Consider the following 57671-nt stretch of genomic DNA (forward strand, 5'->3'; position numbering starts at 1 on the left):
GGTCCACGACCGCGTCGATGCCCAGCCCCACGGTGTACGGCAGGCCCGCGATGCCGCCGAAGTGGAGCAGCCCCCAGCCCAGGCTTTTGGCCTGGCCGCCGAGCTGGCCCCGACCCAGCCACCAGAGGAACCGGGGGCCGGAGCGAGCGTCGGGTACCCCTGGATCCGGATACGGAAGATCGCTGATCTGCATGACGCCCCATGACTGGTCGAGTGTTCCAAACCGTGCAAGGTTCGCGTTCTGGACCGGTCCGGGGCAATCGATTTTCCGTTGGCCGCAGCTCTTCGCAGCAGGGTCTGCTCACCCGCGAGCGAGCCGGAACCCGACGTCCTCCTCCCCCCGGGCCCGGCCCGGAGGCGCCGGATCGGCGGCCGGGCGCGTCGAAGCGGGTTCGGTATCCGCTGTCAAGGCACGAATTCCCGAGACATGACGTCCGGTCCTTCGATCATGCCTAGTGGAAAGCGACCTTCACTCCGCATGACGGCTTGGGAGAGACGAATGGCGACGAACCCCGAGATCGAGCGCTGGGCGGCCGCTGACCGAATGCCGCAGGAACACGACGGCATCTCCCTTGCCCGGTCCGTGACGGAACACGTGCGGCGGACAGGGAAGCATTTCATTTCGAATGAGACGCTCCTCCGGTTGAGTGACATCAGGCGGCGGCACGGGGCGAACCGCCCGTTCCTCGGCGCCTTTCTCGACTGCGCCCTCGACAAGCACGAGGGACGTTTCCAGAACCGCACCTACCTCGCGCTGCCGCTCCTGGAGCTCTTCATGGACGACCGGCACGCCGCGCTGAGCGCGGACCGGATGTCGACCCTGCTGATGGCCGACGTGGTGCGTTTCGAGAGCGAGGCGGCGGCCGGGTCGCCCGAGGAGCCCGGGCGGGACCGGCCGGACGCGGCGACGCTGAACACCCGGTTGAGGCACGCCTTGCGGCTCGTGACGACGGGGCTCGGTCGATCGGAGGCCGACGACCTTCCGTCGCGGCTGGCCGACACTCCCCGGTCCCGCCTCGAAGGCCTGGTCGATCGCCTGCCCCGGCCGCCGGAGACGGATTGCGCCCGGTGGTTCGACGTCACCGTCCAGCCTGTCTACGTCGTCCATGACGAATACTTCTTCATCCGCGCCCTCCAGACCCACGAAATGCATTTCACCGCAATAGCGGCAGCGATGAAGAAGGCGATCGGGGAGCTGCGCGCAGGGAATCCGGAAGGGGCCGCGGAACCGATGGACCACGCGGTCGTGATGTTCGAGCGGGCCGCGACGCTCTTCCGCGTGGTGGCCACGATGAGGGCGGAGCAGTTCTCCGCCTTCCGGCAGTACACCCAGGGTGCCAGCGCCATTCAGTCCGAACAGTACAAACGGTTCGAGAGCCTGTGCGGTGTTCCGCCCGCACCGCGCCTGCAGTCGTCCGCATTCACGAGCGTGCCCGCCGTACGGGCCGAGGTCGAAGATCCCGGACACGACACCATCACCCGGGCCTATCTCGACCTCCGCGACGAGGGGCATGTCGACCGGACGCGGTGGAACCGCCTCGACATGGCGATCAGCCGGCTGGAGGGCGTGCACCAGCGGTGGAAGTCGGCGCATCGCGGGCTCGCCGCGCGCATGCTCGGCGACGCCCATGGATCGGGCTACACCGACGGCGTCCCCTACCTGACGCAATGCCTGGGGAACCGGCTGTTCTGGGAACTGGACACCAGCCCCTGACGGGTGAACCGTCCGTCATTGCGGGCGTGTTGCAGGTTCGTGGCCATCGGGACGAGGAGGTTCCCGCAGGTGGGGCCGGGCTTCTACGGTCCGTCGGGAATCACGACCAAGGAGTGTCCCGCCATGCCCCTCGACCTGTCGGACGAGAGCCAGTACGACCGCACGCGCCTGCGGCAGTGGGCGCGCGGCCGCGCCCGCTCCCGCGGGGTGGACCGCCGCGACCTGCTCAAACTGTTCGCGGCGGGGACCGCGGCCGGCTCTCTGGGCCTGGGCGCCGCCGGAACCGCCGGAGCCTCCGCAACGGGCGCGGCCGGGACCGGAGCCGCCGGAGCCGTCGCCGCTGCGGCGCCCGGGACCGTGAAGCCGCTGCCGCCCGAGCTGTTCACCATCCGGGGAACCAACGCGGAGACGAACTTCGCCGCCCTGCGGGGCACGGGCCCCCTGACCCCCCTCGACCGGTTCTTCGTACGCAACCACACCGTCACCCCGCGCCTCGACGCGCACGACTGGCGGCTGAAGGTGTGGGGCGACGCCCTGACCGGCGGACCGGTCGAGTTCTCCTACGACCGGCTGCGCGCGCTGCCGGCGGTCGAGCGGACCCTGTTCATCGAGTGCGCGGGCAACGGCCGGAGCTTCTACACCACCCAGCAGGGCCAGCAAGTGACCGGCACCGCGTGGACCCTCGGCGCGATCGGTGTGGCACGCTGGCGCGGCGCCCGGCTGTCCGACGTCCTGAGGCTGGCGGGCCTGACCCGCGGGGCCGTGGACGTACTGCCCCGCGGGCTGGACGACGAGGTCGTCACGAACGGGGTGAACCTGGGCCGGGTGCGGCGCCCGCTGCCCGTCTCCAAGGCCCTCGACGACGTGATCCTCGCGTACGAGATGAACGGCGAGCCGCTGCCGCCCGACCACGGCGGGCCGGTCCGCGTGGTCGTACCGAACTGGATCGGGATCTCCTCGATCAAGTGGGTCGGGGACATCGAGGTGAGCGGGCAGCCCCTCTACACACCGTGGAACACCGACCTGTACCGGCTGTTCGGGCCCGACCAGCCACCGCAGGGCAGCGCCCCGCTGACCCGCCAGACCCTCAAGAGCGCTTTCGAGCTGGAGCACGGTGCCACCGTGTCCGCCCACCGGCCGCGGCTGCTGACCGGGCGCTCGTGGTCGGGAGCGGCACCCGTGCACCGGGTGGAGGTCAGCACCGACGGCGGGGTCCGCTGGCAGCGGGCCCGGCTGCACGACGCCCCGCGCCGGGGCAGCTGGGTGCGCTGGTCCCTGCCGTGGACCCCGCGGGCCACCGGTCCGACCGCGCTGCTGGCCCGGGCCACCGACGCCACCGGACGGACCCAGCCGACGACCACGCCCCACAACACGCAGGGCTACCTGTTCGACGCGGTGGTACACCACCAGGTGACCGTGGTCTGACCGGAGCGGCCTGGCGGGATTCGACGGACACGCCCTAGGGGCGGGTGGCGCGCTCCAGTTCCAGCAGGGCCGAGTAGTAGCTGCGGCCCGTGGCACGGTCCATGCCCACCTCGCACATCCGGTTCGCCGACAGGTGTGCGTCGAACTCCCGCGATGTCACCTCGGCCGCCTCGCGCGCCGTCGCCGACTCCGTCAGCTCCGGGTGCAGCATGCCGCGGTCGCCCGCGAAGGCGCAGCACCCCGCGTCGTACGGGACCACCACCTCGTCGGCGCAGGCCTCGGCCACCGCCCGCAGCTGCGCCTCGTCGTCCAGGTGCCGCATCGAACAGGTGGGGTGGAGCACCGCCGAGCCCACCGTCCGGCGGACCTCCAGGTGTGGCAGCAGCTCCTCGGCCGCCCAGACGACGGAGTCGACGATCCGCAGCTCGGCGTGGAGTGCGCGATTGTCGTCGGTCAGGTACGGGACCACCTCGTGCGCGATGCCCAGGGTGCAGGAGGACGCGTCCACCACCAGCGGCAGCCGCCCGCCGGCCGTCCAGCCCCAGGCGGCCTCCACGATCCGGTTGGCCATCACGCGGTTGCCGGCGTCGTACCCCTTGGAGTGCCAGATCGTCGCGCAGCAGGTTCCCCTGACGTCCCCGGGGATCCACACCGGTCTTCCGGCGCGCTCCGACACCGCCACCACGGCCTCCGGAAGGGAGGGACCGGGCCGGCCTTCGGGGCCGCCGAAGATCCGGTTGACGCAGGCCGGGTAGTACACCGCGGCGGCGCCCACACGCCGGGTGGCGGGCAGCTTGCCGGCCGCGGCGCCGGGGACCTGCGGCAGCCACTCCGGAACCAGGTCGGGCCGTACGGCCTTGCGCGCGGCCCCCGTCACGGCCTGCAGGATCCGGTCCCCGACGACGTCGGTGATCTTGTCGGCGGCGGCCACGGCCAGCCGCGCGGCCACCTCGACGGCGCCGAACCGAAGGGCGGCCAGCTCGGCCGCGCGCTCCTCGCGCGGGCTGTGCCGGCGGTGGCGGAAGTCCTTCATCAGGGCGCCGGTGTCGATGCCGACGGGGCAGGCGAGCTTGCAGGTGGAGTCGCCGGCGCAGGTGTCCACGGCGTCGTACCCGTAGGCGTCGAGCAGACCGTCGAGCACGGGGGAGCCGGGCTGCTGGCGCATCATCTCCCGGCGCAGCACGATCCGCTGGCGCGGGGTGGTCGTCAGGTCCTCGCTGGGGCAGGTCGGTTCGCAGAACCCGCACTCGATGCAGGGGTCGGCGACGGCCTCCACCTGCGGGATCGTCTTGAGGCCGCGCAGGTGCGCCTTCGGGTCGCGGTCCAGCAGGATCCGCGGGGCGAGGACCAGGTCGGGGTCGATGACCCGTTTGGTGCGCCACATCATCTCGGTGGCCCGGGGCCCCCACTCCAGCTCCAGGAAGGGGGCCATGTTGCGGCCGGTGGAGTGCTCGGCCTTCAGCGAGCCGTCGAAGCGCTCCACGGTGAGCCGGCAGAAGGCCTCCATGAACGCGGCGTACCGCTCCACGTCCGCGGGCCGGGCGGCGTCGAAGGCGAGCAGGAAGTGCAGGTTGCCGTGGGCGGCGTGGCCCGCGACGGCGGCGTCGAAGCCGTGCTCCGCCTGGAGTTCGAGCAGGGCCTCGCAGGCCTCGGCCAGCCGGGACGGGGGGACCGCGAAGTCCTCGGTGATCAGGGTGGTGCCGGAGGCGCGGGCGCCGCCGACGGCGGTGACGAAGGCCTTGCGGGCCTTCCAGTAGCCCGAGATGATCTTGGCGTCGCGGGTGAAGGCATTGGTCACCGAGGCCACCGGGGCCACCAGGTCCAGCCCGGCCAGCACCCCGGCGGCCCGCCGCTCGTACTCCGCGCGGCCGGCCTCGTCGGGGGCCCGGAACTCCACCAGCAGCGCGGTGGTGTCCTTGGGCAGTCCGGCCCAGTCGGCGGGGACGCCCGCGACGCTCACCGAGGCACGCAGGGTGTTGCCGTCCATCAGCTCGACGGCCAGCGCCCCCGCCTCGTTGAAGAGCGGTACGGCGGCGGCCGCGGCGGGCAGCGAGGGGAAGAAGAGCAGGGCGCTGGTGAGCTCGCGGTCCAGCGGCAGGGTGTCGAAGACGACCTCGGCGATGAAGCCGAGGGTGCCCTCGGAGCCGACCATCAGCCCGCGCAGGATCTCCACGGGGGTGGCGCCGTCGAGGTAGGCGTCGAGGCGGTAACCGGTGGTGTTCTTGATCTCGTACTTGGCCCGGATGCGGGCGACGAGCTCCGGATCGGCCTCGATCTCCTTCTTGATCTCCATCAGGCCGTGGCACAGGGCGGGCTCGGCGTGCGCCAGCTCCTCGTCGGCGAGCGGGTCGGCGGTGTCCACGACGGTGCCGCTCGGCAGGACGAAGGTGAGGGAGGACAGGGTGCGGTACGAGTTCCTCGTGGTGCCCGCGGTCATGCCGGAGGCGTTGTTCGCGACGACTCCGCCGAGGGTGCAGGCGATGGCGCTGGCCGGGTCCGGGCCCAGGACGCGGCCGTGGCGGGCGAGCGCGGCGTTGGCGCGCACGACGGTGGTGCCGGGCTGGATCCGCGCCCGCAGGCCCTCCTCCAGCACCTCGACCCCGGCCCAGTGGCGGCGGACGTCGACGAGGATGTCCTCGCCCTGGGCCTGGCCGTTGAGCGAGGTCCCGGCGGCCCGGAAGACCACCTCGCGCTGCTTGCCGTGGGCGTAGGACAGGACGGCGGAGACGTCGTCGATGTCCTCCGCGATCACGACGACCTGCGGCAGGAATCGGTACGGGGAGGCGTCGGAGGCGTAGCGGACGAGGTCGGAGACACCCGAGAGCACCTTGTCGGCGCCCAGCAGCTCGGCCAGCTCGCTGCGCAGCGGCTCGGGGGTGCCCGTCGAGGCGCGGTCGGGCACCCGGTCGGGGGCGGGGCCACTGATGGTGCGCGGGCGCAGGGCCCCCGGCTTCGGTTCCAGCAGTGGCATCTGCAGCCCCTCAACTCGCGCCGTGTCGGTCGTTCTCACTCGTTCGGCGCAGCTCCGGCCCTGTCCCGGCCGGACCGTCGCCCATCAGCAGCCGTGCTCCGCCGGAGCGTCCGCCAGAGCGTTCAGCAGGCCGCCGAGCACCTCGCGCTGATCGGCGGTCAATGGAGCCAGGATCTCCTCTGCGGCGCCGGTTCGCGCGTTGCGCAGGCGGCGCAGCGTGGCGCGGCCGGTGTCGGTGAGCTCGATCCTTATGACACGGCGGTTCTCCGGGTCGGGCACGCGGCGGACGCAGTCGGCGCTCTCCAGGCCGTCGACCAGCGTGGTCACGGCGCGGGGCACCACTTCCAGGCGGGCGGCGAGGTCCGCCATCCGGGGCGGGCGCACCGTGGAGAGGTGGGCGACGGTGCGCAGCAGCCGGGACTGGGCCGGGGTGATGCCGAGCGGCTCCAGATGGCGCTTCTGGATGCGGTGGAGCCGCCGGGTCAGGCGGAGCAGCTGCTCGGCGAGCACGCCGTCGGTGGTGTCGGTGGTGCCGGCGGAGTCGGTGCCGTCGGTGCTCTCGGCCGTCCGGACGCTGTCGGTCTCGGAAGCGGTGCTCATGCTGCGGTCCTCATAATGGGAACGATATCAGGACCAGATTCATTGTGAGTATAGGTAACAATGAGCTATGCTCATTCGAGTCTCGTCACCTGTCATGAAGGAGGCCCATGCGCCCCAAAGAACCCGAGTGGGAACCCTCGAAAGAATCCCTCGACCCCAGCGGCCCCGCCCCGGACGAGCGGCCGCGTGAGCTGCGCCGCATCGTCGGCCTCTTCCGGCCCTACCGGGGCCGTCTCGCCGTCGTCGGCGTGCTGGTCGCCGCCTCCTCGCTGGTCGGAGTCGCCACTCCCTTCCTGCTCAAGGAGGTCCTCGACGTAGCGATCCCGCAGGGCCGTACCGGGCTGCTCAGCCTGCTCGCCCTCGGCATGATCGCGACCGCGGTCGTCACCAGCATCTTCGGCGTGCTCCAGACCCTGATATCCACCACCGTCGGCCAGCGCGTCATGCACGATCTGCGCACCGCCGTCTACGCCCAGCTCCAGCGGATGCCGCTGTCGTTCTTCACTCGCACGCGCACCGGCGAGGTGCAGTCCCGCATCGCCAACGACATCGGCGGCATGCAGGCCACGGTCACCTCCACGGCGACCTCCCTCGTCTCGAACGCGACGGCCGTCATCGCCTCCGTCGTCGCGATGCTCGCGCTCGACTGGCGGCTCACGCTCGTCTCGCTCGCCCTGCTGCCCGTCTTCGTGTGGATCAGCCGTCGGGTCGGCGGCGAGCGCAAGAAGATCACCGCGCAGCGCCAGAAGCAGATGGCCGCCATGGCCGCGACGGTCACCGAGTCCCTGTCGGTCAGCGGCATCCTGCTCGGCCGCACGATGGGCCGCGCCGATTCGCTCACCACCTCCTTCGCGGAGGAGTCCGAGAAGCTCGTCGACCTCGAAGTGCGCTCCAGCATGGCCGGGCGCTGGCGGATGTCCACCATCGGCATCGTCATGGCCGCCATGCCCGCGCTCATCTACTGGGCGGCCGGCATAGCCCTGCAGACCGGAGCCCCCTCGCTCTCGGTCGGCACCCTCGTCGCCTTCGTCACCCTCCAGCAGGGCCTGTTCCGGCCCGCCGTGAGCCTGTTGTCGACCGGCGTCCAGATCCAGACCTCGCTGGCGCTCTTCGCCCGCATCTTCGAGTACCTCGACCTGCCGGTGGACATCACCGAGCGCGAGGACCCCGTCCGCCTGGACCGCGCCAAGGGCGAAGTCCGACTGGAGGACGTCCACTTCGCCTACGACACCAAGAGCGGCCCCACGCTGACGGGCATCGACATCACGGTCCCGGCCGGCGGTTCCCTCGCGGTGGTCGGCCCGACGGGATCCGGCAAGAGCACGCTGAGCTACCTCGTGCCCCGGCTCTACGACGTCACCGGCGGCCGGGTCGCCCTCGACGGCGTGGACGTGCGCGACCTCGACTTCGACTCCCTGGCCCGCTCCATCGGCGTGGTCTCCCAGGAGACGTACCTCTTCCACGCCTCCGTCGCCGACAACCTGCGCTTCGCCAAGCCCGACGCCACCGACGAGGAGATAGCGCAGGCGGCGCGCGCGGCCCAGATCCACGATCACATCGAGTCCCTGCCGGACGGGTACGACACCCTGGTCGGGGAGCGCGGCTACCGGTTCTCCGGCGGAGAGAAGCAGCGTCTGGCCATCGCCCGCACCATCCTGCGCGACCCGCCGGTGCTCATCCTCGACGAGGCCACCAGCGCGCTGGACACCCGCACCGAGCACGCCGTGCAGCGCGCCATCGACAACCTCTCCCAGGGCCGCACCACCATCACCATCGCCCACCGCCTCTCCACCGTCCGTGACGCCGACCAGATCGTGGTGCTCGACGGAGGCCGGATCGCGGAGCGCGGCACCCACGAGGAACTGCTGAAGGCCGACGGCCGGTACGCCGCCCTCGTCCGGCGCGACCGGGAGAGTGCCCTCAAGCCGGAGACTCCGGCGTCCGAGGGGCTCCTTGCCGGGGCGCTCGGTTCCGAGATGCGCAAGGCGGATCTGCTCAAGCCCGGGACGTTCAAGCCGGACACCCTGCGCGGCACCGAGCCGACCCCGGTGAACGTGTGATCGTATGACCGGCACACGGGTCGGATGTCGGGAATCCGGTGGTTCGCGGGTTAGCGTGCCCGCATGCCTCATGAGAACCGGCCGCCGTCACCGCGCCGTTCCCGGCTCACCCGCCGGGGCAGGCTGGCGCTCTTCCTCGGAACCGCCCTGGGACTCGGGGCAGCCCTCCTGATCCCGCTGTTTCCCGGCGAGGAACCGCCCGAGAAGCCGCGCCAGTTGCTGATCCCCGAGGGCTGGCGGGCCCCGCAGGTCTACGCCGCCATCGACCGCGAACTGAAGCTCCCGGCCGGCTCCGCCAAGGCCGCGGCCGCCGCGGCCGTCCTGCCCCTGCCCGCCGAGGCGAAGGGCAATCCGGAGGGGTACCTCTTCCCGGCCACCTATCCGGTGACCTCGAAGTCCACCCCGGCCTCGCTGCTCACCTACATGGTCGAGACGGCCAACAAGAGCCTCGCCACCAAGGCCGTCGCGGACGGCGGCAAGGCCCACGGGATGACCCCGTACCAGACGGCCACCCTCGCGAGCATCATCGAGGCGGAGGCCGAGACCCGCGGGGACATGGGCAAGGTCGCCCGGGTGGTCCACAACCGGCTGGCGAAATCGATGCCGCTCCAGATGGACTCCACCATCAACTACGCGCTGAACCGCTCCACGGTGGACACCAAGCTGAGCGAGACGAAGATCGACAGCCCCTTCAACACGTACGAGCGCCAGGGACTGCCGCCCACTCCGATCGACAGCCCCGGCCTGCAGGCCATGGCGGCCGCGGTGGCCCCGACACCCGGGGACTGGCTGTTCTTCGTCACCGTGAAGCAGGGAGACACCCGCTTCTCGGCGACGTACGAGGAGCACAAGCGGCACGTGGCCGAGTTCAACCGGATCCGGGCGGCCTCGCGCGCCACCTGATCCGAAGGAGACGGTCTAGCGGATGCCCGCCCGGGTGCGGGTGAGCAGGCGGTGGATCTCCCGGGCCGCGGCGCCGCCGGCGCGGTTGGCGCCGATGGTCGATGCCGAAGGTCCGTAGCCGACCAAGTGGATCCGCTCGTCGCGCACCGCTCGGGTGCCGTCGAGCCGGATGCCGCCGCCCGGCTCGCGCAGGCGCAGCGGAGCCAGGTGGTCGATGGCCGGGCGGAAGCCGGTGGCCCACAGGATCACGTCCGCTTCGACCCCGCTGCCGTCCGGCCAGGCGGCTCCCGTCCTCGTGAGGTGGTCGAACATCGGCCGGCGGTCCAGGACCCCCGACTCCAGTCCGCCCCGGACGGCCTCGTTCAGCGGCAGCCCGGTGACGCTGACCACGCTCCGGGGCGGCAAGCCCTGCCGTACCCGGTCCTCCACCAGGGCCACCGCCGCGCGACCCTGCTCCTCGCCGAAGCTCCCGTCGCGGAACACCGGGGGCCGGCGGGTGACCCAGGTCGTCTCCGCAGCCACCTCGGCGATCTCCAGCAGGTGCTGCACCGCCGAGGTGCCGCCGCCCACCACGATGACCCGGGCTCCGGCGAACTCGGCCGGCCCCGGGTAGTTCGCCGTGTGCAGCTGGCGGCCCCGGAAGAGTTCCTGCCCGGGATAGCGCGGCCAGAACGGCCGGTCCCAGGTCCCGGTGGCGTTGATCAGCGCCCGCGCCGACCAGGTCCCGGTCGCGGATTCCACCAGCAGCCGGCGGTCCGCCCCGTCGCGTACGGCGGTGACGTCCACGGGGCGGCGTACGCGCAGGTCGAAGCGGTCCTCGTAGGCCGCGAAGTACTCCGCGATCACCTCGGAGGACGGACGCAGCGGATCGGCGCCGGTGAGTTCCATCCCGGGCAGCGCGTGCATGCCGTGGACCTTGCCGTAGGTGAGCGAGGGCCAGCGGAACTGCCAGGCGCCGCCCGGGCGCGGCGCGTGGTCCAGGACCACGTGGTCGATCCCCGCCCGCGCCAGGTGGTAGGCGCCGGACAGGCCGGCCTGCCCCGCGCCCACGACCACCACGTCCACGTCCTGCACCGCGAATTCGTTCACGGTTCTACCAACTGGGAGTCGCGCCGAGATCTTCCCGGAGCCGGAGCCGGAGCCGGAGCCGGAGCCGGGGAGATCTCGGCCCCCGGCCCCCGGCTCAGCGCGCGAGCAGCCCGCGTGCCGCGAGCTCCGGAGTGACCCCCTCGCCGAACCAGTACGCCTCCTCCAGGTGCGGGTAGCCCGACAGCACGAAGTTCTCGATCCCGAGCGCGTGGTACTCCTCGATCCGGTCCGCCACGTCCCCGTGGCTGCCGACCAGAGCGGTGCCGGCGCCGCCGCGCACCAGCCCGACCCCGGCCCACAGGTTCGGGGAGATCTCCAGCTTGTCGCGCGAGCCGCCGTGCAGGGCCAGCATCCGCTGCTGCCCGACCGACTCGCTCGCGCCCAGCGCCGCCTGCGCCGTGGCGATGGACGCGTCGTCCAGGTCGCCGAGCAGCCGGTCCGCAGCCGCCCAGGCCTCCTTCGCCGAGTCCCGGGAGATGGTGTGCAGCCGGATGCCGAACTTCACCGTCCGGCCCCGCTCCTCGGCCAGCGAACGGATCCAGTCGATCTTCTCCTTCACCTCCTGCGGCCGCTCGCCCCACGTCAGGTACACGTCCGCGTGTTCGGCGGCCACCGGGCCCGCCGCGGCCGAGGACCCGCCGAAGAAGATTTCCGGCAGCGGGTCGGGCGGCAGCGCCGTCAGCCCGCCGTCGATCCGGTAGTGCTCGCCGTGGAAGTCGAAGGGCTGACCGCCCCAGACGCCCCGTACGACCGAGAGGAACTCGGCCGTGCGCGCGTAGCGGAGATCGTGGCCCAGGTGGTCGCCGAACCGCCGCTGCTCCGCCGAGTCGCCGCCCGTCACCACGTTGAGCAGCAGCCGCCCGCGCGTGATCCGCTGGTAGGTGGCCGCCATCTGGGCGGCCAGCGTCGGCGAGATCACCCCCGGCCGGAAGGCCACCAGGAACTTCAGCCGCTCGGTGTGCTGCGCGAGTGCCACCGTCGTCAGCCAGGCGTCCTCGCACCAGGTGCCGGTCGGGGTCAGCACCGCCTCGAAGCCGAGCCGCTCGGCCGCCTTCGCGATCTGCGCGAGGTACTCGATGTCGGGCTCGCGCACCCCGGCGGCGGCATGGTTGTTGGCGTAGGCGTGCCGGTCGACCAGGGTGCGGCCGTCGCCGCCGGTCGGCAGGAACCAGTGCAGTCGTACCGTCATCAGGAGTCCTTCCCGTACGTGCGCGCGGGGGTGGTGGAGGGCGGCAGGTTCCCGTTGAAGCGGGTGTCCACGAAGTCCTTGAAGACGACCTTGCCCGGGATCAGCTTCAGCTCGGTGAAGGTGTCGGCGATCTTCTGCTCGGAGGCCACCGCCGCATCGTCCACGGCCACCGGGACCCGGGTGCCGTTGCTGCGCTTCACGGCGTCGAAGGCCACCTCGTACGGCAGCCCGGTCTCCTTCGACCAGACCTTGGCCCACTCCTCCGGGTGCTTGAACACCCACTCCTGGGCGCGCTGGAGGCGCAGCAGGTAGTCCCCGATGGCCTTGCTCTTGCCCTCGTCCGCCAGCGCGCCGGGCGCCGCCACCTGGAAGCCGAGCCCGTTGACGACCCCCTCGCCGGTGGTCAGCACGCGGGCGCCGGAGCGCAGCACCTGGGAGGTGTACGGGTCCCAGACCGCCCAGGCGTCGACCTTGCCGCTGTTGAAGGCGGCCAGTGCGTCGGCCGGCTGGAGCAGGCTGATCTGCACGTCGGCCGGGGTCAGGCCGGCCTGCTGGAGGCTCGCGATGAGCTGGAAGTGCGCCGAACTGCCCTGCGCCACCGCGATCTTCTTGCCGCGCAGCTCGGCGGGGGACTGGAGGGCGGAGCCCTTGGGCACGAGGATCGCCTCGCCGCTGGAGGAGCCGTGGGTGGCCGCGACCACCGTGATCTTCGACTTCGCCGCGGCGGCGAAGACGGGCGGGGTGTTGCCGACGCCGCCGATGTCGACGGCCTTGGCGTTGACGGCCTCCAGCAGCGGCGGACCCGAGGTGAAGGTGGACCACTTGATCGCGTAGTCCAGCTCGTCCAGTTCACCGGCGGCCCGCAGCAGCGACTCGTAACCGCCCTTCTGGTCACCCACGCTGAGGGTGACCTTGGCGCCGCTCTTGGCGCCGTCCTTCGAGCCGGAGCCGGTGTCCGCGGCCGAACTTCCACCGCAGGCGGTCAGGACCAGCGACAGCGGAATCAGCGTGGCGAGCAGGGGCAGGGTGTGACGTCTCATGTCGCTTCTCTTCGCTCTCTCGTACGGGAACCAGGGCAGGGGACGTGGAGGGGCCGGTCGGAGCTCAGCCGACGCCGAGCTCGGCCAGCAGCCGGGCGCGCAACGCGGCGAAACCGGGGTCGCCGACCGAGCGCGGCCGCTCCAGCGCCACCTCGGTGTCGTGGGCGATGCGGCCCTCGTCCATCACGAGCACGCGGTCGGCCAGCAGCACCGCCTCGTCGACGTCGTGCGTGACCAGCAGCACCGCGCAGCCGCGCCGCTGCCACAACTCGGCCACCAGCCGCTGGGCGTTGATCCGGGTCAGCGCGTCGAGCGCGCCGAACGGCTCGTCCAGCAGCAGCAGATCGGGCTCGCGGACCAGGGCGCGGGCCAGGGAAGCCCGCTGCGCCTCGCCGCCGGACAGGGTCTTCGGCCAGGCGTCGGTGCGGTGTTCCAGCCCGACCTCGGCCAGCGCCCGCTCCGCGCGGTCGCGTTCGGGGCGCCCGGGCAGGCCGAGCAGCACATTGCGCCAGACCCGCTTCCAGGGCATCAGCCGGGGCGCCTGGAAGGCCACCGCCCGGCGCTCGGGCACCAGGACCTCGCCCTCGATCTCCCGGTCCAGACCGGCGAGCACCCGCAGCAGGGTGGACTTCCCGCAGCCGCTGCGGCCGAGGAGCACCGTGAACTGACCTGCGCGCAAGGTCAGATCGAGTCCGTCGATGACGGGCCGGCCGTCGAAGGCCCGGGTCAGCCCCCGGACCCGTACGGCGGTATCGGCCGGATCCGCCGCGACGGTGGTGGCGGTGGCGGTGGCGGTCACTGGCCGGTGAAGGTCGGTCGCCATTGCAGCAGCAGCCTTTCGAGAGCGCGGACGATGAGGTCGGCGGTGAGGCCGAGGAAGGCGTAGACCACGAGGCAGACGACGATGACGTCGGTGCGGAAGAACTCGCGGGCCTGGTTCATCAGGAAGCCGATACCGGCGTCGGCGTTGATGGACTCCCCGAACACCAGGGCCAGCCAGCCGGTGGCCAGCGAGTACCGCAGCCCGGTCATGAAGCCGGGCAGCGCGCCCGGCAGCACCACGTGCCGTACCAGGCCCCAGCGGCCCAGCCCCAAGGCCCCGCCCGCTTCGATGAGTTGCTCATCGACCCCGCGGATTCCCGCGTACACGTTCAGGTACAGGTGGAAGGCCGTGCCGAGGGCGATGAGGGCAACCTTCGGCGCCTCGCCGATGCCCATCCAGATGATGAACAGCGGGATGAGACCCACCCAGGGCACCGTGCGCAGCATCTGCACGCTGGCGTCGATCAGGTCCTCGCCCAGCCGGGAGAGCCCCGAGAGCAGCGCCAGTACCGTCCCGACCGTCCCGCCCAGGACGAGACCGATCGCCACGCGCTGGAGCGACACCCCCATCGCGGCGGGCAGGGTGCCGTCCCCGATCAGGCCGGCCGCGGCGCTCGCGATGGTCGAGGGCGGAGCGAGCGTGTCGGCGGGCAACCAGCCCAATCTGCTGGCCAGTTGCCAGGCGGCGAGCAGCAGGAGCGGGCCGATGGTGCGCCGCGCCCAGCGGGGCGGGGAGCGTCGTTTCGCCGAGGCGGGTACGACCGGTACGAGCGCGGGGGCGACGCCGGCCGAGTGCGCGGATGGCGTTTTGGGGGATATATCCGGCCGCGCATGGCTGGTGAGGGTCATGGGTGCTCCACGGAAGGGGAGGGGGAGGGGAGGAGGGGGAGGGCGAGGCAGGGGGGAAGCGCACACCCGTCGACCCCCGCGCCCGTACGGAGGCGGAGTCCAGGAGTCGCGGAGCTCGGATAACCGGAGCCGCGGAAGGCCGGAACCACGGAGGACCGGAGCCGCGGAGGACCGGAGCCGCGGAGGACCGGAACCACGGAGGACCGGAACCACGGAGGACCGGAACCACGGAGGACCGGGGCTCAGGGGGATCGGCGGCTCAGGAGATCAGCGTCTCGGCAGACCAGGGGCTCAGGGCGCGCGAAAGGGGAGCGCGGAGCGCTCCTGCCACAGGTGAAAGGGCGTCAGCAGCCGCGGCAACACGCGGCGGAGGCCACCCGCAGCAGGTCGATGTGACCGCGCGTGGTGAGCATGACTGAACGCAACATGCGGCGAAACTTAGCCATTCGCCCGCCACGGGTCAATGGCGTCTCGCCCCCTGGGATGTCGATCTCTCCCGTCGGGACGCGATCCGTCAGGAGCGGTGCGCGCGGAGCGTTGCCAGGACCGGGTCCCTGGGTTGGAGGGTGAGTCCCGGGAGGACCCTCGCCCGGGTCGGACCGCTGTCCAGGTGGAAGCGCTGGGCCACGACGGCCAGCACGAGGGCCGCCTCGACCAGGGCGAAGCGGGCGCCCAGGCAGGCGCGCGGGCCGCCGCCGAAGGGGAACCAGGCGTGTTCCGGGATCTGGTGAGCGGCGTCCGCATCCCACCGCTCGGGGCGGAAGGCCTCCGGCTCCGGGAACCAGCGCTCGTCCCGGTGCATCGACCACGGGCTGGTCCACACCGACAGGCCGGCCGGGACCGGACGCCCGCCGAGGGTGGCGCCCTCCCGCGCCACCGCGGAGATCAGCCAGATCGGCGGATAGATCCGCAGCGCTTCCTTGACCACCTGCTGGGTCCAGGGCAGCCGCGCGTAGTCCTCGTACGCGGGCAGCCGGCCGCCGAGCACCCGGTCCAGCTCCTCCGTCAGTCGTGCGCGGGCCTCCGGCGCCCCCGAGAGCAGCTGCCAGGCCCAGGTCAGGGTGGTGGACGTGGTCTCGTGGCCGCCGATGTACAGGGTGATCGACTCGTCCCGCAGCTCCGTGCGCGACAACGGCCCGCCGTCCTCGTCGCGGGCCGCGAGGAGCCTGCTGAGCAGGTCGTCCCGCTCCTCGCCGGCCGCCGAGGCCGCCTCGTGCTCCCGGATGACGTGCTCGATCTCGCGGTCGAGTACGTCCACGGCCGCCCGCATCCGGCGCCGGCCCGGAGTCTGCACCCACGGCGGCAGGAACATGGTCACGCCCCGGAACTCGGCGCCGAGTTCGCGCTGCGCCGTGGCCATGGCGGCGCTGATGGGCGCCTCCCGGCCGGCGGCGTCGCTTCCGAACAGGGTGCGCACCGCGATCCGTTGGGTGAGGCCGGCCATCTCCCGGTGCACGTCGATCCGCGCGCCGTCGCTCCAGCCGGAGACCAGTGCGTCGGCGCACTCCACCATCGTGCCGGCGTACGCGCGGACTTGGCGCGGCCGCACCGAGGGCTGGACCAGCGCCCGCTTGCGCCGCCAGTCCTCGCCGGTGGCCACGACCACCCCGTTGCCGAGCAACTGGCGGAAGGCCCAGCCCAGTTCGGTCGGGCTGAAGGTGGACTCCACGGCGCCGAGCAGCTCACCGGCGTGTTCCGGCCGCGAGACCAGGACGTTGCGCTGCGGGCCGAGCGCCCAGGGCACCCAGTCCCCGTACTCGTCGCGCAGCGACTCGAAGAAGGCCAGCGGATCGCGGGCGAAGGCGGGGAGGTTCCCCAGCAGGGGCCAGCGGCGCGGTCCGCGCTCGGAGCCCGTGGGCAGCAGGGTGGCGGTCACCCCGGCATGGTGACAGCGCCGCCCCCAGGACGCCAGAGCATCCGGGAACCCCGGGCCGCCGGAGGAAGCGCCGGGGCCGGGGCGCCCGGTCGGCTCAGGCCGCCCGCGCCGCGGTGAGCCAGGTGTAGGCGCTCTCCGCGCTGAACTCCGTCTGCCCGGAGGGGAAGAGGAGCGCGGCCGCCGCGAAGGCCGGGTCGTCCGCGGTGGCCGCCACGTACGGGACCGCCACGCACCGCATGCCCGCGGCCTGCGCGGCCAGGGCGCCCGGCGCCGCGTCCTCGACGACCACGCAGTCGGCAGGCTCCGCGCCCAGCCGGCGCGCCGCCTCCAGGAACACGTCGGGGGCGGGCTTGCCCTGCGCGACCTCCTCGGCGGAGACCACCGTGCTCAGCAGCGTGTCCAGCCCGGTGCCCGCCAGGACCGCGTCGATCGCCTCGCGCGAGGAACCGGAGGCCACCGCCATCGGGACGCCCTCGGAGTGCAGCCGCCGCACGAAGGCGCGCATCTCGGGATAGGCCTCGGTGTGGGTCCGGGCGAGCTCCAGGTAGGCGGCGTTCTGCTCGGCGAGCAGCTGCTCCACCGGGGCCGGGATCCCGTACTCGTCCCGGAGGATCTCCAGGGTTTCCAGGGTGCCGATGCCGATGTACCGGGAGTGCTGCTCCCAGGTGAAATCGGGGACCCCGTGGCGCTCCAGCGTGCGCCGCCCGGACTCGTAGTAGTTCGGCTCGCTGTCCACGAGGGTGCCGTCGAGATCGAATATGACGGAGATCATCCGTAGTGCCCGTCCTGCCGGTGCCTGTCCTGTACCTGTCCCGACCATCTTGTCAGGGTTTGCGCGCTGCTCGTCCCACGGACTCGACGAGGGGGAGGAGCCGGTGCGGCACCCGCTCGCGCAGCGCGACCTCGGTCCGGGTGCGCACCACACCGGGCAGCCGGATCAGCCGCTGGATGACGTCTTCCAGATGTGCGTTGTCCCGCGCGGCCACCCGGGTCAGCAGGTCCCCGCCGCCGGTGATCGAGAAGGCCTCGATGATCTCCGGTACGGAGGCCAGCGCGTCGCCGACCTCGTCCAGGTGCCCCTGGGTGACCTCGATGTGCACGAAGGCCAGGACGGGATGACCGAGCGCTGCGGGGGAGAGCGCCGGCCCGGTCCCGGTGATCACCCCGGTGCGCTCCAGCCGGTCGAGCCGTGCCTGGAGGGTGCCGCGCGCGACGCCGAGGATCCGGGCGTACTCCCGGACGCTGGTGCGCGGCTGCTCGATCAGCAGGCGCAGGATCCGTGTGTCGAGCTCGTCCACCGCCATGCCGCGACTGTACCAACGCGTCCCCGATATCAGTACGTACCCGATCAAACCCCCCGTGACCCGCGGCGGCTCGGGCCGGGACGCCGGGGCGGCCGGGGCAGGAAACCGCTGGTGCGGGCCCGGTACGCGGCGTAGCCCGGGCGGTCCGCCATGTGCCGCTCCAGCAGCCGCTTCCCGCTGCCGCCGATCAGCAGGTACGACATCACGAGCGGGGAGACCACCGACACCGCCACCGCTCCGCCCGAGGTCCAGGCGGTCAGCGACAGCCCCCACCACACGCAGAAGTCGCCGAAGTAGTTCGGGTGCCGGGTCCAGGACCACAGGCCCCGGTCCATGATCCGCCCACGGTTCGCGGGATCGGCCTTGAAGCGGGCCAGCTGGTGGTCGCCGACCGCCTCGAAGAGCAGCCCGCACAGCCACAGCGCGGCGCCCGCCACCGCCAGGGCCCCGGGGCGCCCGGTCGCGTACGCCGCCGCCTGCACGGGCAGCGAGATCAGCCAGACCAGGGACGCCTGGAGCAGGTAGACCATGCGCAGCGCGTACAGGTTCCGGTTGCCCGGGGCCTTGGCGAGCATCCGCTCGTAGCGCGGGTCCTCGCCGTGCCCCCGGCCCCGCCACGCGATGTGCCCGGCCAGCCGCAGGCCCCACACCACCGCCAGGACCGCCGGCAGCGCATGACGGCCGCCCGACAGCGCGCAGGTGGCCACCGCGACGGCGACGAAGCCCAGGCCCCAGGCCACGTCCACCACGCGGTGCATGCGCAGCCGGACCCCGACGGCGAAGGCGGCCAGCATGACGGCGAGGGCCGCCCCCGCCGAGACCGCCAGGTTGAGTCCGAAGCCGCCCCAGTTCACCGGGAACCACCGCCCGCCGCGAGCCCCTCCGGGGCCGCGCGCGTCAGCAGGAACTGGTGCACGTCCAGGTAGCCCGAGGCGAAACCGGCCTCGCAGTACGCCAGGTAGAAGGTCCACATCCGCCGGAACGTCGCGTCGAAGCCCAGCTCCGCCACCCGGTCGGCCCGTTCGGCGAAGCGCTCCCGCCACAGCCGCAGCGTCTGCGCGTAGTGCGCTCCGTAGGCCTCGGCGCGGGTCACGCGCAGCCCGGTGTGCGAGCGCGCCGTCTCCTCCACCACCCGCACGGACGGCAGCATCCCGCCGGGGAAGATGTACTTGTGGATCCAGGTGTACGTGTCCCTGGTGGCGAGCATCCGCTCGTGCGGCATGGTGATCGCCTGGAGCGCGACCCGCCCGCCGGGCGCCAGCAGCCGGTCCAGCGTGGCGAAGTACACCGGCCAGTACTCGGCTCCGACCGCCTCGATCATCTCGACGCTCACGATGGCGTCGTAGCTCCCCTCGGCCTCCCGATAGTCGCACAGCCGCACCTCGACGCGGTCGGACAGTCCCGCGGCCGCGATCCGGCGCAGGGCCAGCTCCCGCTGCTCCCGCGACAGGGTCAGGGTGACCACGTGGGCACCGCGCCGGGCCGCCCGGACGGCCAGCTCGCCCCAGCCCGTGCCGATCTCCAGCAGCCGCGTGCCGGGACCGGCCTCCACCAGGTCCAGCAGCATGTCGATCTTGCGGTGCTGGGCGTCCGCGAGCTCCTCCCGGCCGGCGGGCAGGGCGCGGAACACCGCTGAGGAGTAGGTCATCGTCGGGTCGAGGAACTCGGCGAAGAGCTCGTTCGACAGGTCGTAGTGGCGCTGGATGTTCGTCCGCGAACCGTCCGGGGTGTTGCGGTCCGAGGCCGGGTGCCGGGAGGCCCACAGGCCGCGCAGCCGCTGGAGCGGAGCGGGGACCAGCCCGGTCACGTGCCCGGCCAGCACGGTCAGGACGGCGACCGGGTCGCGCGCGTCCCACTCCCCGGCCAGGTACGACTCGCCGAAGCCGATCAGCCCCTCGGCCGCGATCCGGCGCTCGAAGGCGTCCGGGTCGTACACCGCCATCGCGGGGCCGCCCCGCCCCAAGGTCCCGTCGGGGCCCATCCGGACCTGGAGCGGCAGCCGGTCCAGGGCCCGGCGGATCAGCAGCCGCCCGACGGCCGCCCGGGCCCGGGAACAGGGCGGCACGGCCGGGGCGGTGGCGGTGGTGGTGGTCGACGTGCTCACTTCAGACCCTCCTGGGGTACGTGTCGGGGACGCGGCCGCACGGGCAGCCCGCGCAGCCACAGCCGGATGCCGTGGAATCGGATGCCGACGCTGACGGCGGCGGTGGACCAGGGGCGGCGCACCGCGGCGCGCAGCAGTCCGCGGGCGCCGGCGGGGCGGCGCTCGCCCCGGACGGTCGCGGTCAGGCGGGCACCGTCCCCGCCGCCGGCCAGCCGGACGGTCAGGGAGAGGTGTTCGCCCGGCTCGGGCAATTGCATGCGGTAGGCGCCCTCCACCGCGAGGAAGGGGGAGACGTAGAACTCCTTGGGGACCGGGGCGACGTCGAGGTCACCGCGGGCCCCGCGGTCGCCCCGGGCGGTCTCCGGAGGGAGCAGGTAGCAGTGCCGTTCGCCGTACGTGTTGTGCACCTCGGCGACCACTTGGCGCAGGGAGCCGTCCGGGCCGTGACACCAGTACACGGTCAGCGGGTTGAAGACGTGGCCGAGCACCCGGGCGTGCGCCAGCATCGACACCCTCGATCCCGGCGGGAGTCCGGCGCCGCGCGCCGTGAGGAACGCGTCCAGTCCGGCCCGGATCGAGGGGGCGCCGCCGCCGAAGTGGTCACGCGCCTCGAACCGGGCGAGCGGCCGCAACGGCCGGGGCAGGCGCGGGAGCCGGTCGAGGTCCACCAGCCACAGGTACGTGCGGTGCCGCAGCCGGTAGTGGCTTCCGCCCGACCGGACGTGGCGGATGTCGGCCAGGTAGAGACAGGGCAGCGCCGGGCCGTGCCCAGGCGGGCCAGGGGCCGCCGAGCCTTGCTCGGTCGGGCGGGGCGCCGCCGGGCCGGGGCTCACCACGACACCCCCAGCGCGGCGGCGGCTTCCACGCCCGAGCGGCAGCCGTCCTCGTGGAACCCCCATCCGTGATAGGCGCCCGCGAAGGCCGTCACCGGACCCGAGAGCGCGGGCAGGAGCCGCTGGGCGGCCACCGACTCCGTGGTGTAGACGGGGTGTTCGTACTCCATCTCGGCCAGGACCAGCTCCGGCCGCACCGCCCCGCCCGCGTTCAGCGTGACCACGTACGGCTCCGGCCCGTCCAGCCCCTGGAGCCGGTTCATGTCGTAGCTGACCCGTACGTGCGCGTCGGCGGGCCGGCACCCCGACAGCCGGTAGTTCCAGCAGCCCCGGGCGCCGGGCGTGCGCGGCAGCACCGAGGTGTCGGTGTGCAGCACGGTCCGGTTGCGGGAATAGCGGAAGGCGCCGAGCGCGGTGCGTTCCGCGTCCGTCGGATCGGCCAGCAGGCGCAGCGCCTGATCGGCGTGGACGGCGACGACCACCGAGTCGTAGAGCGCGGTGGCCCCGCCGGCGGTGGTGACCGACACGCCCTGCGGGGTGCGCGCGAGGGACCGTACCGCGGTGGCGAGGTACACGGCGTCCAGCCGTTCGCGGACCCGCTCCACGTAGCGCGCCGAGCCGCCCTCGACCGTGCGCCAGCTCGGCGAGCCGCCCACCGACAGCATGCCGTGGTGCTCCAGGAACCGGAACAGGTACCGGGCCGGGTACCCGAGCGCCGTGTCCGGCGGGCAGGACCACACCGAGGCCACCAGCGGGATCGCGAAGTGCGCGGTGAAGTAGGGCCCGAAGCGGCCGCGTTCGAGGAACTCGGCGAGGGTGATCTCGGCGGCGTCGGCGGCGTCGTCCGTGTCGGCGTGGGCGTCCGTGTCGGCCAGCAGCTGCCTGGCCCGCCGGTGGAACGCCGGGATCCGCGTCAGCATCCGCAGGTACTCCGGGTTCACGGCGGACCGGCGACGGGCGAAGAGGCCGCGCGGCCCGCGCGCACCCGCGTACTCCAGCCCGCACCCCTCGCAGCGGACCGACAGGCTCATCGTCGTCGGCCGGGTGGCCACCCCCAACTCGCCGAAGAGTCGCAGCAGGTGCGGGTACGTGCGGTCGTTGTGGACGATGAAGCCCGAATCCACCGCCCGCACCACCCCGTCCGGCCCCTTCAGCTCGTGGGTGTGCGCGTGCCCGCCGAGCCGGTCGTCCGCCTCGTACAGGGTCACCTCGTGCGAGCGCGCCAGGACGTACGCCGCCGTCAGCCCCGACACGCCCCCGCCGATCACGGCCGTCCGCGGGCGCGGCGCCCCTCGCTCGGTCATCGTGTTCCTCTCTCCGCTCCGTCACCCGGGCACGCCGTCGCCCGGGACACCCCCGTCACCCCCTTCTTCGGAGCCGAGGGGGGTCTTGGATGTGCCGTACGGGGGAATCCCGCATCCGATCCGGTGCGCGACGGAGAATCGGAGGCAGAGGGCGGAGGTACCGAAGAACAGGGCTCAAGGAGCGGAGACAGCCATGACGGGCAAGAACTGCCTGGTCACAGGGGCCACCGGATACATCGGCGGACGCCTCGTACCCGAACTCCTGGACGCCGGCCACCGGGTCCGCTGCCTGGCCCGCACCCCGGAAAAACTGCGCGACCACCCCTGGGCCGGGCAAGCCGAGGTCGTCCGGGGAGACGTCACCGACCCCTCGTCCCTCGCCGGGGCGATGACCGGCATCGACGTCGCCTACTACCTCGTGCACTCCCTCGGCACCGGATCCGGCTTCGAGGAACGCGACCGGGACGCGGCCCGGGCCTTCGCGGACGCGGCCCGCGCCGCCGGGGTCCGCCGCATCGTCTACCTCGGCGGCCTCACCCCGGCCGACATGCCCGTCCGGTCCCTCTCGCCACACCTGCGCTCCCGCGCCGAAGTCGGGGAGATCTTCCTCGCCGGAGCCGTCCCGGCGACCGTGCTGCGCGCCGCCGTCGTCATCGGGTCCGGGTCCGCCTCCTTCGAGATGCTGCGCTACCTGACCGAACGGCTGCCCGTCATGGTCACCCCCAGCTGGGTCGGCACCCGCTGCCAGCCCATCGCCGTCCGCGACGTCCTGCGCTACCTCGTCGGCAGCGCCGGCATGCCCCCCGAGGTGAACCGGTCCTTCGACATCGGCGGGCCCGACGTGCTCACGTACGAGGAGATGATGCGCCGCTACGCCGCCGTCGCGGGGCTGCCCGCCCGCCTCATCCTGCGGGTCCCGATGCTCACCCCGAGGCTGTCCAGCCACTGGATCGGCCTGGTCACCCCCGTGCCGAGGGCGCTGGCCCGGCCGCTCGCCGAATCCCTGCGGCACGAGGTGGTGTGCGCGGAGCACGACATCGCCGACCACGTCCCGGACCCGCCGGGGGCGCCCATCGGCTTCGACGAGGCCCTCGCGCTGGCCCTGCGGCGGATCCGCGAGGCCCGGGTGACCACCCGCTGGTCCTCCGCCGCCGTCCCGGGAGCGCCGAGCGACCCGCTGCCGACCGACCCCGACTGGGCGGGCGGCAGCCTCTACACCGACCACCGGGAGCTGACCGTCGAGGCCCCGGCGGCGGCGCTGTGGCGGGTGGTGGAGGGCATCGGCGGGGAGAACGGCTGGTACTCCTTCCCGCTGGCCTGGGCCGTACGGGGCTGGCTGGACCGGCTCGTCGGCGGGGTCGGCATCCGGCGAGGCCGCCGGGACGCGGCCCGGCTGCGGGTGGGGGACTCCCTGGACTTCTGGAGGGTCGAGGAGATCGAACCGGGCCGGCTGCTGCGGCTGCGCGCCGAAATGCGGTTGCCGGGGCTGGCCTGGCTGGAACTGCACGCCGACCCGCCGTCCCCGGGGGAAACCGGATCCCGCTACCACCAGCGGGCCCTGTTCCACCCGCACGGCCTGCTGGGCCACCTGTACTGGTGGAGCGTCTCCCCGTTCCACGCCGTCGTCTTCGGCGGCATGGCCCGCAACATCGCCCGCGCGGCGGAACGCACGGCCGACGAAGGCGCGGACCCGACGTAGCCCCGTGCGCGGGCCGCGGACGGCGGCCCGCCGGCCCCCTCCTCATCGCCTCCCCATCGCTCCCCATCCCCTCCCCGGACCACGGGCGACCGTTCGATGGGAGAATCGGTTCCGTGACGACTGTCTCCGGGGACTTCGAACTGACCATGGACGAACTGCGCGTCGTCGCACGCTACGCCTTGGAGAGCGCCGAGGGCGTCCTTCACGTGTTCGAGGAAGCCACGCCCGGCGATCCCCGGCCTCGTGCGGCCATCAACGCCGCGGGGGACTTCGTGAGCGGCGCCAAGAGGACCAACCTGCAGCGCATCACCTCCATGGACGCCCACCGGGCGGCAAAGGAGGCGACCACGGAGGCCGCACGGCTCGCTGCGCGCGCCGCCGGAGATGCCGCCTCCGCGGCCTACCTCCATCCGATCGCGAAAGCCACCCAGGTGGGACACATCCTGCGCGCCGCCGCGAGCGCGGCACGCATCGGCGAACTGAGCGCGGGCGATGATTCCGCCGTCGGGCTCCGGCTGATCGAGGAGGCTCGCCGACGCGCCACACCCGTACTGATCGATGTGCTGAACAGGTACCCCGAGGCACCGGCCGGCAAGAGCCGTGCCGCACAGCTCATGACCCTCCTGGACGCGTCCCTGCGCACACCCCGCCAAACCGAGGGCCGGGCGGCGAGCGCGCCGCAGCCGACCCCATAGGCGGACCGCGGGGCGGAAGGCCCGACGGGAACGTGCCTGGAAACGCTCCGGGGAAACACCCGGGCACGGCGCGGCAGCGCCACCGCATCCGGGAGGGGGTCCGGCGGCGAAGTACTCACGACACCAGTCCCCACGTCCCCCACGCGGAGCGAACCCCATGAACGTCGCGGTGGTCCTCTACACCTCCGACCTCCGGCTGCACGACCATCCGCCGCTGCGGGCAGCCCTGTCCTCTTCCGAGCAGGTGGTACCGCTCTTCGTGCGCGACCCGGCGGTCCCCGCCCCGCCCAACCGGCTCGCCTTCCTCGCCGACTGCCTCGCCGACCTCGACGCCGGCCTGCGCGCCCGCGGCGGCCGCCTCGTCGTACGGTCCGGCGACCCGGTCGCCGCGACCATGGCCCTCGTACGGGAGACCGACGCCGACGAGGTGCACATGGCGGCCGGGGTCAGCGCGTACGCCCACGCCCGTGAGGAGCGGCTGCGGGTCGCCCTCGAAGCCGAGGGCCGGCGGTTCCACGTCCACGACGCGGTGATCACCGCGGTGGCCCCCGGCGCCGTCACCCCCACCGGGTCCACCGGGTCCGACCACTTCGCCGTCTTCACCCCGTACCACCGCCACTGGTCGCAGCACCCCCTGCGGGCCGCCGCCCCCGCGCCCCGCGCCGTCCCGGTGCCCGACGCGATCCGCTCCGAACCCCTGCCCGAGCGCGCCGCCGTCACCGGCACCTCTCCGGGCCTCGCCCCCGGCGGGGAATCCGAGGCGCGCCGGCTGCTGGCCCGGTGGCTGCGCTCCAGCATCGACCGCTACTGCGACACCCATGACGACCTGGCCGGCGACGCCACCTCCCGGCTCTCCCCGCACCTGCACTTCGGCACGCTCTCGCCCACCGAGGCCGTGCACCGGGCCCGCGCCGCCGGCGGCCCCGGCGCGGAGGCCTACGTACGGCAGCTGTGCTGGCGCGACTTCCACCACCAGGTGCTCGCGGCCAGGCCCGGGGCCGCCGCCGCGGACTACCGGGACCGCGGCGACCGCTGGCGCACCGGCCCCGCCGCCGAGGAGGAGACCCTGGCCTGGAAGGAGGGCCGCACCGGCTACCCGGTCGTCGACGCGGCCATGCGCCAACTGGCCCACGAGGGCTGGATGCACAACCGCGGCCGGCTGCTGGTCGCGAGCTTCCTCACCAAGACCCTGTACGTCGACTGGCGCGTCGGAGCCCGCCACTTCATGGAACTCCTCGTCGACGGGGACCTCGCCAACAACCAGCTCAACTGGCAGTGGGCCGCGGGCACGGGCACCGACACCCGCCCCAACCGGGTCCTCAACCCCGTCCGCCAGGGCCTGCGTTACGACCCCGACGGCGGCTACGTCCACCACTGGATCCCCGAACTGGCCGGACTCCCCGCACCGCGCGTGCACGAGCCCTGGCGGCTCCCCGGCCTGGAACGGGCCGAGTACGACTACCCCGACCCGGTGGTCGGCCTCGCCGACGGCCTCGACCGATTCCGCGAGGGCCGCGGGACGGGGCACGGACCGACGGGCGCACCGTGACCGGCGACCGGGCCCGTGACCCCGGCGGCCAGGGCCATGACCCCGACGTGCGCACCGTGACCGGCGGGCGGCCACGGGCCGAGGGCGCGTCCGGGGCCGAAGACCCGGCCGGGACCCGGGTGACGCTTCGGGGTCCTTCCGCGCCGTACGGTGGAGAGGTGGAGCCCGAACCCCCGCAGTCCACGCCGGTCGCCCTCGGCACCGGCGCGGTCGCCCGACGCCTCGGGGTGTCCCCGACGACGCTGCGCTCCTGGGAGCGCCGCTACGCCATCGGGCCGGACCGCCGAGAAGAGGGCAGGCACCGGCGGTGGACCCCTGCGGACATCGCCCGGCTGGAGCTGATGTGCCGCCTCACCGCCCAGGGCGCGCCCCCGTCCGAGGCGGCCCGGGTGGCCCGGGGAGCCCGCGACGCCCCGTCCGCCGATGCTCCCGCCGCCGCGACCCCCGGCGGGCCCCGCGCGCTGCGCCTCGGGGACGTCCGCCCGGAGTGCAGGGGGCTCGCGCGGGCCGCCGTACGGCTGGACGCGCCGGCCGTGGAGGACCTGCTGGCGGCCGTGCTCGCGGAGCTGGGCCCGGTCACCGCGTGGGAGGAGGTCATCGCGCCGACCCTGCACGCGGTGGGACGCAAGTGGGCCACGGCCGGGGAGCGTTACGTCGAGGTCGAACACCTCCTGTCCTGGTACGTCTCCGCGGCCCTGCACCGGATCCGGCCCGCCCCGGAGCCGCTCCGGGCCCCGCCCGTACTGCTGGCCTGCACGCCCGGGGAGCAGCACTGCCTCCCGATGGAGGCGCTGGCCGCAGCCCTCGGCGAACGGGGCCTGCCCGTAAGGATGTTCGGACCCGCCCTGCCCGCCGACGCCCTGTGCGAGGCCGTGCGGCGGACCGGTCCGCGGGCCGTGGTCCTGTGGGCGCAGTCCCGTACGACCGCCGACGCGGCTCTCGCCAGGTCGGTGGCGGGCATCGAGTGGGGCCCGCGCGGCGCCCGCGGCCACTCGGCGCTGCTGCTCGCGGGCCCCGGCTGGGGCGCCGGGGCCGCAGCCCAACCCGCGCGCGCCGAGCGGCTGTTCGGGCTCCGCTCGGGGCTGGCCGTCATCGAATCGGTTGTGGCAACCGGGGCTGCGGCGAAAGCTCCGGGGAGCGTTCCAGAGACTGTCGCATGACGTGCAGAGCCCGCCGCATGTGGCTCTTGACGGTGCCCAGCGGGAGCCCGGTGCGGTCCGCGATCTGCGACTGCGTCAGGTCCGCGTAGAAGGCGAGCCGCAGCACCCGCTGCTGCGCCGATGGCAGCCGGGCCAACTCGCCGAGCAGCAGCACCCGTTCCACGGCCCGCTCCGGACCGGGCTCCGGCTCCGGGCGGCCCTGTGCGCAGACGCGCGCGGCGGCCCGAACCACCCGGGCCCGCCGGGTGCGGGCCTCCAGGGCGTCGGCCACCTTGTGCCGGGTGATGCCGGTCAGCCAGGCCCCGAGACCGCCCGGCCCGGGCCGGTACCCGCCGCGGCCCCGCCACGCGGCGAGGAAGACCTGCTGGGTCACGTCCTCGGCCTCCCGCTCGTCGCCGAGCGAGCGCACGGCGAGTCCGTGCACCAGCGGCCGCCAGCGCCGGTAGACCGCCGCCACGCAGTCCTCGTCACCCGCCGCGAAATCCGCTGCCAGCCTGGTGTCGTCCTGGTCGTCCATGCCCCGAGCCTCGCGAAAACGGCATGCGCGGCCAACTTGCACCGTTTCCGCATCGTTTTCTGCCGGGGCCTCGACCCCTCGCCATCCGGGCCGGTCGGCAAGGCACCCCCTGGACCGATCAGACCGATGCTTCCCCGCCGGGGTGCATCAGCGGCTGGGTCAGGTACACCAGCGCCACCGCCAGGACCAGTACGGCGGCCGGCAGCAGCAGCCACCCCACCGACCAGCCGGTCCGTACGAGCAGCGCCCCGGCCAGTCCGCCCGCGAACATCGCGCCGACCGACGAGGCCCGCCGCACCCAGGCCACGGTCCCGTACCCGAAGGCCCGGTCCTGCCCGAAGACCGAGCCGCCGAGGAAGGAGGTCAGGGAGCGGGTCACCAGGGTGGTCGGCACCCCGGCCGGGTTCACCCGCAGGCTCGTCACGTTCCGGATCCCCATCGCCAGCGACAGGGCCGCCGAGACCAGCAGCTGCCGCGTGCCGGGAGCTCCGAAGCGGGGCGCCAACCCCCATCCGGCGGCCGCGGCCGTCAGGACCAGCACCGCCTCGGCCGACAGCCCGGTCACGAACCAGCGCCGGCCCCGCTTCTCCACGAAGGCCTCCAGCCGGGCCCCGCACGCCGCCCCCAGGGCGAACGCGGTCAGCGAGACGGCGGGTGCCAGCGCGGGCACCGGGCCCGCGTGGGCCGCGCCGAAGGCCAGGAACAGCACGTTGCCCGTCTGCATGGCCGTGAAGACGGGCCCGAGCGCCAGCAGGCTGACCGCCTCGGTCAGCCCGGTCACCGCGGTCAGCACCAGCAGCAGGAGGGTCAGCGGCGGTCGCGTCGTACGGGAACCCGGGCTCATGAGCCCCGACACCGACAGGTCCGGCCCGCTCGTCCGGCGCCGACATGCCGCAGGGACTAGGGTCCGAAGAGTGAGTGATCTGCTGCTGGTGAGGCACGGCGAGACCGCCTGGAGCGCGACCGGACGGCACACCGGGCGCACCGACATCCCGCTGACCGCGCGCGGGGTCGAGGAGGCCATCTCGCTCTTCCCGTACTTCCGCGACCGCAGCCCCGCCCTGGTCCTGACCAGCCCGCTGCGCCGGGCCGCCGCCACGGCCGAGCTCGCCGGCCTGACCGGCGCGGTCACCGACCCGGACCTCTACGAGTGGGACTACGGCGGCTACGAGGGCATCACCACCCCCGAGATCCTGCGCGAGCGCCCCGACTGGTCCCTGTGGACCGACGGGGTACCGCCCGGCGACGAGGAGCACCCCGGCGAGAACGCCGCCCAGGTCGGCGCCCGCGCGGACCGGGTGCTCGCCCGGGCGGCCGAGGTGCTGCGCGCCGACCGGGGCAATGTCGTCCTGGTGGCCCACGCGCACCTGCTGCGGGTGCTGACCGCCCGCTACCTGGGCCTGCCGCCCGAGGCCGGACGCCTCTTCCTGCTCCGCACGGGCACCTTCAGCATGCTGTCCACGGAGCACGGCCTGCCCGTCGTCGCGGGCTGGAACACCCGCCCCTAGCTCCCGCCTCGCGCGCCGGGCCCGTCTGCGTGACGATGCGTACATGGCCCACCTTGGCTCGGACGGTATGCCCCCTGAGCCCCCGGAACCGGTTCAGGCCGACATCGACGGCGCCGCGCAGCCGGGGCTCAAGGCCAATGCGATCGGCTTCCTCGACGCGCTCGTCATCGGCCTGAACTCGACCTCGCCCGCCTACTCCCTGGCCGCGGTCATCGGGCCGATCGTGGCGCTCGCCGGCATCTACGCCCCCGGCGTCATGCTGGCCTCCTTCGTGCCGATGCTGCTGATCGCGGCCGCCTTCTACTACCTCAACAAGGTCGACCAGGACTGCGGGACCACCTTCTCGTGGGTGACGCGCGCCATGGGCCCCTGGGCGGGCTGGCTCGGCGGCTGGGCCATCGCGATGACCGGCGTCCTCGTCATCGGCTCGCTGGCCGACGTGGCCGTCCACTTCGGACTGCTCGCCGCCGGACTCGACAGCTGGGCGGCGAACGAGGCACTGCGCCAGAGCCTGACCGTCGTCGTGATCCTGGCCATGACGGCCGTCTGCGTGATCGGCACCGAGATGTCGGCCCGGCTCCAGGACGTCCTGATCCTCGCCCAGGTCTTCTTCCTGCTGGTCTTCGCCGTCGTCGCCCTCTACCGCGTCTACGCCGGCACCAGCAGCCTCGACGGCACGAGACCCGCGATCGAGTGGCTCAACCCCTTCGGCGCGGGCGGCGCCGCCCTCACCGGCGGGCTGCTGCTCGGCGTGTTCATCTACTGGGGCTGGGAGTCGGCGGTCAACCTCACGGAGGAGGTCGAGAACTCGGCCACCGCACCGGGCAAGGCCGGCATCTGGTCCACCGTGGTCCTGCTGGTCACGTACCTGTCCGTCGGCTTCGCGGTCGTCGGCTACGCCGGGACGAAGTTCCTCTCCGAGAACGCGGGCGAGGAGGAGGCCGTCTTCGCGGTCCTCGCGCACGAGGTCATGGGCGGCTGGGACTGGGTCGTGCTGCTCGCCGTCTGCACCTCCGCGCTCGCCTCCACCCAGACCACGATCATCCCGGCCTCCCGTACCGCCCTGTCCATGGCCCGCCGGCACGCGCTGCCGCCGAACCTCTCGCACATCCACCCCCGGTTCCGGACCCCGGACGTCAGCACGTGGTGGGTGGCCGGCATCGCCATCGTCTGGTACCTCGCCGTCAACCAGATCAGCGAGAACGCCCTCCTGGACTCCCTGACCGCCCTCTCCCTGCTGATCTCCTTCTACTACGCCCTCACCGGCCTGGCCTGCGCCGTCTACTACCGGCGCCACCTGCTGGAGAGCGTGCACAACTTCCTGCTGATCGGCCTCGGCCCCGTGCTCGGCGCCGGGCTGCTGGCCTGGCTGCTCGTGCAGTCGGTCGCCGACATGTCCGACCCGGAGAACTCGGCGAGCGGCGTCTCCTGGTTCGGCCTCGGCCCGCCGCTGGTCATCGGGATCGGCATCGCCGTCGTCGGCGTGCTCGTCATGTGCTTCTGGCGGATCAGGGACGGCCGCTTCTGGCAGGAGCGGCGCGGCGTCGCCGACCCGGCCCTCGTCCACGCGGCCAGGAAACCCCGAAGCCCTGAGGTACCGAAGCCCTGAACTCAAGCCGAGCCGAGAGGAGACCCGATGTCCGTGGTCCTCGGGTACGACGAGTCGCCCGGAGCCGAGCGCGCCCTGCGCGTGGCCCTGGAGGTGGCCGCAGCCTTCGGCGAGCCGCTCGTCCTCGTCTACGGGGCCGCCGCCCCGGGTCCCACCGGCGAGGAGTCCCGCGCGCACCGGGAGGCCGTACGGGAGGCCGGCCGCAGCGCGCTCGCCCGGGCGGTGGAAGCCGCCGACGAGGCGGGCGTGCCGTCCACGGTCGAGGTGGCCGACGCGAAACCGGCCCAGGCCCTGCTCGACGCCGCCGAACGGCACGACGCCCGGGTGATCATCGTGGGGAGCTGGGGCGACAGCCCGATCCGCGGCGCCCTGCTCGGATCCACCCCGCACAAGCTCCTGCACCTCTCCCCGGTCCCGGTCCTGTGCGTCCCGACGGAGCACGCTTCCGGAGACTGACCCGCCGCCCGGGTCCGTTGGTCTTCCCCTGGCCGAAGATCACCGCTCACACCTGTGCCAATGGCCCATCCAGGGCGGGCCGAGTTGAGCCATTGCCCCTGCGGATGGTTATCTGTGTCCTATCCATGTATCTACGGCGCCACGCAGCGCCGGACGGCAACGAGGCCGATCCGGACCGTGGCGCCTTCGCCGTGCCCGTATGCCGCCCACCACCCCCGGGCGGATGCGGGTCCGGCGTGCTCCATCGCAAGGGGGGCGGCACACCGCCGTGAAGAGGATGTTCGTGGCTCCGGATCCGGGGCGCGCAAGACTCAGGAACGCCACGCGGGCCGTCATCGGCGTCGCTCTCGCGGTGGCCGTGGCCGAGCTCTGCGGGCTCTCGCTCGTGGCATCGATCACCGGGGGACTGGCGGCCCTGCTCGCCCTCTTCACCGTGACCGACTCGACCGTGCGCGCCCAGCGGGTGACCACCGCCCTGCTGCCCGTCGCCGGCTTCCCCGTACTGGCCCTGGCCACCACCCTGCACGGCGTACCTCTGGCCCGCGACGCGGTGTTCGTCGCCGTGGTGTTCGCCGGCGTCTACGCCCGCCGGTGGGGGGTGCGCGGCCACGCCCTCGGGATCTTCGCGTTCATGAACTTCTTCGTCACGCAGTTCCTGCACGCCCGGCCCGGGCAGCTGCCGGAGCTCTACGCGGCCGTCGGCCTGGCCCTCCTGTCGGCCGGCGCCGTGCGGTTCGTACTGTGGCCGATCGAGCGCCGGGTCCCGCCCCCCGCCGTACCGCCCGCGCCGCCCGGGACCGGTCTGGCCCGGCCGACCACCCGCCAGGCCTTCCAGGCCACCGCCGCCTGCGCGGTCGCGCTGGGCATCGGCCAGGCCCTGTCCGAGGACCGCTGGTACTGGGCCGTCGGCACCGCCTGGTGGATCTTCGTCAACACCGCCTCGCGCGGCGAGACCCTGGTCCGCGGCTTCCGCCGGGTCCTCGGCACGGTGTTCGGCATCGGCGCGGGACTGCTGGTCGCCATCCCGCTGAACGGCGCACCGGCGCCCACGGCCGTCCTGGTGGCGGTCTGCGTCTTCGGGATCTTCTACACCGCAGCCGTGTCCTACAGCTGGATGATGCTGGCCGTGACGGTGATGGCGGGCCTGCTCTACGGGCTGCTGGGCGTACTCGACCCCGGGCTGCTCGTGCTGCGCCTGGAGCAGACGGCCGTCGGCGCGGTGTGCGCCGGGCTGGCCGTGATCCTGGTGCTCCCGGTGACCACCCACGCGACCAACGACATGTGGATCCAGCGCGCGCTGCGCTGCGTGCGCAGCTGCACGGCCGAGGCGGCGGCCCGGCTCGCCGGCTCTCCGGTGGCCGACCCCGCGCCGCACGCCGCCGAGCTGGAGCTGTTCCTGGGCCGGGTACGGCTCTCCCTGGCTCCGCTCGTCCACCCGCTGAGCCCCTACCGCGGCCGCAAGGCCAGGGCCCGCCGGGTGCTCGCGCTGCTCGACGAGTGCGCCGTGGAAGTGCGCGGGCTGGTCGCCGTGGCGGCGGACCCGGACGCGAGCCACGACGCCCGGCTCGCGGCGGCGTGCTGGCGCGTGGAGGCCGCCGTAGAGGCCCTGCTGACGCCGGAAGCGGAACGCGCCACTGAGGCGGAGCACCGGTCGGCGGCCGCGGCCCTGAACCAAGGGCGGGCCGCCTCGGAGCCCGCGCTGGCGCATCTGCACGGTCTGGAGCGGCTCCTCGCCCAGCTCGACGGACCCCTGCGCAGTGCGTCACGCCCCCCGCTGGTCGGCGCCTGAGCGCGGCGGCCCGGGCGCGTCCCGGCCGGCGTCGAGGACTCCGGCCCGGGCGAGCCTGAAGCCGAGTTCGGCCCTGCTGCGGCTGCCGAAGCGGGTCGCGGCGCGTTTGATGTGCGCGCCGATGGTGCGGGTGCTCAGGCCGAGCCGCTGGGAAATGGCCTCGTCCGTATGACCCCTCACCATGAGTTCCAAAATGGCCTGCTGGATTTCGCCGGTGAGCCGGGGAGGGCGTTGTCCCGTCGTGTCGAACTCGACGGGGACCGCCCGTTCCCACACGGCCTCGAAGGTCTTCGCGAGGTATTGGATCAGGCCGGGTTCGCGGATTTCCAGGGCGTACGCCTCCTTTCCGCTCTCGGTGAGCACCGCGATGAAGGCGGCCGACCGGTCGCACACGATCAGCCCCTCGAACCTCTCGCCCACCGTGCGCACCTCGGCGCCCTCCTGGGTGACCCGTTCCATGTGGGCGAGCGTCGGGCCGTGCGCGCGGACGGTGTGCCCGTAGACCGTGCGCTGGCGGACTCTGCGGCCGGGTGGGGAGAGATCGCGGGGCAGCGCGTCGGCGAGCGCGCCGGAGGGCCGGCCGCCCTCGGGGTGCGCACTGAGCAGTTCCTCCGAGCAGGCCTCCAAGGCGCCCTGGACGGCGGTGTCGATGACCTCGCGGCCGATCAGCGGCTGCACGTGGTCCTGGTGACGCCGGCGTTCGTTCCGGTAGACGGCGTCCATCGGGGAGAGGGAGGCGATCATGTCGTCGAGCGCGGCCCGCTGGTCCAGGATGGCCTGCTTGATCGGCCGCGCGAGGGTGATCGCGGCGACCGAGGGCGGTACCGGGAGGTGGTCGTCGGAGCCCTCCGACTTCCGTAGCAGTCCGAAAGTGATCAGGCATCCCGGAACGGCCCCCGATAAACCGCCCTCGCGCAATGCCCTTCGGTAACCGGCCGTGCAGTCCCCGCAGATCGACGTGCAGCCGTCAATGTCGGGATGTGCGGAGTTGGTGTTCATCTGGACCCCCTTCTTGTTCCGGCAATGCAAGATCAGGATGCCTCGGCCCGTTGGCCGCGGGGGAGGGGAACGGCAGGATCCTTCCTGCCTGATGATCGCGAAATGGCCCACATGACCGGTGGCGGGAGTGGCGACGGTGCAGCGAAACATTCATTCCGAGCGCAGGATTCCGCCGGCGGGGCTGACCGAGGCGCTGGACATGCTGGCCCGGGCGCGCAAGGCCGTGGACGACGCGTACGGATCCGACGAGCAACTCGCCCGCGTGGCATTGCACTTGATCGACTGCGCCGCCGACGCCTCGGCGCTGCTCTCCCGCGAAGGCGGCCTGGACGAGGCCCGCGAGGCGCTGGGCTGCGCCCGCTCCGCGGTGGTGGCCGCCACCGCCGCCGTGCGCGTGATCCACGACGAGACGCGCGTCTGAGCGGTCGGCCGGTCACCGGCCGACCGGTACCCGTCGGCCGGTCGGACAGCCGTCCGGCCGGGCGTTGTTGGGCCCTGTCGGAGCGCCGGTCTACCGAGCGCCCGAAGCTGCCGCGGATGGTACGTCCCCCCATGTCCCGTCCGCAGGCCGATCGATGAAGATCACACGGAGGAGTGTTCCGGGCGCGCCTTCCACACGCCGCTGACCTGCGACGTGTACAACGGGTGATTGTTCATTGCACATTCATCCGGCATGGCGCCGCTACCCGGCGCGCGGGGTGGACCTGGTCGGATCGGACAGGGGGTAACCGCCCGGAATGGAAATACTTCAAGAGTGCTCCAGCACCGCTCAGGTGTGGGAAGCGGCCGAGGAGTTCATCCGACTGTTCCACAGGGAGCAGGCCGGCAGTGCGGGCGCGGGTGATCCGCGCGAGCGGCTCGCCGCCGTACGGGCCGAGATCGCCGAGACGGGCACGTACCGGCACACTCCCGAGGAACTGGAGCACGGCGCCCGCGTCGCGTGGCGCAACAGCAACCGCTGCATAGGCAGGCTGTACTGGAACTCGCTGCGGGTCCGCGACCGCCGCGGGCTCACCGACGCCGACGGGATCGCGGAAGAGTGCTTCGAGCACCTGCGCGAGGCCACCAACGGCGGCCGGGTCCGGCCCACCATCACGGTCTTCGCCCCCGACGCCCCGGACCGTCCCGGCCCGGTCATCTGGAGCGAGCAACTGGTCCGGTACGCCGGCTACGGCGACCACCCCTCGATAACCGTCGGCGACGCCCGCAACGCCGAGCTCACGAGCGCGTTGCTCGCGCTGGGCTGGTCCCGCGGCCCCGGCACCCCCTTCGACCTCCTTCCGCTGGTCGTGCAGGGGGTCGACGACAAACCCCGCTGGTTCGACGTCCCCCCGGACGCGGTGCTGGAGGTGCCCATCGAGCACCCCGACGGAGCGGCCGGCGGTGACGGCTGGTCGGACTGGGGCCTGCGCTGGCACGCCGTACCCGCGATCTCCAACATGTGCCTGGAGATCGGCGGCATCCACTACCCGGCGGCGCCCTTCAACGGCTGGTACATGGGCACCGAGATCGGCGCCCGCAACCTCGCCGACACCGACCGCTACAACCTCCTGCCCGCGGTCGCCCGCCGCATGGGCCTCGACATCGCCAGCGACCGTTCCCTCTGGAAGGACCGCGCGCTCGTCGAGCTCAACCGGGCGGTGCTGCACTCCTTCGACCGGGCCAAGGTCACCATCGCCGACCACCACACGGAGTCCCGGCGCTTCCTGACGCACTTGGAGAAGGAGGAGCGCAAGGGCCGCGACGTGGGCGCGGACTGGTCCTGGATCGTGCCGCCCATCTCCGGCTCGGCTACCCCGGTCTTCCACCGCACGTACGAGGACCGGCCCAGCTCGACCGCCTACGTCCACCATTCCGGAGCCCAGGAACGGGCCCAGGGACGGGATTTGGTCTAGACCTTCTGTTACCGTCGCTCCGAACGGATCCGGAACGGCGGAGAGGGGCCTCCCGTGGGCGACGCGGACAGTGGTGTGGGCGGTACGGACCGTACGGCCGACGGCGGCGGACACCGGGCCTGGATCGGCTCGTTCACCTCGGGGGGCGGCCGCGGTGTCACCACCGCGGCCGTGGATCCGGCCACCGGAGCGCTGACCCCGCTCTCGGCCACGGACGCCGTCGCGGACCCCTCGTACCTGGCCCACGACCCCGCCAACGGCGTGCTCTACGCCGTGAGCGAGGCCGAACAGGGCGCCGTGGGCGCCTTCCGGACCAGCGCCGAGGGGCTCACCCCCCTCGGCGCGACCGTCCCCGTCGGCGGCTCCGGCCCCACCCACCTCAGCGTGGCCGGGCGCCGGCTGCTGACCGCCAACTACACCTCCGGCAGCGTCAGCAGCCTCCCGCTCGCCGCCGACGGCTCGATCGGGGGACCCGCCGCCGTACTGGCGCACCAGGGCTCCGGCCCCGACGCCGGGCGCCAGCGGGGACCGCACGCCCACCAAGTGCTGCCCGCCCCCGGCGGCGGCCGCTGGGTGCTCAGCGTCGATCTCGGCACCGATTCGGTACGGGTCTGCGCGCTCGACCCGGCCACCGGAGCCCCCGTCCTGCACGCCGAGACCGCGCTGCGCGCCGGGACCGGCCCCCGGCACCTCGCCTTCCACCCCTCCGGCGAGGTGGTCTACGTACTGCACGAGCTGGAGCCGCAGCTGACCGTCTGCCGCTGGAACGGGGAGTCGGGCGAGCTCCAACCGGTCGCCGAGGTTCCGGTCGCCTCCACGGGCGCTCCAGGGGCCCCTGCGGCCTACCCTTCGGCCGTGGTGGCCTCCGCCGACGGCCGTTTCGTCTGGGCGGCCGTCCGCGGAGCCGACACCATCGCCACCCTCTCCCTCGCCGGCGGCGCGGAGAAGCCGCTGCTCACGGGCACCGTGCCGTGCGGCGGCAGTTGGCCGCGCGATCTCGCGGCCGACCCGTCGGGGCGCCGGCTGTACGCGGCCAACGAGCGCTCCGGCGACGTCACCTGGTTCGACGTGGACCAGCTGACCGGCGAGCCGCGCCGGGCCGGCTCGGTGTCCGTGCCCGCCGCCACCTGCGTGGTCTTCGGCTGACGCCCCGGGCCGGTCGGCCGGTCAGCCGCGTTACGCAGGAGGGCCCGCGCCCCGGCTCGTTCGATTCGGAACGGTCCGGGGCGCGGGCCCTCGTACGCAACGGCATGAGCGGCGGGATCAGTGGGCGGCGGCGCCCTGGGTGATGCCGAGGGCGGCGGAGTACTGCGCGACGGCCAGCTTGCCGAGCGCCGGGTAGGCGCCGAGCACGTCGGCGGCGCTGCAGCCGGCCTCCTTGCAGGCGGTGTCGAGGAGTCCCTCGGCGGCCTCCGGGCCGATCAGGTACGGGGCCAGCGCGAGCTGCGTCGAACCCTCGCGGCGGAGCTGGTCGGCGACGGCGGCCACCGAACCTTCCTCGTCCAGCGCGGCGGCCATCACCGGCACGGCGAGGCGGGCGGCCAGCAGCATGCCGGTGATGCCCGCGGCCTGTACGGCCTCCTCGCCGCCGGTGGTGGCCAGGACGATGCCGTCGGCGGCCGTGGTCACGCTGAAGAGCCTGGCCCGGTCGGCGCGGGCGAGACCGGCCTCGGACAGCCGCACGTGCAGCGCCTCGGCGAGCAGCGGGTGCGGACCGAGCGGGTCGGCCAGCTCGGCGGCGGCCGAGGAGTCCATCAGGGCCTGGCGCATGCGGCGCAGCAGACCGCCGTCGGGGCCGGCCAGCAGCGGCACGACCACGGCGTCCGGGCCGGTCGGCGCGGGCACTTCCTGCCCGGCGGCGCGGGCGGCCTCAGCGCGCGCGGCGCGGTCGTGGGCGACGGCGTTCAGCACGCCCGACAGGGACGGGAACTCGGTGGCGTCGTCACCGTCGAGGAAACCGACGCGGGCGTCCAGCCCCGGCAGCTCGGAGCGGCCGATGCTGATGATCTCTTCCGCGAGCCCCCGCGAGGCGGCTGAAGGGGCACCGGGCACGGCGAGCACCAGCGCGGGCGCGCCCTCTGGCGCCACCGCGGGCTCGGGCCGGCGGTGCCGTCCGGTCTGGCGGGGTCGCGGCATTCGTACGGGCAGGCCATTTGCGGGCCCAGTGGGGGAGCTCATGGCGCCGCATGCTACTGGTTTATCGAAACCGGGTGTTCGGGCAGGGCCTTCTCCGGCGGCATCTGTCCGTATTTATCCGAGGAATGTCAGATACCGTTCAGACCTTCGGTCACCCCGGGTCGTTCGTCCTGCCGAACGACCTGGAATGGTAGTGGCGGTGTGCCCGTGTGCCGGGGCTCGCCCGTGTGCGGTGCTTCGGTGTGGGCCAGTAGAGTGACGCCCTGTGGCACCTCGACCGTTGAATGAACTCGTTGAAGCAGGCTGGGCGAAGGCACTGGAGCCCGTGGCCGGAGGCATCGCGGCCATGGGGGACTTCCTCCGGGCCGAGATCGCGGCCGGCCGGACCTACCTTCCGGCCGGGCCGAATGTTCTGAGGGCCTTCCAGCAGCCCTTCGACGAAGTCCGCGTGCTGATCGTGGGGCAGGATCCCTACCCCACGCCGGGGATGGCGATCGGGCTGAGTTTCGCCGTCGCCCCGGACGTGCGCCGGCTGCCGGGGAGTCTGGAGAACATCTACCGGGAGATGAACTCGGACCTCGGGCTGCCCAGGCCGTCCAACGGAGACCTCAGCCCGTGGACGAAGCAGGGCGTGCTGTTGCTCAACAAGGCCCTGACGACGGCGCCCGGCAAGCCGGCCGCACACCGTGACAAGGGGTGGGAGTCGGTGACCGAACAGGCGATCCGGGCACTCGCCGCGCGGGGCACGCCGCTGGTGTCCATCCTGTGGGGCCGCGACGCCCGCAACCTGCGTCCGCTGCTCGGGGACCTCCCGGCCATCGAGTCGGCGCATCCCTCTCCCATGTCGGCCGATCGCGGGTTCTTCGGTTCGCGCCCGTTCAGCCGGGCCAACGACTTGCTCGTACGCCAGGGAACGCAGCCGGTCGACTGGCGACTGCCGTAGAAAGGCCCTGACCGGCAGCGGGCGAGCGCGCTCCGGGGCCGGGGGCGATGACACCGCATTCCTGACGGGCGGAACTGCCGTTGGGCATCCGGCCGATCCTGAAGCCGTCGCCCGTCGAGTCGCTCTCCACATCCGCGCGAAGACCGCCGGAGCCGTTGACCGGGCGGCAGTGACCGCTGGTCCCGGCGGCCGGACGTCGAGGTTCAGGCTCGAACCGTCGAACGCGGCTGGGCGCAGCGGGGCCATGCGAACGTAAACATGCGGTGTGGATCAGTGCGCCACCCGTCACCGCGGCGCGTCCGCGCCCGTGCGGATCCGTTGGCTCTTGAGGCCGTTGCGAGGTCGTTCGGCCCCCCTGCGCATGTCGGAGCCTCCTGAGTGGGGTCGATGGAGGCTTGCCAGGCATGGCGTGTTTACGCAAACATACTCGCACCGGGATCTTCGCGTTCCGCGACAGCGCACCTCACCCCAGCACGGGAGCATCCGTCCATGCCTCTTCTCCAGACCGACGAGGGCGGCTTCACCCTCGATGGCGAACCGTTTCGGCTCCTGTCCGGCGGTCTCCACTACTTCCGCGTGCACCCCGACCAGTGGGCGGACCGACTGCGCAAGGCCCGGCTCATGGGGCTCAACACCGTCGAGACGTACGTCCCCTGGAACCTCCATCAGCCACGGCCGGACCGCTTCACGCTGGACGGCGGCCTCGACCTGCCCCGGTTCCTCGACCTCGCCGCGGCGGAGGGCCTGTACGTCCTGCTGCGCCCCGGCCCGTACATCTGCGCGGAATGGGAGGGCGGCGGCATCCCCTCCTGGCTGCTCGCGGAGCCGGACATGCGCCTGCGCTCCCGCGACCCCCGGTTCCTCGCCGCGGTCGACGACTACTTCGACCGGCTCCTCACCCCGCTCCGGCCGTACCTGGCCTCGCGGGGCGGCCCCGTGCTCGCCGTGCAGGTAGAGAACGAGTACGGGGCGTACGGCGACGACACCGCCTACCTGGAGCACCTGGCCGCAACCCTGCGCCGCAGTGGCGTCGACGTGCCCCTCTTCACCTGCGACCAGCCCGCCGACCTGGAGCGCGGAGCCCTCCCCGGCGTCCTCGCCACGGCGAACTTCGGAAGCCGCTCCGCCGAGCACTTGGCCGACCTCCGCGCCCGGCGTCCCGAAGGCCCGCTGATGACCACGGAGTTCTGGATCGGCTGGTTCGACCGCTGGGGCGGGCACCACGTGGTCCGCGACCCCGATCGGGCGGCCCGCGAACTCGATGAACTCCTCGCCACCGGTGCTTCGGTGAACTTCTACATGTTCCACGGCGGCACCAACTTCGGCTTCACCAACGGCGCCAACGACAAGCACACCTATCGGCCCACCGTCACCTCATACGACTACGACGCTCCGCTCGACGAGGCGGGCGACCCGACGCCGAAGTACGCCGCCTTCCGCGACGTGATAGCCAAGTACGCTCCCGTGCCCGACGGCCCCGTCCCGGTGCCCGGCCCCAAACTCGCCCCGAGAACCGTGGCCCTGACGCAGAACGCCGGCCTGCTGACGCACGCCGCGATGCTAGGGACCGCGGTCGAGGCGCGCCGTCCCCTCGGCATGGAGGAGCTGGGCCAGGACTTCGGCTTCGTCCTGTACGAGACCGCTCTGCCCCTCGCGGGCCCGGCGCTCCTGGAGGTCGAACGGGTCCGTGACCGGGCCCAGGTGTTCGTCGACGGGCAGCCCGTGGGCGTCCTGGAGCGGGAGAACCACGAGCACGCCCTCGCCTTCACGGTTCCCGGGGCCGGCAGCACGCTCACCGTCCTCGTCGAGAACCAGGGCCGCGTGAACTACGGCCAGGGCATCCACGACCGCAAGGGCCTCCTCGGGACCGTCCTCCTCGACGGCACGGAGCTCGCGGGCTGGACCAGCCGGCCGCTCCCGCTCACCGACCCGCAGGACCTGCCCTTCGCGCCCGCCGCGGCGACGCCCGTGGGACCGGTCTTCCACCGCGGCAGCTTCGAGGTGACCGACCCCGCCGACACCTTCCTGCACCTCGACGGCTGGACCAAGGGAAACGCCTGGGTCAACGGGTTCGCGCTCGGCCGTTACTGGTCCCGCGGCCCGCAGCGCTCCCTGTACGTGCCGGCGCCGGTCCTGCGTTCCGGGACGAACCAGGTCGTCGTTCTGGAGCTGCACGCGGCGCACCGCGCCCGTACGGTCCACTTCCGCGACGCGGCCGACCTCGGGCCCACCGAGGAGTAGCCGCGGCGGCACGGACGAGAGCCGGGCCCCGACCTCCCGGTCGGGGCCCGGCTCTTCGGGCTTCAGCTCAGCTGCTGTGCGGCGCCGCCGTCGCACGTCCGCTGGACCGCGGCCGCGCCGTCCGCCGTGGAAGCGGCGCTCACCGTAAGACACTTGGCGCTGTGCCGGGCCGTCAGGGTGAGGTGGCCGTCACCGGTGGCCCGTACGGCCCACTCCTGGTTGCGGCCTCCGTTGCAGGAGTACTGGAAGACCTCGGCGCCGTCGGCCGTGGACTGCCCGCTCACGTCGAGGCACTTGCCACTGTGCCGGGCGACGACGTTCACGTAGCCGCCGCCGGTGGAGCGGAGCGACCACTGCTGGTTGGACCCGGTGGCGCAGCCGTACTGGACGACGGCCGCCCCGTCGTTCGTGCCGGCGCCGCTGACGTCGAGACATTTGGAGCTGTGCCGGAAGGACAGGGTCTGCCAGGCGTCCGGTGCGGCGGAGGCCAGGGCCCAGGACTGGTTGGCGCCGGTCGTCGGCTGGTGGACCCCGACGGGGGCCCCGTCGGCGGTCGACTCGCCCGTGACGTCCAGGAGCCGCCCACTGGCCACGTTGATCAAGGTGCTGTGGCCGTCGCCCGTGGTCGAGCGGATCCACTGCTGAGCGGTGGACGATCCGGGTGACGCGAAGGTGAGGGTGCCGTTGGAGACGGAGAGCGCTTTGCCGGTCTTGGCGTTGGTGATCCGATGGGCGGCGGTGCTTCCCCAGTCGGTGGCGGACAGCTTGGTGAAGGTCCACTGCTGTGCGCTGTCCGCCGGGGCCGGGGTGCGCTGCACGACCGTGCTCTTGCCGCCCACCGTGGCGACGGCGAGCGCCTTGCCGCTGTGGTCGTTGAGCAGCCGGCGCGGTGTCGCGGTGGGCCCGGTGGTCGCCGACGCGTTCACGCCGGTGACGGTGGGCAGCACGAACGTGGTGACGGAACCGGGGCCGACGGTGGCCTTGAGCGTCCGGCCGCTCACCGCCGCGTCGGCGTCACGCTGCAGGTTCCTGGTCGCGTCGGTGGTCCACCGCTCGACGGGGCCGGCCGCGGCCGTCTGGAAGCCGTCGAGGTTCAGGGTGACCTCGCGCTCGTCGCCCGTCGGGTTGGTGTGGACGACGACCACGCCGTTCCCGCCCGGCCGCACCGCGGCCAGTGTCTGAGGGTCGTCGGTGTTGACGATGCGCGCGCCCGGGCGGACGAAGCGGCTGTAGTTCGCCATCGCCCAGTACTTCTTGTTCTTGCGCAGGGGTTCGGTCGCCGCGTCCTCGGGGGTGAAGTCGGTCTGTATCAGACCCCAGTTGGAGTTCTCGCGGCCGGGCGCCATGTTCTCGTAGTCCTCGACGGCCTGCCAGAGCACCCACGCGCTCGGCTCCAGCTCACGGATGTCGTCGTTGATGCGCTGGGCCAGGTCGAGCGCGGGGCTCATGGAGGTGAAGCTCTGGGGGACGCTGCCGCCGAGGTCCACCTCGGACATCCACAGGGGTGTGGTCTCACCCTTGGCGATGTCCCGGACGCCGGTGCGGCCGTTCGTTCCGTACGTGTGCGTGTTGAGCCGGCCCACCGCGTCCCGGACGGCGGGAGCGTACGACTCCCAGTTGGACCGGAACTTCCCCGGGTTCGTCTCGTCCATCCCGGCGATCGGGGTCGTCACGCCCTTCGCGTCGAGCGCGGCGCGCAGCGTCGTGATCATGCGGGCCTGGGAGGCGGGGTCCCAGTGCGAGCCCTCCTGGCGCCCGCCCGCGTGCCAGTAGTCGGTGTCCGGCTCGTTGACCGGCGAGAGGGAGTCGAAGGTGACACCGGTGGCGGACTGGGCCCGCTGGAGCGCGCCGGTGAGGTAGGCGGCGAACCGGTCGTACTGATCCGAGCGGAGGTTGTCCCGCCAGCCGTCGACCGCGCCCGAGGCCAGCCCGCTGTTGGTCATGAAGTACGGGGCCGAGTTGGAGAAGGCCTCGAAGGTGCCGGCTCCGCGCGCCTTGGCCGCCGTGAGCCACCAGCGCTGGTTCGCGTCGGCGCCGGCGTTCCAGTGGTCGGCGCGGTTCGGGTCCCACCAGTCGGGGGCCTCCGGGCCGGGCCGGTTCCAGTAGCCGGGGACGGCCGCGCCGGCCCGCATGTAGGGGGCGGTCTCGGGGCTGTCGCCGCCGCCGATGTTGTAGCGGGCGATCGTGAAGCCGAGGCCGTCGGCGCCGTAGAGGGCGTCCGCGAGCGCGTCGCGCTGGGCGGCAGGCCATCCTCCGGTGACGTGGGCGAACCAGGCGAGCGCGGTGCCCCATCCCTGGAAGGCCGGATGCTGGTAACCGGGGTCGAGCCGTACGGTCAGTGCCGCGGCGGGGGTCTCCGCGGCGTTCGCCGGCGCTGAGCCGGGCCCCACCGCACTGACGGCCGTGGCGGCGAGGGCCGTGGCGGCGCCGAGGGCGGCCAGGCGTGCGGTGAGCCGGGGCCGGCGGCGGGGTGTCGCCGTTCGATGGCGGGTGGGGATCACGACCTGCTCCTTCGAGGGGAGTGGGGGATGGGGGACCGGGGGAGGGGGCGGGCGGCGGGCGGGTCCGGTGCTCGCCGCCACGCTTCCTCGCGGGCGGTGGTCGGGAGGTGCGCGTGGGTGACGCGGGGCGGCAGGGAACGCCGGCCGCCCCGCGCCGGTCGCGCGGCGGGCGCGGCGGTCAGACCGCCGAGCGCCGCCACTTCTGGTTGTCGCCCGTGTTGCAGGTCCACTGCGCGAGGGCGGCTCCGTCGGCGGTCGACCAGTTCGATACGTCGAGGCACTTGCCGCTGTGCCGGGCGAGGAGCTCGACGTAGCCGGCGAGGTCCGTCGTCCGGACCTTCCACTGCTGGGAGGCCGAGCCGTTGCAGGTGTTCTGTACGGCGGGCGCGCCGTCCGCCGTCGATGCCCCGGCGACATCGAGGCACTTGCCGCTGTGCCGGGCCATGATCTGGACGTATCCGGTGCCCAGCTTCTTGATCCAGAAGTGCTGGTTCACACCGCTCCCGCACCCCCACTGGACCAGCGGGACCCCGTCCGCCGAGTCGAAGTTCGCCACGTCGGCACACTTGCCGCTGATGCGCGAAGTCAGGGACTCCCACGGCACGTTCATCCCGCTCACGGTCCCCGCCGCCGTGTCGATGGTGACTTGGGGGGAGTAAGCCATGGTCATGGTGGTGCTGGTGGGGAAGGTGAGCGGCAGCCACACGTACTGGGAGTCGTTGACCGTCCCGCCCATGGAATTGCCCCAGCGGTCTCCCATGTAGAGGTAGCCGGTGCCCTTCGTGCCCTGGACCGGAAGGACGTAGGCGGTCTGGCTGCGGAAGGTCGTTCCGTCCCCGACGTCCTTCAGGTCGCTCCACGAGCCGTTGATGCTGGTGGCGGTGGCGTACTTCTGCTGGTTGGGGGACCATCCGGTGGCGCCGGAGGTCAGGAGGAAGTACACGTCCCCGCGCTTGAACATGGCCGGCGCCTCACGCCAGTTGCCCGGCCACAGCCGCTGGACCTGTGACTCCACGGCCGTGTAGTCCGAGGTCAGCCGGTAGACGTGCAGGTCGGCGTTCTCGTTGGCGGCGGAGATCATGTACCCCGTGCCGTCGGTGTCGACGAAGGTGGTGATGTCCCGGGACATGTGGCCCAGGGGGCGGAAGCTGCCGCGCCAGGTGTAGTCGCCGTCCACCGAGGACGAGACGGCGACGGCTGCGCGAGCCTCACCGTAGTCCGAGCCGTTCTCCTTGTGCATCCACATGACGAACTGCTGGGTGGCGCTGTTGTACACGACCTTGGGGCGCTCGATGTTGGCCCAGTCGAGCTCCGGATCGGAGGCTTCGGTCAGGACGTGGTTGCGGAACTCCCAGGTCTTCAGGTCGGTGGAGCGGTAGGCGGAGACGTAGCGGAAGGTGTTGTCGGTGTTCCGGTCCTCGCCGAACCAGTAGTAGTACTGGCCGACTTTGAGCACGCCGCCGCCATGGGCGTGCACGGGGTTGCCGGCCGGATCGGTGAACTGGGTTCCGTTGGCGAGGGTCACCGGGGCGGCGTGGGCGGTGCCCGCGGCGGTGACCAGGGACAGGAGGAGGGCGCACAGGAGTGCCGCCGTCCTGGAGATCTTGAGTCGCATGGCGCGATACCTCGTGATGTTGCGTCGGACCGGGCGCTCCGCGCGGACAGCGCGGCGGACGACCGCGCCCGGGTGTCCGGAGAGGTGGGGCGCCTGGAGAGGACCGGTCGTTCAGACGGTGTGGAGCACCGCGATCTCCGTAATGTTTTCGTAAACACGGTGTAGCCGGAAGTTTCGGAGGAGCCCGGGAGCCTGTCAAGGATTCGGACGAAAGAGGCCGGGGTTTTGACCCGGGGACCCTGTTTGCGTCAACATGACTTGAAGGGGTGCATCAGCGTGCGCCTGCGAGGCCTCGCGGAGGAGACGGTCGAACGTGGCGGACAAGGCAACGAGAACGCCCCGCTCGCGCCCGCCCCGCAAGTGGCCCTCCATGGCGGAGGTCGCGGCGCGAGCCGGAGTCTCCTCGCAGACGGTCTCGCGCGTGGCCAACAACCACGACAACGTCGACGAGGCCACGCGGGCGAAGGTGCTGGCCGCGATGCAGGAGCTCGGCTACCGCCCCAACGCGGCGGCGCGCGCGCTGGTCACCGGCAAGTTCGGCGCGATCGGCGTGGTCAGCTTCGACGTGGGTGCGCACGGCAACGCCCGCACGCTCGGCGCCATCGCGGACGCGGCGCGGGAGGCGGGCTTCTCGGTCAACTTCATGGGCATCCGGGCGCAGACCGAGGCCGCCGTGCGGCAGGCCTTCCGGCACCTCATGCTGCAGTCGGTCGACGGCATCGTGCTGGTCGAGTCGCAGATGCTCGACACGCCGTCGCTGCACCTGCCTCCCACGATGCCGGTGGTGGTCGCGGACGGCGACACGGGGCACGAGTACCCGAACGTCGACTTCGACCAGGCCCGTGGCACCCAGAGCGTGGTCGGTCACCTGCTGGAGCTCGGGCACCGGACCGTCTACCACGTCAGCGGCCCGAGGGACTCCTTCGCCGCCCGGCGCCGCGCGGAAGCGTGGGAGCGCACGCTCGTCGCGGCCGGCGCCCCGGTACGGCCGACGCTGTACGGGGACTGGACGGCCGAGTCGGGTTACCTGGCGGGGCGGACGCTCGTGCAGATCCCCGACGCCACGGCGGTGTTCGCGGCGAACGACCAGATGGCCCTGGGCGTCCTGCGCGCCATGCATGAAGCCGGGCGGTCCGTGCCGGGCGACATCAGCGTGGCGGGCTTCGACGACGTTCCCGAAGCCCCCTTCTTCGAGCCGCCGCTCACCACGGTGCACCAGGACTTCGACGTGGTGGGGCGCCACTGCGTGACCCTGCTGCTGGAGCAGATCGAACGCCGCGGCAACGGGCCCCGGCGCCTCGCGGTGGAACCCACCCTCGTGGTGCGGGCCAGCACGGCGCCGCCGCCCGCCTGACCGATTCCGTCACTTTCAGAGACGACCTGGCCGCCGCGTCCTCATCGCGTGCGGCCGTCGGCGCGTGCCCACGGGACGGGGCGGTGTGCGCTCCCTCGCGCCGCTGAGCCGAGCTCCTCTCCTCCGCCTCCTCCGCCCCCTCCGGCTCCCGGGGTGAGGGCGCAGAGGTGTCGGTCGATCCCCCCTTCCGTTCCCACCTGCACCTTTCCCTCACCGCCCGTGCGAGGGCGGTGAGTCCGTGCGGCCGCCGCGACCCGATGGGTCCGCGAGCCGCCGGCATTCATCACCTGAATTCCGCCTCTTCGCTACCTCTTTGTGCTTGACGCCCATCTGGGGGTGGTGCAGCATCAAGCCATCGCGATGATTACGTAAACATCGACTCATCGGCCCAGACCTCCTCCAGCCTTCCGGCCCGGAGGTTCTGCTTCCCCGCTCCGTTCCCGACCGGTCGGTCACCGACGCAAGGAACCACCATGACGCTCCTGTCGACGTCAGCACAGGCGGCCCCGCCGCCCCGCCGCCGAGCGCGCTCCCGCCTCCGCACGGAGGCATGGGCCGGATGGGGGTTCGCCGGCCCGTTCGTCGCGGTCTTCGGCCTGGTGTTCCTCGCGCCGATCGGATACGCCCTGTACCTGAGCCTCTTCAAGGACCGGCTCATCGGCGGAACCTCCTTCGTCGGACTCGACAACTACGGCGAGGCCCTCACCGACCCGCGCTTCTGGGACGGACTGGCCCGGGTGGGCCTGTTCCTCCTGGTCCAGGTGCCGGTCATGCTCGGCATCGCCCTGCTCGTCGCCCTCGCGATCGACAGCGGCCGGCTCTACGGCAAGAGCTTCTTCCGCGTGGCGGTCTTCCTGCCGTACGCGGTCCCCGCTGTCGTCGCCAGCCTCATCTGGGGCTTCATCTACGGCACGCGCTTCGGCCTCGTCGGCAACATCAACGACGCGTTCGGGGTCACACTGCCCGACCCGCTCTCTCCCTCACTGGTCCTCGCGTCCATCGGCAACATCGTGACCTGGGAGTTCGTCGGCTACAACATGCTGATCTTCTACTCGGCCCTCAAGGTCGTGCCCCGCTCGCTCTACGAGGCCGCGGCGATCGACGGAGCGGGGGAGTGGCGCATCGTGACCTCGGTCAAACTGCCGGCGATCCGCAGCGCGCTCGTCATCGCCACGATCTTCTCGATCATCGGCAGCTTCCAGCTGTTCAACGAACCGAGCATCCTCCAGAAGCTCGCCCCCAACGCGATCACCAGCGACTTCACCCCGAACCTCTACACCTACTCGCTGTCCTTCGCGGGCCAGCAGCACAACTACGCGGCGACCGTGGCGATCGTGATGGGTGTGATCACCGCGATCATCGCCTACACGGTCCAACTGCGCGGCATGCGGAAGGGCTGAGCCGATGACCACCTCCCTCGCGACGACGGCGTCCACTACGAGCCCCGCCCCGGCGGCAGCCCCGGCAGTCCCGGCCGCACCGGCGGCCGGGCGCCGCAAGCGCCGCCCGCACACCCCGCTCAACCCCCGGCCCAGCATCCCGCTGACCGTCGTCACCGGCCTGGTCCTCGTCTACACCCTGCTTCCCCTCGCGTGGCTCCTCGTCAACGCCACCAAGGACCAGAACGGACTGCTCGACTCCTTCGGCCTCTGGTTCGCCGAAGACACGCACTTCTGGGACAACATCACCCGCACCCTCACGTACGACGACGGCGTCTTCGTCCGCTGGCTGCTCAACACCCTGCTGTACGTCGCCGCCGGCGCGGGCGGCGCCACGGTCCTCGCCGTACTCGGCGGGTACGCCCTCGCCAAGTACGAGTTCCCCGGCCGCCGGGCCGTCTTCGCGGTGGTCCTCGGGGCCGTGGCCGTGCCCGGTACCGCGCTCGCGGTCCCCACCTTCCTGATGTTCAGCAACATGGGCTTGACCAACACTCCCTGGGCGGTGATCATCCCGTCCCTGATCTCGCCCTTCGGGCTCTACCTGATGTGGGTCTTCGCCGCCGAGGCGGTCCCCACCGAGCTTCTGGAGGCCGCGCGCATCGACGGCGCGGGCGAGCTGCGCACCTTCTTCACGATCGCGCTGCCGCTGCTCATGCCGGGCACCGTCACGGTGCTGCTGTTCTCGATGGTCGCGACCTGGAACAACTACTTCCTGCCGCTGATCATGATCAAGGACCCCGACTGGTACCCGCTGACGCTCGGCCTCAACGCCTGGAACGCCCAAGCCCAGACGGCCGGCGGCGAGGCCGTCTTCGACCTCATCATCACCGGCTCCCTGCTGACGATCGTCCCGATCGTCGCGGTCTTCCTGCTGCTCCAGCGGTTCTGGCAGTCCGGCCTGGCCGCCGGCAGCGTCAAGGAATGACTGCCCCACCCCGGCCTCCCTCCCGTCACGGCTCTCCGCCCCTCCGCACGCCCTCCCGCACCACCGACCAGGAGCACACCCCATGAGAACTCGTACCGCCCGCAGACTCCTCGGCGCGCTCGCCGTCGTCTCCGCACTCGCCCTCACCGCCACGGCCTGCGGCTCCGACGCCTCGGACGGTGCCGGCGGCGGCCCCAAGGACATCGAGGCCGCACTGGAGAAGGGGGGCAAGGTGACGGTGTGGGCCTGGGAACCCACGCTCAAGAAGGTCGCGGAGGACTTCGAGAAGAAGTACCCCAAGGTCGATGTCGAGCTGGTCAACGCCGGGACCGGCGACAAGCAGTACACCGCCCTGCAGAACGCGATAGCGGCCGGCTCCGGCGCTCCCGACGTGGCGCAGGTCGAGTACTACGCCCTCGGCCAGTTCGCCATCGGCGAGTCGGTCGAGGACCTGTCCTCCTACGGAGCCCAGAAGTACGGCACGAGCTTCACCCTCGGCCCGTGGAACGCGGTCACCGACGGCAAGGCCATCCACGCCCTGCCCATGGACTCCGGTCCGATGGCGTTCTTCTACAACAAGCAGGTCTTTGACAAGCACGGCATCAACGTGCCGACCACCTGGGACGAGTACGTGGAGGCGGCCCGCGCGCTCCACAAGGCCGACCCCAAGATCTTCATCACGAACGACACGGGCGACGCCGGTGCCACCACCAGCCTCATCTGGCAGGCCGGTGGCCGCCCGTACAAGACGAACGGCACGGCCGTCACCGTGAACTTCGGCGACGAGGGAACCAAGACGTTCACCGCCACCTGGCAGAAGCTCCTCGACGAGAAGCTGGTCGCGCCGATCAGCTCCTGGAGCGACGCCTGGTACAAGGGCCTGGCCGACGGCTCCATCGCCACCCTCTCCATCGGCGCCTGGATGCCGGCCAACCTCACGTCCGGCGTCGCCTCCGCCTCCGGCGACTGGCGGGTCGCCCCGCTGCCGCAGTGGACGAAGGGCGCCAAGGTGAGCGCGGAGAACGGCGGCAGCTCGCTCGCCGTTCCGAAGGCCTCCAAGAACAAGGAACTCGCCTACGCCTTCACGGAGTTCGTGACCACGGGCGCCGGAGCGAGCGCCCGCGTCGCCGAGGGGGCCTTCCCGGCCACCAGTGCCGACCTGGAGTCGCCGGCGTTCCTCGACGCCCCGTTCCCGTACTTCGGCGGCCAGAAGGCCAACCAGATCTTCGCCGAGTCCGCCCGTAACGTCGGCGTCGACTGGAACTACCTGCCCTACCAGGTGTACGCGAACTCGGTCTTCAACGACACCGCCGGAAAGGCCTACGTCTCCCCGACCAAGCTCTCCGACGGCCTGAAGGCCTGGCAGGACGCGAGCGTCAAGTACGGCAAGGACCAGGGCTTCACGGTCAACCAGTAGGTGCGTCCACGGCTCCGGTCTCCCCGCGGGGGCGGCCGGAGCCTCTTGGGTGCAAGTGATGGTGTTTTTTGTTTGATTCTGAGTGATTGTGATGCCCGGATGGGGTGCCCCGCGCCTCCCGTCGCGTCCCTCTCTTCTCCCTCCTCCCTCTCGGACCGGCCCCCGCACGCCCCCGGGCGCGGCGGCTGCCGCACGCATCAAGGAGCCCCCCGATGTTCCGATCCGCCCCCCGCCGCGCGGCTGCCGCCACCGGTCTTCTCGTCACGCTCGGACTGAGCGCGGCCTGCTCGTCCGGCCAGACGGAGAGCTCCACCGGAGACCAGGTCGCCAAGGTCGACGGCAAGATCTCGATCACGTACCTCCAGAAGCAGGGCGACCAGGAGTACTTCATCGGCGAGGCCGCCGGTGCGAAGGCGAAGGCCGCGGAGCTCGGCATCGACCTCAAGGTCGTCAACCTGGGCAACGACGCCAACAAGACCGTCAGCGAAGTGCAGGCGGCGATCGCCCAGAAGACGAACGGCGTCATCATCGTCGTGCCGGACCCGGCGGTCGGTCCGCAGGTCATCGAGACCGCCAGGGACGGGAAGGTCGCGCTCCTGACCTCCGACGACCAGATCTGTACCACCGGCCCGGACCCGGCCGCCTGTGCCAAGAGCGACCTGGTCCCCCGGATCGGGTTCAGCGGCGCCCAGATGGGCGAGGAGGTCGGCAAGCGCGCCGCCGCCGAGTTCAAGAAGGCCGGCTGGACGGCCGCCGACACCCGGGTCGCCGCGGCCTGGAAGCAGGACGTGACCGTCTGCGGTGACCGGGTCGCGGCCGCGAAGAAGGCATTCGATGCGGCCGTTCCCGGCGTCAAGTCCATCGACGTCCCCACCGACAACACGCCCACCGGCGCCCAGGACAAGATGGCCGCCACGGTCACCGCCAACGCGGGCGTCAAGCACTGGGTGGTCTGGGGCTGCAACGACGAGAACGTGATGGGCGGTGTCACCGCGCTCGCCAACGCCGGAGTCGGCCCCGACCACGTCGTCGGAGTGGGCCTGGGCGCCTACCTGGCCTGCAAGGAGTGGCAGTCGGACAAGCCGTCCGGAATGAAGGCCGCGCTGTTCATCAACGGCAAGGACGTCGGCGCCCTGGCCGTCCAGACCATGTACGACAAGCTCAAGAACGGCAAGGACTTCCCCGCCGAGGCCTTCGCCCCGACCACCATGGTCGACCAGAGCTCGTGGAAGAGCGCCGGACTCGCCTGCGGCTGAGTGCCCCCGCTCCCCGACGCGTCGGACATCCACCCCCGCAGTGGCCCCGACGCGTCGGGGCCACCCCCACCACGCCTGCACCCTGCCTTCGAGGTGAACCGAGACATGAGCCCATCGCATCAACCGGCCCCCGCCACGGGATCCCAAGACGGCCCGCCACCCGCGGGATCCCCCTCCTCGTCCGTCGGGGTGTCCGGAATCGTCAAACGCTTCGGCGAGGTGCGGGCGCTCGGCGGCGTCACGCTCGACTTCCCCGCCGGACAGATCACCGCTCTGATGGGCGAGAACGGTGCGGGCAAGTCCACGCTGCTGAAGATCCTCACCGGCGACCACCAGCCCACCGAGGGTCAGGTGGTCGTCGACGCGGAGCCCGTCGTGCTCGACTCCCCGGCCCGCGCACGCGCCGCCGGCATCAGGATCATCCCCCAGGAACCCGAGATCGTCCCGCACGTCTCCGTCGCGGAGAACGTCTACGCCGGGTCCCTGCCCCGCAAGCGGGGGCGCCTCCTGGACCGGGCGGAGCTCAACCGTCGGATCAGGGCCGACCTCGACCGGCTGGGCTTCGCGCACGTGCTCGACCCGGACCTGATCGGATCCCAACTCACTGCGGCCCAGCGGCAGCTGGTGGAGATCATGCGCGCGCTGACCGGTGACACCACCGCCCGGCTGATCGCGTTCGACGAGCCCACCTCCTCCCTGTCGGAGCACGAGGTCGACGCACTGTTCGCGCTCATCCGGCGGTTGCGCGACGAGGGCATCGCGATCGTGTACGTATCGCACCGCATGCAGGAGATCTTCCAGCTCGCCGACCGCATCGCGGTCCTTCGCGACGGCAGCCTCGTCGATGTCCGGGACGCCCGCACCACGGACGAGGGCGAGCTCGTCCGCCTGATGGTGGGCCGCGATCTGTCCGCCATGTTCGTACGGCAGCGGGTGGCCACGGACCGGCTCGTCCTCGACGTCCGGAACCTGACGACCGACGACGTGACCGGCATTTCGCTGCGCGTGCACGCCGGTGAAGTCGTCGGCCTGGCCGGCCTGATCGGAGCCGGCCGCTCCGAACTCGCCCTGGCGCTCGCGGGCGACAGGCCCGTCCGCGCCGGTACCGCCACGCTGGACGGGGTGACCCTGCGCAGCGGCCGGCCGGGGGACGTCATCCGCGCCGGACTCGGTCTCGCACCCGAGGAACGCAAGGCGCAGGCGCTGTTCCTCCAGCAGTCCGTCAAGGACAACGCCTCCCTCGTCGTACTGGACCGGCTGAGGCGCCTGCGGTTCGTACGGCGGACGGCCGAACGCCGGCTCGCCCAGGAGTACTCCGACCGGCTCAGGGTGCGCACCCCATCGATCGACCACGAGGTGCGCAAGCTGTCGGGCGGCAATCAGCAGAAGGTCGTGCTGGCCCGGTGGCTGGCCCGCAAACCGAAGGTGCTGATCCTCGACGAGCCGACTCGCGGCATCGACGTCGGCGCGAAGGCGGAGATCTACCAGATCATCGCCGACCTCGCCGCCGAGGGCGTCGCGGTGCTGGTCATCTCCTCCGAACTCCCCGAACTCCTCGGCCTCGCCGACCGGATCGTCGTCATGCAGGGCGGCCGGATCACCGGCGAGCTCGACCGCAGCGAAGCCACCGAAGCAGCCATCCTCGAACTCGCCATGGCCGACGACATCGTCGGCGCCGGCGCCGGAGCATCATCATGACCCTCACCAGCACTCCCGTCCCGGCTGCGAAGAGCCCCCGGGGCCGCGACGGCCGCGCTTCGCGCAGGCCCGGGCTCCTGGCCGGCGTCGACGGCCAAAACATCAGCCTCATCGGCGCACTCGTCGTCGTCCTGGCCCTGTTCGGCCTCCTCAACGACAACTACCTGAGCCTGTCCAACATGCAGGTGATCGCCGAAGCGGCGACCATCACCGGGCTGCTCGCCGTCGTGCAGACCGTGGTCATCATCTGCGGCGGACTCGACATCTCCGTCGGCTCGCAGGTCGGCGTCGCGTCCGTCGTCAGCGCCATGGTCTTCACCGCGACGGGTTCGGGCGCTCTGCTCGCCATGGCCGCCGCGGTCGGCGTCGGCGTTCTCGTCGGTGCGCTGAACGGCCTGGTCATCGTCTACGGACGGGTCAACCCCACCATCGCCACGCTCGCCGGCCTCGCCGCCTACAAGGGCCTCGCCCAGCTGCTGTCCGACGGCCGCGCCCAGGGCTACGTCCTGGGTGACGACGTCTTCGTCTTCCTGGGGCGCGGCAAGATCGCCGGAGTTCCGGCCATGGTCTGGATCCTGATCGTCGTGGCCGCGTCCGTGCACCTGCTGCTCAAGTACACCGACATCGGGCGCAACCTGTACGCGATCGGCGGCAATGACACCGCCGCACGACTGGCCGGCATCAGCATCAACAAGTACCTGATCTGCGTCTACGCCCTGATCGGCGTGGTGGCCGCGGTGGCCGGCATCCTGCTGACGGCTCGTACGGGCTCCGGGCAGCCGGTCTCCGGCAGCGAAGGCCTCGAACTGAAGGCCATCACCGCCGCGGCGCTCGGCGGCGCCGCCCTCAAGGGCGGCAAGGGCGGCATCGGCGGCACGCTCCTCGCGGTGGCCCTGCTCGGCTGCCTGGAGAACGGGCTGACCGTCGAGGGCATCAACACCTTCTGGCAGAACGTCGCCCAGGGCGCACTGCTGGTCATCGCGGTCGTCATCCAGCAGCGCCGCAGCGGCGAACGCGCGGTCGGTCTTCCCCACTGAAAAGTCCTCTCCCCGGAGTCCGGCGCCGCTCACAGCGGCGCCGGACTCCCGCCGTTGCGGCGGGAGTCCGGCGCGATCTGTCGGGTCAGCGCGGTCCGGCTACCACTCGGCCTGGGAGCCGTCGTCGCGGCGCCAGACCGGGTTGCGCCAGCGGTGGCCTTGCTCGGCGGCGCGCTCGACTGCCTTCTCGTCGATCTCGATGCCCAGGCCGGGGGCCGTCGGGAGGCCGACGTGGCCGTCCTCGTAGCGGAAGACCGACGGGTCGACGAGGTAGTCGAGGAGGTCGGAGCCGTCGTTGTAGTGGATGCCGAGGCTCTGCTCCTGGATCAGGAGGTTGGGCGTCGCGAAGCCGACCTGGAGGCAGGCGGCCAGCGCGATCGGTCCGAGCGGGCAGTGCGGGGCCAGCGAGACGTCGTACGCCTCCGCCATCGCCGCGATGCGCCGGACCTCGGAGATGCCGCCGGCGTGGGACAGGTCGGGCTGGGCGACGGCCACGCCCGCCGCGAGCACGTTCTTGAAGTCCCAGCGCGAGTAGAGGCGTTCCCCCGTGGCGATCGGGATGCTGGTGGACCGTACGACCTCGCCGATGCGGTCGCTCAGCTCCGGCACCACCGGCTCCTCGACGAAGAGGGGGAGGAACTCCTCCAGCAGGGGCAGGACGCGACGCGCCATGGGGAGCGTGAGCCGGCCGTGGAAGTCGACGGCTATGTCGAAGCCGTTGCCGACCTCGGCGCGGACGCTCGCCACCCGGTCGGCGATGCCGTGCACGGCTTCCGGGGTGTCGATCAGGCGCAGTTGCGCCGACGCGTTCATCTTGATCGCGGTGAAGCCCGCGTCCCGGCGGGCCGCCGCCTCCTCGGCCACGTCGGTCGGACGATCGCCGCCGATCCAGCTGTAGACCCGGACGCGATCGCGGACGTTGCCCCCGAGCAGCTGCCACACCGGGACGCCCATCGCCTTGCCGGCGATGTCCCACAGGGCCTGGTCGATGCCCGCCACCGCGCTGGAGAGCACGGGACCGCCCCGGTAGAAGCCCCCCTTGGTGAGGACCTGCCAGTGGTCCTCGATGCGCAGCGGGTCCCTGCCGATCAGGTAGTCGGAGAGTTCTTCGACGGCGGCGGCGACGGTGTGCGCCCGGCCTTCGACGACGGGTTCGCCCCAGCCGGTGATGCCCTCGTCGGTGTCGATGCGCAGGAAGCACCAGCGCGGGGCCACCAGGTACGTACGCAGGGAGGTGATCTTCACTTGGACTCCTTCTTGACGGCCCAGCCGCCGTCCACGGTCAGGCTCGTTCCGGTGATGTACGAGGCCTCGTCGGAGGCCAGGAAGGCGACCGCGGCGGCCACCTCTTCGGGGCGGCCGAGCCGGGCGAGGACGGTGGCCCGGGCCGACAGTTCGCGGCCGTCCTCCGCGACGCCGTCCCAGGTCTCGGTGAGGATCGGCCCCGGCAGCACGGAGTTGAAGCGCACGTCGGGGCCGTACTCGACGGCGAGCTGGCGCACGAGCGCGCACATCCCGCCCTTGGCCGCCGCGTACGCCGGATAGCCCGGCAGGCCGAACAGCGCGTGCACGCTGGACGTGGCGACGAAGGAGCCCCGGGTGGCGCGCAGGTCGCCGAGGAACGTGCGGACCGCGAAGTAGACCGCCGTGAGGTTGACGGACATCTCGCGGTTCCAGTCGGCGGGGGTGAGGTCGTGGACCGGGGCGTCGCGGTGCGCGAAGGCGTTGCTGTGGATGACGTCCGCGGGTCCGAAGAGCTCGTGCGTCCGCTCGCGGAGGGCGGTCCACTGCTGTTCGTCGGAGACGTCGCAGGGGACGAACGCGGCACGGCCGCCGCGCTCGCGGATCGTCTCCGCGAGGGTCTCGCCCGCCTGTACGGCGATGTCGGCGAGGACGACGGCCGCGCCTTCGGAGGCGAGGCGGGAGGCGACGGCGGCGCCGATGCCGGAGGAAGCGCCGGTGACGACGGCGGTCCTCCCGTGGAAACGGTTCATGATGTGGTTCCTGTGTGGTGGAAGGGGGAGGGGAGTCCGTACGGGCGAGCCGGCCCGGGTCGGTCAGCGGGTCACGTCGTCGCCGTGGACGAGGGCCAGTTCGGCCCGGCGGGGCAGGCCCTCCCAGTCGCCGTACGCCGCGACGGTGAACGCGCCGCACGCCGCGCCCGTCCGCAACCGGTCGGGGACCGTGCCGCCGTCGAGGAGTGCGGCGAGGTAGCCGGCGACGAAGGCGTCACCGGCGCCTATGGGGTCGACGGGCGTGACGGGGACGACGCCCTGGGGGGTCACCTCGTCGCCGACGGCGGCGAGGGCGCCCCGCGAGCCGAGTTTGAGCACCGCCTCGCGGGGACCGAGGCGCAGCAGCGCACGGGCCATCCCGGCGGGGTCCGCCGCGGGGACGACGAGCGAGGCCTCCTCCGGCCCGGCGAAGACGACGTCCGCACGGGAGACGAGGTGGGCCAGTTCGGCGGCCGCCTCCGTACGGGACCACAGCAGCGAGCGGTAGTTGAGGTCCAGGCTCACCGTGACGCCGGCCGCACGGGCGAGGTCGACGGCCCTTCGGACCGCCGCCCGGGGGCCGTCGCCGAGCGCGGGCGTGATGCCCGTGACGTGCAGGACGCGCGCCCCGGCGACCAGTTCTTCATCGATGTCGCGTGGCACCAGGCGGGAGCCGGCCATCCCGCGCCGGTAGTAGCCGACGCGCGTGTGGTCCGCGGTGCGGCGCTCCCGCAGCATCAGCCCGGTCGGTGCGCTGTCGTCGCGGACGACGCGGCTGATGTCGACCTCCTCGGCGCGCAGTCCGTCGAGGATCACCGTGCCGCCGGCGTCGGCGCCCACCCGGCCGGTCCAGGAGGCGCTGTGGCCGAGGCGGCGGACACCGATCGCGACCGTGGCCTCCGCGCCGGCGAAGGCGAGGCGGGCGGGTGAGCCGCTGCGCAGCGGCCCGGGGTCGGTCGCGGCGACCACGAGCATCGCCTCGCCGAGGGTGACGAGCGCGGTCATCGGCTGATCGCCTCCAGCAGGCCGGCGGTCCGCTCGCGCAGGGCTTCCAGGCTGCCGCCCTCGCAGGCGTCCCCCACCAGGGGACCGCCCATGCCGAGGGCGGTGGCGCCGGCGGCGAGGTAGCCGGCGGCCTGGTCGAGCGCGATGCCGC

The 57671-nt window shown here is 72.5% G+C and carries 49 protein-coding genes (2 of these 49 cut by a window edge); 24 read left to right on the forward strand and 25 right to left on the reverse strand.

Features of this window, described 5'->3' with window-relative positions:
* On the reverse strand, window positions 1–193 hold the beginning of the coding sequence (locus OG276_RS33270) for an ABC transporter ATP-binding protein (protein WP_266911063.1). The gene continues 1649 nt to the left of window position 1, outside the view; only the first 193 of its 1842 coding nucleotides appear in the window; its start codon is at window positions 191–193; its stop codon lies off the left edge, out of view.
* Window positions 194–499: 306 nt separating this feature from the next.
* Between OG276_RS33270 and OG276_RS33275 the strand changes: the two genes are divergently transcribed.
* Together OG276_RS33275 and OG276_RS33280 are read left to right on the forward strand one after the other, a co-directional pair.
* The gene (locus OG276_RS33275) at window positions 500–1714 is read left to right on the forward strand and encodes a tryptophan 2,3-dioxygenase family protein (RefSeq protein ID WP_266911065.1); all 1215 of its coding nucleotides are present in this window, start codon (window positions 500–502) and stop codon (window positions 1712–1714) included.
* A 123-nt stretch (window positions 1715–1837) separates the two neighbouring features.
* Window positions 1838–3139 (forward strand): sulfite oxidase, encoded by a 1302-nt coding sequence (locus OG276_RS33280; RefSeq protein WP_266911067.1) that lies wholly within the window; start codon window positions 1838–1840, stop codon window positions 3137–3139.
* 34 nt (window positions 3140–3173) lie between these two features.
* Here OG276_RS33280 and OG276_RS33285 read toward each other — a convergent pair whose 3' ends face one another.
* Together OG276_RS33285 and OG276_RS33290 are read right to left on the reverse strand one after the other, a co-directional pair.
* Window positions 3174–6110 carry an FAD-binding and (Fe-S)-binding domain-containing protein gene (locus OG276_RS33285; protein WP_266911069.1) on the reverse strand — a complete coding sequence of 979 codons (2937 nt, stop codon included), beginning with the start codon at window positions 6108–6110 and terminating at the stop codon, window positions 3174–3176.
* Between the two features lie 84 nt (window positions 6111–6194).
* Complete coding sequence (locus OG276_RS33290) at window positions 6195–6710, reverse strand: MarR family winged helix-turn-helix transcriptional regulator (protein ID WP_266911071.1); 516 nt, start codon at window positions 6708–6710, stop codon at window positions 6195–6197.
* 107 nt (window positions 6711–6817) lie between these two features.
* Between OG276_RS33290 and OG276_RS33295 the strand changes: the two genes are divergently transcribed.
* Together OG276_RS33295 and mltG are read left to right on the forward strand one after the other, a co-directional pair.
* Window positions 6818–8770, forward strand: a complete 1953-nt coding sequence (locus OG276_RS33295) for an ABC transporter ATP-binding protein (protein WP_266911073.1) — start codon at window positions 6818–6820, stop codon at window positions 8768–8770.
* 63 nt (window positions 8771–8833) lie between these two features.
* Entirely contained in the window at window positions 8834–9673 is an 840-nt protein-coding gene (gene mltG, locus OG276_RS33300; protein WP_266911075.1) for an endolytic transglycosylase MltG, read from the forward strand.
* Window positions 9674–9688: 15 nt separating this feature from the next.
* On the opposite strand, the gene OG276_RS33305 is transcribed toward mltG, so the two are convergent.
* The 12 genes from OG276_RS33305 to OG276_RS33360 all read right to left on the reverse strand — a co-directional run bounded on the left by OG276_RS33305 (window position 9689) and on the right by OG276_RS33360 (window position 22083).
* Complete coding sequence (locus OG276_RS33305) at window positions 9689–10762, reverse strand: FAD-dependent oxidoreductase (protein WP_266911077.1); 1074 nt, start codon at window positions 10760–10762, stop codon at window positions 9689–9691.
* A 94-nt stretch (window positions 10763–10856) separates the two neighbouring features.
* Entirely contained in the window at window positions 10857–11951 is a 1095-nt protein-coding gene (locus OG276_RS33310) for an LLM class flavin-dependent oxidoreductase (protein ID WP_266911079.1), read from the reverse strand.
* The gene (locus tag OG276_RS33315) at window positions 11951–12991 is read right to left on the reverse strand and encodes an ABC transporter substrate-binding protein (RefSeq protein ID WP_266911081.1); all 1041 of its coding nucleotides are present in this window, start codon (window positions 12989–12991) and stop codon (window positions 11951–11953) included. The genes OG276_RS33310 and OG276_RS33315 overlap by 1 nt, the downstream gene beginning before the upstream one ends.
* Before the next feature lie 64 nt (window positions 12992–13055).
* The gene (locus OG276_RS33320) at window positions 13056–13814 is read right to left on the reverse strand and encodes an ABC transporter ATP-binding protein (protein ID WP_266911083.1); all 759 of its coding nucleotides are present in this window, start codon (window positions 13812–13814) and stop codon (window positions 13056–13058) included.
* Window positions 13787–14662 (reverse strand): ABC transporter permease, encoded by an 876-nt coding sequence (locus OG276_RS33325; RefSeq protein ID WP_266911085.1) that lies wholly within the window; start codon window positions 14660–14662, stop codon window positions 13787–13789. Before OG276_RS33325 ends, OG276_RS33320 begins: the two co-directional genes overlap by 28 nt.
* 514 nt (window positions 14663–15176) lie before the next feature.
* Window positions 15177–16538 (reverse strand): cytochrome P450, encoded by a 1362-nt coding sequence (locus OG276_RS33330; protein WP_266911087.1) that lies wholly within the window; start codon window positions 16536–16538, stop codon window positions 15177–15179.
* A 94-nt stretch (window positions 16539–16632) separates the two neighbouring features.
* Window positions 16633–17310 (reverse strand): HAD family phosphatase, encoded by a 678-nt coding sequence (locus tag OG276_RS33335; RefSeq protein ID WP_266911089.1) that lies wholly within the window; start codon window positions 17308–17310, stop codon window positions 16633–16635.
* A 52-nt stretch (window positions 17311–17362) separates the two neighbouring features.
* Window positions 17363–17842 carry an Lrp/AsnC family transcriptional regulator gene (locus OG276_RS33340; protein WP_266911092.1) on the reverse strand — a complete coding sequence of 160 codons (480 nt, stop codon included), beginning with the start codon at window positions 17840–17842 and terminating at the stop codon, window positions 17363–17365.
* Window positions 17843–17886: 44 nt separating this feature from the next.
* A complete protein-coding gene (locus OG276_RS33345; protein WP_266913334.1) occupies window positions 17887–18636 on the reverse strand; it encodes a DUF1295 domain-containing protein in 750 nt (249 codons plus the stop codon).
* Between the two features lie 56 nt (window positions 18637–18692).
* The gene (locus tag OG276_RS33350; protein WP_266911094.1) at window positions 18693–19946 is read right to left on the reverse strand and encodes a cyclopropane-fatty-acyl-phospholipid synthase family protein; all 1254 of its coding nucleotides are present in this window, start codon (window positions 19944–19946) and stop codon (window positions 18693–18695) included.
* Window positions 19943–20701 carry a DUF1365 domain-containing protein gene (locus OG276_RS33355; protein WP_266913336.1) on the reverse strand — a complete coding sequence of 253 codons (759 nt, stop codon included), beginning with the start codon at window positions 20699–20701 and terminating at the stop codon, window positions 19943–19945. The genes OG276_RS33350 and OG276_RS33355 overlap by 4 nt, the downstream gene beginning before the upstream one ends.
* A 74-nt stretch (window positions 20702–20775) precedes the next feature.
* Window positions 20776–22083, reverse strand: coding sequence for an NAD(P)/FAD-dependent oxidoreductase (locus tag OG276_RS33360; protein WP_266911096.1), 1308 nt, complete (start codon window positions 22081–22083; stop codon window positions 20776–20778).
* Between the two features lie 193 nt (window positions 22084–22276).
* Here OG276_RS33360 and OG276_RS33365 point away from each other — a divergent pair, with 193 nt between their 5' ends.
* The 4 genes from OG276_RS33365 (at window position 22277) to OG276_RS33380 (ending at window position 27186) form a co-directional block, all read left to right on the forward strand.
* The gene (locus OG276_RS33365) at window positions 22277–23782 is read left to right on the forward strand and encodes an SDR family oxidoreductase (protein WP_266911098.1); all 1506 of its coding nucleotides are present in this window, start codon (window positions 22277–22279) and stop codon (window positions 23780–23782) included.
* 113 nt (window positions 23783–23895) lie between these two features.
* Complete coding sequence (locus tag OG276_RS33370; protein ID WP_266911100.1) at window positions 23896–24477, forward strand: putative immunity protein; 582 nt, start codon at window positions 23896–23898, stop codon at window positions 24475–24477.
* 157 nt (window positions 24478–24634) lie between these two features.
* A complete protein-coding gene (locus OG276_RS33375) occupies window positions 24635–26026 on the forward strand; it encodes a deoxyribodipyrimidine photo-lyase (protein WP_266911102.1) in 1392 nt (463 codons plus the stop codon).
* A 158-nt stretch (window positions 26027–26184) separates the two neighbouring features.
* The gene (locus OG276_RS33380) at window positions 26185–27186 is read left to right on the forward strand and encodes a MerR family transcriptional regulator (RefSeq protein WP_266911104.1); all 1002 of its coding nucleotides are present in this window, start codon (window positions 26185–26187) and stop codon (window positions 27184–27186) included.
* On the opposite strand, the gene OG276_RS33385 is transcribed toward OG276_RS33380, so the two are convergent.
* Both OG276_RS33385 and OG276_RS33390 read right to left on the reverse strand, forming a co-directional pair.
* Window positions 27116–27703 carry an RNA polymerase sigma factor gene (locus OG276_RS33385; protein ID WP_266911106.1) on the reverse strand — a complete coding sequence of 196 codons (588 nt, stop codon included), beginning with the start codon at window positions 27701–27703 and terminating at the stop codon, window positions 27116–27118. The genes OG276_RS33380 and OG276_RS33385 overlap by 71 nt on opposite strands.
* A 118-nt stretch (window positions 27704–27821) precedes the next feature.
* Complete coding sequence (locus tag OG276_RS33390) at window positions 27822–28547, reverse strand: YoaK family protein (protein WP_266911108.1); 726 nt, start codon at window positions 28545–28547, stop codon at window positions 27822–27824.
* Between the two features lie 70 nt (window positions 28548–28617).
* On the opposite strand from OG276_RS33390, the gene OG276_RS33395 reads away from it, so the two are divergent.
* From OG276_RS33395 to OG276_RS33410, 4 genes are all read left to right on the forward strand, one after another.
* Window positions 28618–29211: a histidine phosphatase family protein gene (locus OG276_RS33395; RefSeq protein WP_266911110.1), complete on the forward strand. Its 594-nt coding sequence runs from the start codon at window positions 28618–28620 to the stop codon at window positions 29209–29211.
* Between the two features lie 67 nt (window positions 29212–29278).
* The gene (locus OG276_RS33400) at window positions 29279–30820 is read left to right on the forward strand and encodes an APC family permease (protein WP_266911112.1); all 1542 of its coding nucleotides are present in this window, start codon (window positions 29279–29281) and stop codon (window positions 30818–30820) included.
* Between the two features lie 27 nt (window positions 30821–30847).
* Window positions 30848–31276 carry a universal stress protein gene (locus OG276_RS33405; protein ID WP_266911114.1) on the forward strand — a complete coding sequence of 143 codons (429 nt, stop codon included), beginning with the start codon at window positions 30848–30850 and terminating at the stop codon, window positions 31274–31276.
* 277 nt (window positions 31277–31553) lie between these two features.
* Complete coding sequence (locus OG276_RS33410; protein ID WP_266913338.1) at window positions 31554–33065, forward strand: FUSC family protein; 1512 nt, start codon at window positions 31554–31556, stop codon at window positions 33063–33065.
* On the opposite strand, the gene OG276_RS33415 is transcribed toward OG276_RS33410, so the two are convergent.
* Entirely contained in the window at window positions 33039–34064 is a 1026-nt protein-coding gene (locus tag OG276_RS33415; RefSeq protein ID WP_266911116.1) for a helix-turn-helix transcriptional regulator, read from the reverse strand. The genes OG276_RS33410 and OG276_RS33415 overlap by 27 nt on opposite strands.
* A gap of 136 nt (window positions 34065–34200) precedes the next feature.
* Between OG276_RS33415 and OG276_RS33420 the strand changes: the two genes are divergently transcribed.
* From OG276_RS33420 to OG276_RS33430, 3 genes are all read left to right on the forward strand, one after another.
* Window positions 34201–34485 carry a hypothetical protein gene (locus OG276_RS33420; protein WP_266911118.1) on the forward strand — a complete coding sequence of 95 codons (285 nt, stop codon included), beginning with the start codon at window positions 34201–34203 and terminating at the stop codon, window positions 34483–34485.
* Window positions 34486–34801: 316 nt separating this feature from the next.
* Window positions 34802–35959, forward strand: coding sequence for a nitric oxide synthase oxygenase (locus OG276_RS33425; RefSeq protein WP_266911120.1), 1158 nt, complete (start codon window positions 34802–34804; stop codon window positions 35957–35959).
* 54 nt (window positions 35960–36013) lie between these two features.
* Window positions 36014–37105: a lactonase family protein gene (locus OG276_RS33430; RefSeq protein ID WP_266911122.1), complete on the forward strand. Its 1092-nt coding sequence runs from the start codon at window positions 36014–36016 to the stop codon at window positions 37103–37105.
* 117 nt (window positions 37106–37222) lie between these two features.
* On the opposite strand, the gene OG276_RS33435 is transcribed toward OG276_RS33430, so the two are convergent.
* Complete coding sequence (locus OG276_RS33435; RefSeq protein ID WP_266911124.1) at window positions 37223–38137, reverse strand: sirohydrochlorin chelatase; 915 nt, start codon at window positions 38135–38137, stop codon at window positions 37223–37225.
* A gap of 223 nt (window positions 38138–38360) precedes the next feature.
* Here OG276_RS33435 and OG276_RS33440 point away from each other — a divergent pair, with 223 nt between their 5' ends.
* Both OG276_RS33440 and OG276_RS33445 read left to right on the forward strand, forming a co-directional pair.
* Complete coding sequence (locus tag OG276_RS33440; protein ID WP_266911126.1) at window positions 38361–39038, forward strand: uracil-DNA glycosylase; 678 nt, start codon at window positions 38361–38363, stop codon at window positions 39036–39038.
* A gap of 489 nt (window positions 39039–39527) precedes the next feature.
* Complete coding sequence (locus tag OG276_RS33445; protein ID WP_266911128.1) at window positions 39528–41279, forward strand: beta-galactosidase family protein; 1752 nt, start codon at window positions 39528–39530, stop codon at window positions 41277–41279.
* A gap of 62 nt (window positions 41280–41341) precedes the next feature.
* Here the strand turns inward: OG276_RS33445 and OG276_RS33450 are convergent, their stop codons facing one another.
* A complete protein-coding gene (locus OG276_RS33450) occupies window positions 41342–43780 on the reverse strand; it encodes an RICIN domain-containing protein (protein WP_266911130.1) in 2439 nt (812 codons plus the stop codon).
* A 178-nt stretch (window positions 43781–43958) separates the two neighbouring features.
* Window positions 43959–45395, reverse strand: a complete 1437-nt coding sequence (locus tag OG276_RS33455) for an RICIN domain-containing protein (RefSeq protein WP_266911132.1) — start codon at window positions 45393–45395, stop codon at window positions 43959–43961.
* 370 nt (window positions 45396–45765) lie between these two features.
* Between OG276_RS33455 and OG276_RS33460 the strand changes: the two genes are divergently transcribed.
* The 7 genes from OG276_RS33460 to OG276_RS33490 all read left to right on the forward strand — a co-directional run bounded on the left by OG276_RS33460 (window position 45766) and on the right by OG276_RS33490 (window position 54521).
* Complete coding sequence (locus OG276_RS33460; RefSeq protein ID WP_266913340.1) at window positions 45766–46749, forward strand: LacI family DNA-binding transcriptional regulator; 984 nt, start codon at window positions 45766–45768, stop codon at window positions 46747–46749.
* Between the two features lie 473 nt (window positions 46750–47222).
* Entirely contained in the window at window positions 47223–48149 is a 927-nt protein-coding gene (locus tag OG276_RS33465) for a carbohydrate ABC transporter permease (protein WP_266911134.1), read from the forward strand.
* A gap of 4 nt (window positions 48150–48153) precedes the next feature.
* Window positions 48154–49113 (forward strand): carbohydrate ABC transporter permease, encoded by a 960-nt coding sequence (locus tag OG276_RS33470; protein WP_266911136.1) that lies wholly within the window; start codon window positions 48154–48156, stop codon window positions 49111–49113.
* Window positions 49114–49195: 82 nt separating this feature from the next.
* The gene (locus tag OG276_RS33475; RefSeq protein WP_266911138.1) at window positions 49196–50530 is read left to right on the forward strand and encodes an ABC transporter substrate-binding protein; all 1335 of its coding nucleotides are present in this window, start codon (window positions 49196–49198) and stop codon (window positions 50528–50530) included.
* 212 nt (window positions 50531–50742) lie between these two features.
* A complete protein-coding gene (locus OG276_RS33480) occupies window positions 50743–51786 on the forward strand; it encodes a substrate-binding domain-containing protein (protein ID WP_266911140.1) in 1044 nt (347 codons plus the stop codon).
* A gap of 189 nt (window positions 51787–51975) precedes the next feature.
* Complete coding sequence (locus OG276_RS33485) at window positions 51976–53484, forward strand: sugar ABC transporter ATP-binding protein (protein ID WP_266911142.1); 1509 nt, start codon at window positions 51976–51978, stop codon at window positions 53482–53484.
* On the forward strand, window positions 53481–54521 hold the full coding sequence (locus OG276_RS33490; protein ID WP_266911144.1) for an ABC transporter permease: 1041 nt from the start codon (window positions 53481–53483) through the stop codon (window positions 54519–54521). The genes OG276_RS33485 and OG276_RS33490 overlap by 4 nt, the downstream gene beginning before the upstream one ends.
* A 99-nt stretch (window positions 54522–54620) precedes the next feature.
* On the opposite strand, the gene dgoD is transcribed toward OG276_RS33490, so the two are convergent.
* The 4 genes from dgoD to OG276_RS33510 all read right to left on the reverse strand — a co-directional run.
* The gene (gene dgoD, locus OG276_RS33495) at window positions 54621–55766 is read right to left on the reverse strand and encodes a galactonate dehydratase (protein WP_266911146.1); all 1146 of its coding nucleotides are present in this window, start codon (window positions 55764–55766) and stop codon (window positions 54621–54623) included.
* Window positions 55763–56515 (reverse strand): SDR family NAD(P)-dependent oxidoreductase, encoded by a 753-nt coding sequence (locus OG276_RS33500; protein WP_266911148.1) that lies wholly within the window; start codon window positions 56513–56515, stop codon window positions 55763–55765. The genes dgoD and OG276_RS33500 overlap by 4 nt, the downstream gene beginning before the upstream one ends.
* A gap of 63 nt (window positions 56516–56578) precedes the next feature.
* A complete protein-coding gene (locus tag OG276_RS33505; protein WP_266911150.1) occupies window positions 56579–57520 on the reverse strand; it encodes a sugar kinase in 942 nt (313 codons plus the stop codon).
* A protein-coding gene (locus OG276_RS33510; RefSeq protein WP_266911152.1) for a bifunctional 4-hydroxy-2-oxoglutarate aldolase/2-dehydro-3-deoxy-phosphogluconate aldolase crosses the window boundary here: on the reverse strand, window positions 57517–57671 show its 3' portion. The gene runs 472 nt beyond the window's last position; only the last 155 of its 627 coding nucleotides appear in the window; its start codon lies off the right edge, out of view; it ends in the stop codon at window positions 57517–57519. Before OG276_RS33510 ends, OG276_RS33505 begins: the two co-directional genes overlap by 4 nt.

It is taken from the genome of Streptomyces sp. NBC_00086 (assembly GCF_026343255.1).
Classification (GTDB): Bacteria; Actinomycetota; Actinomycetes; order Streptomycetales; family Streptomycetaceae; genus Streptomyces.

Excerpts from the sequence above, each read along its gene's own strand:
- OG276_RS33275 (WP_266911065.1), top strand. The coding sequence starts at position 500 with ATGGCGACGAACCCCGAGATCGAGCGCTGGGCGGCCGCTGACCGAATG.
- OG276_RS33280 (WP_266911067.1), top strand. The coding sequence starts at position 1,838 with ATGCCCCTCGACCTGTCGGACGAGAGCCAGTACGACCGCACGCGCCTG.
- OG276_RS33285 (WP_266911069.1), bottom strand. The coding sequence starts at position 6,110 with ATGCCACTGCTGGAACCGAAGCCGGGGGCCCTGCGCCCGCGCACCATC.
- OG276_RS33290 (WP_266911071.1), bottom strand. The coding sequence starts at position 6,710 with ATGAGCACCGCTTCCGAGACCGACAGCGTCCGGACGGCCGAGAGCACC.
- OG276_RS33295 (WP_266911073.1), top strand. The coding sequence starts at position 6,818 with ATGCGCCCCAAAGAACCCGAGTGGGAACCCTCGAAAGAATCCCTCGAC.
- mltG (WP_266911075.1), top strand. The coding sequence starts at position 8,834 with ATGCCTCATGAGAACCGGCCGCCGTCACCGCGCCGTTCCCGGCTCACC.
- OG276_RS33310 (WP_266911079.1), bottom strand. The coding sequence starts at position 11,951 with ATGACGGTACGACTGCACTGGTTCCTGCCGACCGGCGGCGACGGCCGC.
- OG276_RS33315 (WP_266911081.1), bottom strand. The coding sequence starts at position 12,991 with ATGAGACGTCACACCCTGCCCCTGCTCGCCACGCTGATTCCGCTGTCG.
- OG276_RS33320 (WP_266911083.1), bottom strand. The coding sequence starts at position 13,814 with ATGGCGACCGACCTTCACCGGCCAGTGACCGCCACCGCCACCGCCACC.
- OG276_RS33325 (WP_266911085.1), bottom strand. The coding sequence starts at position 14,662 with ATGACCCTCACCAGCCATGCGCGGCCGGATATATCCCCCAAAACGCCA.
- OG276_RS33335 (WP_266911089.1), bottom strand. The coding sequence starts at position 17,310 with ATGATCTCCGTCATATTCGATCTCGACGGCACCCTCGTGGACAGCGAG.
- OG276_RS33340 (WP_266911092.1), bottom strand. The coding sequence starts at position 17,842 with ATGGCGGTGGACGAGCTCGACACACGGATCCTGCGCCTGCTGATCGAG.
- OG276_RS33345 (WP_266913334.1), bottom strand. The coding sequence starts at position 18,636 with ATGCTGGCCGCCTTCGCCGTCGGGGTCCGGCTGCGCATGCACCGCGTG.
- OG276_RS33360 (WP_266911096.1), bottom strand. The coding sequence starts at position 22,083 with ATGACCGAGCGAGGGGCGCCGCGCCCGCGGACGGCCGTGATCGGCGGG.
- OG276_RS33365 (WP_266911098.1), top strand. The coding sequence starts at position 22,277 with ATGACGGGCAAGAACTGCCTGGTCACAGGGGCCACCGGATACATCGGC.
- OG276_RS33375 (WP_266911102.1), top strand. The coding sequence starts at position 24,635 with ATGAACGTCGCGGTGGTCCTCTACACCTCCGACCTCCGGCTGCACGAC.
- OG276_RS33385 (WP_266911106.1), bottom strand. The coding sequence starts at position 27,703 with ATGGACGACCAGGACGACACCAGGCTGGCAGCGGATTTCGCGGCGGGT.
- OG276_RS33390 (WP_266911108.1), bottom strand. The coding sequence starts at position 28,547 with ATGAGCCCGGGTTCCCGTACGACGCGACCGCCGCTGACCCTCCTGCTG.
- OG276_RS33400 (WP_266911112.1), top strand. The coding sequence starts at position 29,279 with ATGCCCCCTGAGCCCCCGGAACCGGTTCAGGCCGACATCGACGGCGCC.
- OG276_RS33405 (WP_266911114.1), top strand. The coding sequence starts at position 30,848 with ATGTCCGTGGTCCTCGGGTACGACGAGTCGCCCGGAGCCGAGCGCGCC.
- OG276_RS33410 (WP_266913338.1), top strand. The coding sequence starts at position 31,554 with ATGTTCGTGGCTCCGGATCCGGGGCGCGCAAGACTCAGGAACGCCACG.
- OG276_RS33415 (WP_266911116.1), bottom strand. The coding sequence starts at position 34,064 with ATGAACACCAACTCCGCACATCCCGACATTGACGGCTGCACGTCGATC.
- OG276_RS33425 (WP_266911120.1), top strand. The coding sequence starts at position 34,802 with ATGGAAATACTTCAAGAGTGCTCCAGCACCGCTCAGGTGTGGGAAGCG.
- OG276_RS33435 (WP_266911124.1), bottom strand. The coding sequence starts at position 38,137 with ATGAGCTCCCCCACTGGGCCCGCAAATGGCCTGCCCGTACGAATGCCG.
- OG276_RS33445 (WP_266911128.1), top strand. The coding sequence starts at position 39,528 with ATGCCTCTTCTCCAGACCGACGAGGGCGGCTTCACCCTCGATGGCGAA.
- OG276_RS33455 (WP_266911132.1), bottom strand. The coding sequence starts at position 45,395 with ATGCGACTCAAGATCTCCAGGACGGCGGCACTCCTGTGCGCCCTCCTC.
- OG276_RS33460 (WP_266913340.1), top strand. The coding sequence starts at position 45,766 with ATGGCGGAGGTCGCGGCGCGAGCCGGAGTCTCCTCGCAGACGGTCTCG.
- OG276_RS33465 (WP_266911134.1), top strand. The coding sequence starts at position 47,223 with ATGACGCTCCTGTCGACGTCAGCACAGGCGGCCCCGCCGCCCCGCCGC.
- OG276_RS33470 (WP_266911136.1), top strand. The coding sequence starts at position 48,154 with ATGACCACCTCCCTCGCGACGACGGCGTCCACTACGAGCCCCGCCCCG.
- OG276_RS33475 (WP_266911138.1), top strand. The coding sequence starts at position 49,196 with ATGAGAACTCGTACCGCCCGCAGACTCCTCGGCGCGCTCGCCGTCGTC.
- OG276_RS33480 (WP_266911140.1), top strand. The coding sequence starts at position 50,743 with ATGTTCCGATCCGCCCCCCGCCGCGCGGCTGCCGCCACCGGTCTTCTC.
- OG276_RS33490 (WP_266911144.1), top strand. The coding sequence starts at position 53,481 with ATGACCCTCACCAGCACTCCCGTCCCGGCTGCGAAGAGCCCCCGGGGC.
- OG276_RS33500 (WP_266911148.1), bottom strand. The coding sequence starts at position 56,515 with ATGAACCGTTTCCACGGGAGGACCGCCGTCGTCACCGGCGCTTCCTCC.
- OG276_RS33505 (WP_266911150.1), bottom strand. The coding sequence starts at position 57,520 with ATGACCGCGCTCGTCACCCTCGGCGAGGCGATGCTCGTGGTCGCCGCG.